Annotated in this window: 48 protein-coding genes, 2 rRNA genes, 1 pseudogene and 1 riboswitch (1 of these 52 only partly in view); of the genes and pseudogenes, 22 read left to right on the top strand and 29 right to left on the bottom strand. The window is 61.5% G+C overall.

Annotated elements, in window-relative coordinates; all coding sequences use genetic code 11:
• Window positions 1-72, bottom strand: the 5' portion of a protein-coding gene (locus AHA_RS04620; protein WP_011704859.1) for a bifunctional ADP-dependent NAD(P)H-hydrate dehydratase/NAD(P)H-hydrate epimerase. The gene continues 1,440 nt to the left of window position 1, outside the view; the window shows 72 of its 1,512 coding nt (coding positions 1-72); the start codon lies at window positions 70-72; the stop codon falls past the left edge of the window.
• A gap of 174 nt (window positions 73-246) precedes the next feature.
• Between AHA_RS04620 and queG the strand changes: the two genes are divergently transcribed.
• The gene (queG, locus tag AHA_RS04615; RefSeq protein WP_139348861.1) at window positions 247-1,374 is read left to right on the top strand and encodes a tRNA epoxyqueuosine(34) reductase QueG; all 1,128 of its coding nucleotides are present in this window, start codon (window positions 247-249) and stop codon (window positions 1,372-1,374) included.
• Between the two features lie 83 nt (window positions 1,375-1,457).
• Complete coding sequence (ppgK, locus tag AHA_RS04610) at window positions 1,458-2,216, top strand: polyphosphate--glucose phosphotransferase (protein ID WP_011704857.1); 759 nt, start codon at window positions 1,458-1,460, stop codon at window positions 2,214-2,216.
• A 108-nt stretch (window positions 2,217-2,324) separates the two neighbouring features.
• Here ppgK and AHA_RS04605 read toward each other — a convergent pair whose 3' ends face one another.
• Window positions 2,325-2,780, bottom strand: a complete 456-nt coding sequence (locus AHA_RS04605; protein WP_164927553.1) for a hypothetical protein — start codon at window positions 2,778-2,780, stop codon at window positions 2,325-2,327.
• A gap of 471 nt (window positions 2,781-3,251) precedes the next feature.
• Between AHA_RS04605 and metN the strand changes: the two genes are divergently transcribed.
• From metN to rfaH, 4 genes are all read left to right on the top strand, one after another.
• Complete coding sequence (gene metN / locus AHA_RS04600) at window positions 3,252-4,295, top strand: methionine ABC transporter ATP-binding protein MetN (protein ID WP_011704855.1); 1,044 nt, start codon at window positions 3,252-3,254, stop codon at window positions 4,293-4,295.
• Window positions 4,276-4,929, top strand: a complete 654-nt coding sequence (locus tag AHA_RS04595) for a methionine ABC transporter permease (protein WP_011704854.1) — start codon at window positions 4,276-4,278, stop codon at window positions 4,927-4,929. The genes metN and AHA_RS04595 overlap by 20 nt, the downstream gene beginning before the upstream one ends.
• Window positions 4,930-4,954: 25 nt before the next feature.
• Window positions 4,955-5,755 carry a methionine ABC transporter substrate-binding lipoprotein MetQ gene (gene metQ / locus AHA_RS04590; RefSeq protein ID WP_011704853.1) on the top strand — a complete coding sequence of 267 codons (801 nt, stop codon included), beginning with the start codon at window positions 4,955-4,957 and terminating at the stop codon, window positions 5,753-5,755.
• Between the two features lie 96 nt (window positions 5,756-5,851).
• Window positions 5,852-6,352, top strand: coding sequence for a transcription/translation regulatory transformer protein RfaH (gene rfaH, locus AHA_RS04585; protein ID WP_016349600.1), 501 nt, complete (start codon window positions 5,852-5,854; stop codon window positions 6,350-6,352).
• 225 nt (window positions 6,353-6,577) lie between these two features.
• Here the strand turns inward: rfaH and AHA_RS04580 are convergent, their stop codons facing one another.
• The 6 genes from AHA_RS04580 to arcB form a co-directional block, all read right to left on the bottom strand.
• Window positions 6,578-8,554 carry a HAMP domain-containing methyl-accepting chemotaxis protein gene (locus tag AHA_RS04580; RefSeq protein ID WP_011704850.1) on the bottom strand — a complete coding sequence of 659 codons (1,977 nt, stop codon included), beginning with the start codon at window positions 8,552-8,554 and terminating at the stop codon, window positions 6,578-6,580.
• A 38-nt stretch (window positions 8,555-8,592) separates the two neighbouring features.
• Window positions 8,593-9,804, bottom strand: coding sequence for an EAL domain-containing response regulator (locus AHA_RS04575; protein ID WP_024944322.1), 1,212 nt, complete (start codon window positions 9,802-9,804; stop codon window positions 8,593-8,595).
• Window positions 9,785-14,062, bottom strand: a complete 4,278-nt coding sequence (locus tag AHA_RS04570) for an ATP-binding protein (protein ID WP_011704848.1) — start codon at window positions 14,060-14,062, stop codon at window positions 9,785-9,787. The genes AHA_RS04575 and AHA_RS04570 overlap by 20 nt, the downstream gene beginning before the upstream one ends.
• Window positions 14,063-14,211: 149 nt before the next feature.
• A complete protein-coding gene (locus tag AHA_RS04565) occupies window positions 14,212-14,415 on the bottom strand; it encodes a hypothetical protein (protein ID WP_011704847.1) in 204 nt (67 codons plus the stop codon).
• Between the two features lie 322 nt (window positions 14,416-14,737).
• Window positions 14,738-16,093 (bottom strand): dGTPase, encoded by a 1,356-nt coding sequence (dgt, locus tag AHA_RS04560; RefSeq protein ID WP_011704846.1) that lies wholly within the window; start codon window positions 16,091-16,093, stop codon window positions 14,738-14,740.
• Window positions 16,094-16,121: 28 nt separating this feature from the next.
• A complete protein-coding gene (arcB, locus tag AHA_RS04555) occupies window positions 16,122-18,434 on the bottom strand; it encodes an aerobic respiration two-component sensor histidine kinase ArcB (RefSeq protein WP_011704845.1) in 2,313 nt (770 codons plus the stop codon).
• 207 nt (window positions 18,435-18,641) lie between these two features.
• Here arcB and AHA_RS04550 point away from each other — a divergent pair, with 207 nt between their 5' ends.
• The gene (locus tag AHA_RS04550) at window positions 18,642-19,640 is read left to right on the top strand and encodes a DUF2860 family protein (RefSeq protein WP_011704844.1); all 999 of its coding nucleotides are present in this window, start codon (window positions 18,642-18,644) and stop codon (window positions 19,638-19,640) included.
• A gap of 70 nt (window positions 19,641-19,710) precedes the next feature.
• On the opposite strand, the gene AHA_RS04545 is transcribed toward AHA_RS04550, so the two are convergent.
• The 4 genes from AHA_RS04545 to AHA_RS04530 form a co-directional block, all read right to left on the bottom strand.
• Window positions 19,711-20,409: a DUF3334 family protein gene (locus AHA_RS04545; protein WP_011704843.1), complete on the bottom strand. Its 699-nt coding sequence runs from the start codon at window positions 20,407-20,409 to the stop codon at window positions 19,711-19,713.
• 98 nt (window positions 20,410-20,507) lie between these two features.
• Entirely contained in the window at window positions 20,508-20,945 is a 438-nt protein-coding gene (locus AHA_RS04540) for an HIT domain-containing protein (protein WP_011704842.1), read from the bottom strand.
• Window positions 20,946-21,017: 72 nt separating this feature from the next.
• Entirely contained in the window at window positions 21,018-21,659 is a 642-nt protein-coding gene (locus AHA_RS04535) for a DUF2057 domain-containing protein (RefSeq protein WP_164927552.1), read from the bottom strand.
• 72 nt (window positions 21,660-21,731) lie between these two features.
• Window positions 21,732-22,631 (bottom strand): LysR family transcriptional regulator, encoded by a 900-nt coding sequence (locus AHA_RS04530; RefSeq protein WP_011704840.1) that lies wholly within the window; start codon window positions 22,629-22,631, stop codon window positions 21,732-21,734.
• 98 nt (window positions 22,632-22,729) lie between these two features.
• Here AHA_RS04530 and AHA_RS04525 point away from each other — a divergent pair, with 98 nt between their 5' ends.
• Complete coding sequence (locus AHA_RS04525; RefSeq protein WP_011704839.1) at window positions 22,730-23,332, top strand: short chain dehydrogenase; 603 nt, start codon at window positions 22,730-22,732, stop codon at window positions 23,330-23,332.
• A 131-nt stretch (window positions 23,333-23,463) separates the two neighbouring features.
• Here the strand turns inward: AHA_RS04525 and AHA_RS04520 are convergent, their stop codons facing one another.
• From AHA_RS04520 to dapA, 3 genes are all read right to left on the bottom strand, one after another.
• A complete protein-coding gene (locus AHA_RS04520) occupies window positions 23,464-24,567 on the bottom strand; it encodes a phosphoribosylaminoimidazolesuccinocarboxamide synthase (protein WP_164927551.1) in 1,104 nt (367 codons plus the stop codon).
• Between the two features lie 65 nt (window positions 24,568-24,632).
• Window positions 24,633-25,757: an outer membrane protein assembly factor BamC gene (gene bamC, locus AHA_RS04515; protein ID WP_011704837.1), complete on the bottom strand. Its 1,125-nt coding sequence runs from the start codon at window positions 25,755-25,757 to the stop codon at window positions 24,633-24,635.
• Complete coding sequence (gene dapA, locus AHA_RS04510) at window positions 25,750-26,637, bottom strand: 4-hydroxy-tetrahydrodipicolinate synthase (RefSeq protein ID WP_011704836.1); 888 nt, start codon at window positions 26,635-26,637, stop codon at window positions 25,750-25,752. The genes bamC and dapA overlap by 8 nt, the downstream gene beginning before the upstream one ends.
• A gap of 283 nt (window positions 26,638-26,920) precedes the next feature.
• Between dapA and AHA_RS04505 the strand changes: the two genes are divergently transcribed.
• From AHA_RS04505 to AHA_RS04495, 3 genes are all read left to right on the top strand, one after another.
• Window positions 26,921-27,454 carry a glycine cleavage system protein R gene (locus tag AHA_RS04505; RefSeq protein ID WP_016349586.1) on the top strand — a complete coding sequence of 178 codons (534 nt, stop codon included), beginning with the start codon at window positions 26,921-26,923 and terminating at the stop codon, window positions 27,452-27,454.
• A 21-nt stretch (window positions 27,455-27,475) separates the two neighbouring features.
• Window positions 27,476-27,940, top strand: coding sequence for a thioredoxin-dependent thiol peroxidase (gene bcp, locus AHA_RS04500; RefSeq protein WP_011704834.1), 465 nt, complete (start codon window positions 27,476-27,478; stop codon window positions 27,938-27,940).
• A gap of 414 nt (window positions 27,941-28,354) precedes the next feature.
• Window positions 28,355-28,855, top strand: a complete 501-nt coding sequence (locus AHA_RS04495; RefSeq protein ID WP_011704833.1) for a YfbU family protein — start codon at window positions 28,355-28,357, stop codon at window positions 28,853-28,855.
• Between the two features lie 55 nt (window positions 28,856-28,910).
• On the opposite strand, the gene yfbV is transcribed toward AHA_RS04495, so the two are convergent.
• Window positions 28,911-29,351 (bottom strand): terminus macrodomain insulation protein YfbV, encoded by a 441-nt coding sequence (gene yfbV, locus AHA_RS04490; RefSeq protein ID WP_011704832.1) that lies wholly within the window; start codon window positions 29,349-29,351, stop codon window positions 28,911-28,913.
• A gap of 302 nt (window positions 29,352-29,653) precedes the next feature.
• Between yfbV and AHA_RS04485 the strand changes: the two genes are divergently transcribed.
• The gene (locus AHA_RS04485) at window positions 29,654-30,856 is read left to right on the top strand and encodes an acetate kinase (RefSeq protein WP_011704831.1); all 1,203 of its coding nucleotides are present in this window, start codon (window positions 29,654-29,656) and stop codon (window positions 30,854-30,856) included.
• Window positions 30,857-30,907: 51 nt separating this feature from the next.
• Window positions 30,908-33,079 (top strand): phosphate acetyltransferase, encoded by a 2,172-nt coding sequence (gene pta, locus AHA_RS04480; protein WP_017410280.1) that lies wholly within the window; start codon window positions 30,908-30,910, stop codon window positions 33,077-33,079.
• A 393-nt stretch (window positions 33,080-33,472) separates the two neighbouring features.
• On the opposite strand, the gene ilvN is transcribed toward pta, so the two are convergent.
• The 6 genes from ilvN to AHA_RS04455 all read right to left on the bottom strand — a co-directional run bounded on the left by ilvN (window position 33,473) and on the right by AHA_RS04455 (window position 38,714).
• A complete protein-coding gene (gene ilvN, locus AHA_RS04475) occupies window positions 33,473-33,967 on the bottom strand; it encodes an acetolactate synthase small subunit (protein WP_011704829.1) in 495 nt (164 codons plus the stop codon).
• Window positions 33,968-34,058: 91 nt separating this feature from the next.
• On the bottom strand, window positions 34,059-35,777 hold the full coding sequence (locus tag AHA_RS04470; protein ID WP_011704827.1) for an acetolactate synthase 3 large subunit: 1,719 nt from the start codon (window positions 35,775-35,777) through the stop codon (window positions 34,059-34,061).
• Between the two features lie 389 nt (window positions 35,778-36,166).
• On the bottom strand, window positions 36,167-36,319 hold the full coding sequence (locus AHA_RS21680) for a hypothetical protein (protein ID WP_011704826.1): 153 nt from the start codon (window positions 36,317-36,319) through the stop codon (window positions 36,167-36,169).
• Window positions 36,320-36,355: 36 nt separating this feature from the next.
• Entirely contained in the window at window positions 36,356-37,465 is a 1,110-nt protein-coding gene (locus AHA_RS04465) for an MJ1255/VC2487 family glycosyltransferase (RefSeq protein ID WP_011704825.1), read from the bottom strand.
• The gene (locus AHA_RS04460) at window positions 37,465-37,965 is read right to left on the bottom strand and encodes a phosphatase PAP2 family protein (protein WP_011704824.1); all 501 of its coding nucleotides are present in this window, start codon (window positions 37,963-37,965) and stop codon (window positions 37,465-37,467) included. The genes AHA_RS04465 and AHA_RS04460 overlap by 1 nt, the downstream gene beginning before the upstream one ends.
• Before the next feature lie 125 nt (window positions 37,966-38,090).
• Window positions 38,091-38,714, bottom strand: a complete 624-nt coding sequence (locus tag AHA_RS04455; protein ID WP_011704823.1) for a TetR/AcrR family transcriptional regulator — start codon at window positions 38,712-38,714, stop codon at window positions 38,091-38,093.
• Between the two features lie 407 nt (window positions 38,715-39,121).
• Between AHA_RS04455 and leuA the strand changes: the two genes are divergently transcribed.
• From leuA to AHA_RS04430, 5 genes are all read left to right on the top strand, one after another.
• Window positions 39,122-40,696, top strand: coding sequence for a 2-isopropylmalate synthase (gene leuA, locus AHA_RS04450; RefSeq protein WP_011704822.1), 1,575 nt, complete (start codon window positions 39,122-39,124; stop codon window positions 40,694-40,696).
• 2 nt (window positions 40,697-40,698) lie between these two features.
• Window positions 40,699-41,784, top strand: a complete 1,086-nt coding sequence (gene leuB / locus AHA_RS04445; RefSeq protein ID WP_011704821.1) for a 3-isopropylmalate dehydrogenase — start codon at window positions 40,699-40,701, stop codon at window positions 41,782-41,784.
• A 32-nt stretch (window positions 41,785-41,816) separates the two neighbouring features.
• Window positions 41,817-43,214 carry a 3-isopropylmalate dehydratase large subunit gene (leuC, locus tag AHA_RS04440; RefSeq protein ID WP_011704820.1) on the top strand — a complete coding sequence of 466 codons (1,398 nt, stop codon included), beginning with the start codon at window positions 41,817-41,819 and terminating at the stop codon, window positions 43,212-43,214.
• A 12-nt stretch (window positions 43,215-43,226) separates the two neighbouring features.
• The gene (leuD, locus tag AHA_RS04435; RefSeq protein ID WP_011704819.1) at window positions 43,227-43,826 is read left to right on the top strand and encodes a 3-isopropylmalate dehydratase small subunit; all 600 of its coding nucleotides are present in this window, start codon (window positions 43,227-43,229) and stop codon (window positions 43,824-43,826) included.
• 116 nt (window positions 43,827-43,942) lie between these two features.
• Window positions 43,943-44,869 (top strand): hypothetical protein, encoded by a 927-nt coding sequence (locus AHA_RS04430; RefSeq protein ID WP_011704818.1) that lies wholly within the window; start codon window positions 43,943-43,945, stop codon window positions 44,867-44,869.
• A 102-nt stretch (window positions 44,870-44,971) separates the two neighbouring features.
• On the opposite strand, the gene AHA_RS04425 is transcribed toward AHA_RS04430, so the two are convergent.
• Window positions 44,972-45,262 (bottom strand): PilZ domain-containing protein, encoded by a 291-nt coding sequence (locus AHA_RS04425; RefSeq protein ID WP_017410271.1) that lies wholly within the window; start codon window positions 45,260-45,262, stop codon window positions 44,972-44,974.
• 91 nt (window positions 45,263-45,353) lie between these two features.
• Window positions 45,354-45,444, top strand: a riboswitch (TPP riboswitch).
• Between the two features lie 51 nt (window positions 45,445-45,495).
• On the opposite strand from AHA_RS04425, the gene thiB reads away from it, so the two are divergent.
• From thiB to AHA_RS21815, 4 genes and pseudogenes are all read left to right on the top strand, one after another.
• Window positions 45,496-46,476 (top strand): thiamine ABC transporter substrate binding subunit, encoded by a 981-nt coding sequence (gene thiB, locus AHA_RS04420; protein WP_011704816.1) that lies wholly within the window; start codon window positions 45,496-45,498, stop codon window positions 46,474-46,476.
• Window positions 46,473-48,095, top strand: coding sequence for a thiamine/thiamine pyrophosphate ABC transporter permease (thiP, locus tag AHA_RS04415; RefSeq protein WP_011704815.1), 1,623 nt, complete (start codon window positions 46,473-46,475; stop codon window positions 48,093-48,095). The genes thiB and thiP overlap by 4 nt, the downstream gene beginning before the upstream one ends.
• A gap of 65 nt (window positions 48,096-48,160) precedes the next feature.
• Entirely contained in the window at window positions 48,161-48,868 is a 708-nt protein-coding gene (gene thiQ / locus AHA_RS04410) for a thiamine ABC transporter ATP-binding protein (protein ID WP_011704814.1), read from the top strand.
• A 27-nt stretch (window positions 48,869-48,895) separates the two neighbouring features.
• Window positions 48,896-49,038, top strand: a pseudogene (locus AHA_RS21815) (thiamine ABC transporter ATP-binding protein); the annotation flags it as partial.
• Between the two features lie 67 nt (window positions 49,039-49,105).
• On the opposite strand, the gene AHA_RS04405 reads toward AHA_RS21815, so the two are convergent.
• From AHA_RS04405 to AHA_RS04380, 6 genes are all read right to left on the bottom strand, one after another.
• Window positions 49,106-50,476, bottom strand: a complete 1,371-nt coding sequence (locus AHA_RS04405) for a PhoH family protein (protein ID WP_011704812.1) — start codon at window positions 50,474-50,476, stop codon at window positions 49,106-49,108.
• A 208-nt stretch (window positions 50,477-50,684) separates the two neighbouring features.
• On the bottom strand, window positions 50,685-51,365 hold the full coding sequence (locus tag AHA_RS04400; protein WP_011704811.1) for a TSCPD domain-containing protein: 681 nt from the start codon (window positions 51,363-51,365) through the stop codon (window positions 50,685-50,687).
• 10 nt (window positions 51,366-51,375) lie between these two features.
• Window positions 51,376-53,523 (bottom strand): adenosylcobalamin-dependent ribonucleoside-diphosphate reductase, encoded by a 2,148-nt coding sequence (locus AHA_RS04395; RefSeq protein WP_011704810.1) that lies wholly within the window; start codon window positions 53,521-53,523, stop codon window positions 51,376-51,378.
• A gap of 207 nt (window positions 53,524-53,730) precedes the next feature.
• Entirely contained in the window at window positions 53,731-54,183 is a 453-nt protein-coding gene (locus AHA_RS04390; RefSeq protein WP_011704809.1) for a pullulanase, read from the bottom strand.
• 288 nt (window positions 54,184-54,471) lie between these two features.
• A 5S ribosomal RNA gene (rrf, locus tag AHA_RS04385) occupies window positions 54,472-54,586 on the bottom strand.
• 117 nt (window positions 54,587-54,703) lie between these two features.
• Window positions 54,704-57,592, bottom strand: a 23S ribosomal RNA gene (locus AHA_RS04380).
• Window positions 57,593-57,671: the final 79 nt, after the last annotated feature.

Raw genomic sequence — 57,671 nt, 5'->3', positions numbered from 1 at the left:
AGCCCGCCACAGTGATTGTGGTAAACTGCGCACCTCTTTCCCGCTGATAGCATCCCCGATGATCTGTACCATGACGGCTCCTGACTCTCATCCATTCATCCGGGCCAGCTGGCACCGGGCACATGATGCAGTATGACGGCAACCGCCATGCCCGTCGGTCAACCTTGGCAACAAGACCCCAGAGATGCGATACAGCATGACAGTACACCTCCATCCCGGTCAGCACCCGGGCAGGCAGACGGCCCCATGACCACCACCGAACTCCATCAACTGGCCCAAGATATCAAGCTCTGGGCGAGCGAGCTAGGATTCGACCAGGCCGGTATCACCGACACGGATCTCACCCTCGAGGAGCCCAGGCTGCAGGCCTGGCTCGATGCGGGCCATCACGGCAGCATGGACTACATGGCGCGTCACGGCATGATGCGGGCCCGCCCCCACGAGCTGCTGCCGGGCACCTTGCGGGTGCTGTCGGTGCGGATGAACTATCTGCCGTTCGAGGCGGGCTTTGCCGCTACCCTGCGCGACCCCACCCTCGGCTACATCAGCCGCTATGCCCTGGGTCGCGACTACCACAAGCTGCTGCGCAACCGGCTCAAGCAGCTGGGGGAGCGCATCGAGCAGCGCTGCGAGGCGCTGGGCTGGCGCCCCTTTGTCGACTCGGCCCCCATTCTGGAGCGGCCGCTGGCGGCCAAGGCGGGCCTCGGCTGGGTAGGCAAACACTCGCTGCTGCTCAACGAGTCGGCGGGCTCCTTCTTCTTTCTGGGGGAGCTGCTGCTCAGCCTGCCGCTGCCGCTGGATGCGCCGGTGGAGAAAGAGCAGTGCGGCAAGTGTGTGGCCTGCATCAACATCTGCCCCACCGGCGCCATCATCGCCCCCTACGTGGTGGACGGCCGTCGCTGCATCTCCTATCTCACCATCGAGAACGACGGCCCCATCCCCGAAGAGTTCAGGCCGCTGATGGGCAACCGCATCTATGGCTGTGACGACTGCCAGCTCATCTGCCCCTGGAACCGCTATGCCAACGCCAGCCCGGAGCCCGACTTCAGCCCGCGCCCCAATCTGCATCGCCCGCCGCTGTTGACCTTGTGGGGCTGGAGCGAGAGCGAGTTTCTCAAGCACACCGAAGGCAGCCCCATCCGCCGCATCGGCTATCAGCGCTGGCGCCGCAACCTGGCGGTGGCCCTTGGCAACGGCCCGGCCAGCCCGCAGATCATGACGGCCCTGCAGCAGGCGCTGGCAGCAGCCGAGCCCATGGTGGCCGAGCATATCGAATGGGCGCTGGCCACCCTGGCCAAACGCCAGCAGGATGACAACAAAAAGACGCGCTTGCTGATCCGCTGCATCGAAAAAGGTCTGCCGGATCACGCATAGACGATCTGCCCCTTGCCGGATCGAAGCCATTTTTTCATGCTCTGCCGACGGTCGATCGTCGGCACTATAAAAGGAACAAGCTGATGCAGATGTTGGGAGTGGATATCGGTGGCTCGGGGATCAAGGGATGCCTGGTCGACACCGCAACGGGCGAGCTGATTGGCGAACGTCACCGGCTGGTGACGCCGCAGCCGGCCACCCCGGCCGCCGTGGCTCATACCCTCAAGGCACTGGTGGAACACTTCGACTGGAAGGGCCCGGTGGGCTGCGGCTTTCCCGCCACCATCCACAACGGCATCGCCAAGAGCGCGGCCAACATCGACAAGAGCTGGATTGAGACCGACGTCGCCCACCTGTTCGCCGACGTGACCGGCCAACCCTGCCACGTGCTCAACGACGCCGATGCGGCCGGCCTGGCGGAGATGCGCTTCGGGACCGGCAAGGATCGCAGCAAGGGGGTCATCATCCTCGTCACGGTCGGCACTGGCATCGGCACCGCCGTGTTCGTCAACGGCCAGCTGCTGCCCAACACCGAGCTGGGTCATTTGATGCTGGAAGGGATGGTGGCAGAGCACTACTGCTCGGATGCGGTGCGCAAACGCGAGGATCTCTCCTGGGGTCGCTGGGGCAAGCGCTTCAACAAGTACCTGGCTCGCCTCGAGTTTCTGTTCTCCCCCGACCTCTTCATCCTGGGCGGCGGCAGTGCCGCCAAGCTCGACAAGTTCATCGACAAGATTGAGACCCGGGCCCCGCTGGTGGCGGCCGCCAACCTCAACCAGGCCGGCATCATAGGCGCCGCCCTGCACGCCGCCGAGCTCACCGCCGCCCGCCAGTCGGCATGATGCCGTCGTGAACACAAGAGGCCCGGCATTGCCGGGCCTCTTGTGTTTTCAGCGCCCATTTTTCACCCTACTTGTCGCCCGGGGACATGTCACCCGGCCAGCTGTTTCCTATAAGTCGTCGAGCCGATGGGCGCCGTGCACCAGCCGGGCCAGGCGGGTCTGCTCCTGCTCGGCCAGGCCGCCGAGCAGCCGCACCGTCTCTTCGGTCGGACACTCCCGGGCCAGGTGGCTGAGCTCACCGATGAGCTTCTCCTCCTGACGGCACACCAGCTGCACTATGTCCTGGGTCTGGGCCGTGGCGGGCAGGCTCTGGCGCCGGATCCCGGGCAGCAGATCCTCGCTGAATCCTCGCTCCAGCCAGGTCTCCTTCACCCCTTCGCCAAGTTCACTCAGGTAGTCATCCAGCTGGCTCTTTGCCGCCTCCTCGCGCTGCTGCAGATAGGCCAGCAGCAGCCGGCTGCGCTCGCCATCCACCTGTGCCATGAGGCGCCCGTAACCGAGTCCAAGCTGGTGATGCACCTGCTCCAGATAGAGCAGCAAGTCTTTGATTTGTTGAAATCGCATCAGGTTGCCCTCCTGTATATCGTGCCCTTTAAGTATAAAAAACAGACAATTGCAATCCAAGCCAAAGCGCGGCCCTTGTTGTGCTGCATCAAGCCAGTGGCCAAGAAAGCAGCGATCGATACAAAGTGGAATGATTTGTGCCAACCCGGAGGCAATAAAAGGATGAGCAGGTGAATCCGGTTGGCGGCTAATAAAGGAGGTTGTAAGTGGACATTTACCATCTGATATTCGGCAATCATGCCATAGCACCAAATACAATATTGATGTGAGCGAGATCACCGTCGGCGTTAGTCGGCAGGCGGGAATCCTTAGCACTTTTTTAGACGTCTAGATGTATAAACACGCGTTGACACGGCCATCCAGACATCTTAGCATCATCCTCCATGATGGCAGAGCAACCCAGTGAAACCTCTGCCCAATTCACCCGCCTGTAGCGCCCTGTGCTTTAAGGCTGTTAGCACGGAAGAATCCATGATTAAGTTGATCGGTCTCAACAAAGTCTACGGTAAAGGCAGTGATGCCGTGCACGCCCTGCGTGACGTGAGCCTGCATGTGCCGCAAGGCAAAATTTTCGGGGTGATCGGCGCCTCCGGTGCCGGCAAGAGCACCCTCATTCGCTGCGTCAACCTGCTGGAGCGCCCGACAGAGGGCCAGGTGATTGTCGACGGCCAGGATCTGGTCGCCCTGAGCGAACGGGATCTGACCCAGGCCCGCCGCCAGATCGGGATGATTTTCCAGCACTTCAACCTGCTCGCCTCCCGTACCGTGTCCGCCAACATCGCCTTTCCGCTGGAGCTGGCGGGCTGGAGCAAAGAGAGGATCCAGCAACGGGTCGAAGAGCTGCTGGCACTGGTCGGGCTGGAAGCCCGTGCCCACGCCTACCCATCCGAGCTCTCCGGTGGCCAGAAACAGCGGGTCGCCATCGCCCGGGCGCTGGCGCCGGCCCCCAAGGTACTGCTGTGCGACGAGGCCACCTCGGCCCTCGACCCGCAGACCACCCGCTCGATCCTGACCCTGCTCAAGGAGATCAACGTCAAGCTGGGGCTCACCATCCTGCTCATCACCCACGAGATGGACGTGGTGAAGGGGATCTGTGACGAAGTGGCCATCATCAGCGACGGCCGGCTGATCGAACAGGGCGAAGTGGCCTGGTTCTTCAGCAATGCCAAGACCCAGCTGGCGCGGGATTTCATCCACTCCACCATCCACCTGGAAGTGCCCCAGGAGTATCAGGATCGGATGAGCGCGGAGCGGGTCCCCGGCAGCTATCCGCTGGTGAAGCTCGGCTTTACCGGCAGCACGGTCGACACGCCCCTCATCTCCGAGGCGAGCCGCCGTTTCAACATCGACATCAGCATCCTGAGTGCCGACATCGAATACGCCGGGGGCGTCAAGTTCGGCTTCCTGCTGGCAGAGCTGTTCGGGGATGAAGCCCAGTGCGAGGCGACCCAGCAGTTCCTCATCGACAACCATATTCAGCTGGAGGTAATGGGTTATGTCCGAAGCCATGATTAATCTGCTGTTCACGGCCCTGGGCGACACCCTCATCATGGTGTTTGCCTCCGCCCTGTTCGGCTGCCTGCTCGGTCTGCCGCTCGGTGTGGCGCTGCACGTGACCAAGGCTGGCCAGATCCTGGCCAACCCGCTGCTCAACCGTACCCTGGGCATGGTGGTCAACGTGGGTCGCTCGGTGCCCTTCATCATCCTGCTGGTCGCCATCATCCCGCTGACCCGGCTGATCGTCGGCACCAGCATCGGCACCATCGCCGCCATCGTGCCGCTGACCGTCGGTTGCATTCCCTTCATCGCCCGTCTGGTGGAAGGAGCCCTGATGGAGGTACCGGACGGCTTGCTGGAAGCGGCCAAGGCCATGGGCGCCAAGCCCCTGCAAATCATCACCAAGGTGCTGCTGCCCGAGGCCCTGCCCGGCATCCTCAACAGCGTCACCATCACCCTCGTCACGCTGGTGAACTACTCCGCCATGGCCGGTGCCATAGGGGGCGGTGGTCTGGGCGATGTGGGTATTCGTTACGGCTATCAGCGCTTCGACCCGACCGTCATGCTGGTGACCGTGGTTATTCTGGTCGTACTGGTTCAACTCATCCAGAGCGCGGGTGAGCGCCTGGTCAACAAATGTGATCATCGTTAATCGTCGATTTCTGACAGGAGGTTTTATGAAATTTGGCATCAAATCCGTTGCGGCAGCCCTGCTGGCCACTCTGGTACTGGCCGGTTGCGGTCAAAAAGAAGAGAACAAGACCCTGAAAGTAGGCGCCATCGCCGGCCCCGAAACCGAACTGGTTGAAGTGGCCGCCAAAGTGGCCAAGGAGAAATACGGTCTGACCGTCGAGGTGGTCAACTTCTCCGACTACGTCACCCCGAACGTGGCGCTGAACGATGGCAGCATCGACGTCAACGCCTTCCAGCACAAGCCCTATCTGGATGCCCAGATCCGTGATCGCGGCTTCAAGCTGGTGCCGGTCGGCAACACCTTCGTCTACCCGATCGCCGGTTACTCCAAGAAGATCAAGGCGCTGAGCGAGCTGAAAGATGGCGCCCAGATCGCGGTGCCGAACGATCCGACCAACCTGGGCCGTTCCCTGATCCTGCTGGAGAAACAAGGTCTGCTGAAGCTCAAAGAGGGTGCCGGTCTGGAAGCGACCGTGCTGGACATCGCCAGCAACCCGCGCAACTTCAAGATCGTCGAGCTGGAAGCTGCCCAGCTGCCGCGCTCGCTGGAAGACGTGGACTTGGCCATCATCAACAACACCTTCGCCGGTCAGATCGGGCTGACCCCGACCGAGAACGGTCTGTTTGTTGAGGATAAAGAATCCCCCTACGTCAACCTGATCGTCGCCCGCGACAACAACAAGGACGACGAGAAGGTCAAACAGTTCGTACAGGCTTTCCAGACCGACGACGTCTACAAGAAAGGGCTGGAACTGTTCAAGGGCGGCCTGGTGAAAGGTTGGTAATCACTCACTCGGCAAAAAAGGCCACGCAATGCGTGGCCTTTTTTTTTGCTGCCGTTATCATATCGGCGAGCACGGCAACACGAACATATTCAGCACATGAAAAAATGGTATCTGGCCTACTGCAAGCCAAAAGAAGAGGCCCGCGCCCGCGCCCATCTCGAAGCCCAGGGGATCGAGTCCTATTACCCCATGGTGGAAATTGAAAAACTGCGGCGGGGCAAGCGTGTCCCGGTGCGGGAGCCCATGTTCCCCAACTACCTGTTCATCTATGTGGATTTGGAAGAGGTCACCCCGGTCACCCTGAAGTCGACCCGCGGCATCAGCCGCATCATCCACTTCGGTCGAGAGTGGACCTCCATCAGCAGCCAGCTGGTCTATCAGCTGATGAGTCGGGACGACAGCGACGAGGCCCGCGCCAGCTACGCCAGCCTGCCGACTCAGGGCGACAAGGTGCTGATAGAATCCGGTCCGCTGGCCGGCTTCGAGGCCATCTATCTGGAGCCGGACGGCGACAAGCGGGCGATCCTGCTGGTGAGCCTGCTCAACCAGGAGACCAGCAGCAGCTTCGACAACCAGTCCTTCCGCCGGCTGGACTGACGTGCAGACTACCATGGCGAGAAGCACCTTATTCCTGCTGGTGAGCCTACTCAACCAGGAGACCGGTAGCAGCTTCGACCACCAGTCCTTCCACCGGCTGGACTGACCCGGCAATCGACGTCGAACTCCCGCTGGCTGGCCCGAGCAATCCTCTCTTGCACCAGCGAGGCTAAAAAAACGGGGCAGGCCCAGCGGCCTGCCCCGTTTTTATGGCCCTTGTCAGCCTCAGGCATCCAGTTCGAAGCGGCTGATCACCGCCGTCAAGCGGCCGGTATCCTGCGCCAGCCTGGCCACTATCTCCTCCCCCTGCTGGCTGCGCTGGCTCGACTGCCGGCTCAGGCCAGCGATCTCCTCCACCGTTCCCGCCACCTCCTGAGCCACCCGTGACTGCTGCTCGGTCGCGGTGGCGATGGCCCCCAGCTGGCCCGACAGATCCTGCACCAGCTGCAACATGGCATTCAGGGTACCGGTCACCGAGTCGACGGCGCCGCGCCCCTCCTCCACCAAGCGGGTGCCGCTGCCGACCGTGTTGACGGTCTGGCGAGTCTGCTGCTGGATGCTGGCGATGGTCTGGCTGATCTCCTCGGTGGACTGGCTGGTCCGGCTCGCCAGCAGCCGCACCTCGTCGGCCACCACGGCAAACCCGCGCCCCTGCTCGCCGGCCCGCGCCGCCTCAATGGCGGCATTGAGCGCCAGCAGATTGGTCTGCTCGGCGATGGTGGCGATCACCTCGGTGACGCGTCCCACCTGCTCGCTCTGGCTGCTGAGCTGGCCCATAGCCTCGTTCGCCTCGGCAATCATGGCGGCGATCTGCTGCATGGTGGCAGTCATGCGGGCCAGCTCGTGGCCGCCCTGGCGAGTCTGCTGCTCCGCCTGCTGAGCGGCCCGCGCCGCTTCGGCGATATTGCCCGCCACATCCCGGGTACTGACCGACATCTGCTCGATGGCCGCCGCCACCGTATCGACCCGCTGATTCTGGCTCGCCAGATCGGTGACGATGGCGCGGGTGGTGCTGCCCACCTCGCCGCAGGCCCCGTCCACCTGCCCCACCGCCCCCTGGATCTCCCCCACCAGCTGGCGCAGTTGGCCGGACATCTGGTTGATGGAGCCCGTCAGCCCACCCAGCTCATCCTGACTATGTACCGGCAGAGGGCGGGCCGGCAGCCGGCCGTTGGCCACCAGATCGGCCCGCAGCACCAGGCTGGCGATGTCCCGGGTCAGGCGGCGGCTGAACAGCAGCGCCACCAGGGTGCCCAGCACGATCACGGTCAGGGTGGCCAGCAGCAGGGTGCGATTGATGGCCTGACCGGCGCTGGTCATCTTCTGGCCCATGCTTTCCACCTCGGCGCGGGTCTGGGTCACCTGGCCGGCCAGCTGAGTCGCCAGCTGACCGAGAGCCGGTTCGATCTCGGTCGCCATCAGATGGTTGGCCTGATCCCAGTCGGGTGCCTGTCGCTTGCTGATCACCTGCCCCACCAGCTCGGCGAAGGGGGCCGACATCTCCTCGAACAGCGACCAGATCCCCTTCTGCGCCTCGGTAAAGTTGGCCTCCTGCTGCTTCAGCTCGGCCACCCGCTGCTGGTGGAACTGGTAATAATCCTGGTATTTGGTGCGATAGTCCGGATCGCCGGAGATGAGGAAGTCGCGCAGGGCGGAGAGCGCATTGGAGAGGCCGTTGTAGGCATCCCCCACCTGCTTGAGCAGCAGGCGGCGATCGCCGGGCAGCTGATCCTGCGGGGTGGCCACCTCTTCGTTGGCAAAGGACTGCAGCTGATCGAGGGCCGACTCCGCCAGCGGCCCGGCCTCCTGCAGCATCAGAGTATGGGCGGGCAGGTTCTCGTCGGTATGGGCGATGTCCCACACCTTCTGCTGGCTAGTCTTGAAGTCCTTGAGCGAGCGGGTCAGCTCGGCGGTGAACTGCTGATGCTCGATCACCTGCCAGGCCCCCTCCCACTCCTGTTTGAGGCGGGCGGCCTGCGCCGGATCCTTGCCCAGGATGAGATAGGCCCGCAGAGAGGAGATGGTCGCCACCAGCGCCTTCTGGCTGGCCTCATCCCGTTGCAGGGCGGGCAGAGCCTGCTCCAGCAGGGCGCTGCCCGCCTGTCCGATGCGGCCGAGCTGATGGTAGACGAGGCTGGAAGAGAGGATCACCAGCAGATTGATAAAACAGAAGCTGAGCAGCAACTTGCTTGAAATTTTCATGAACATCCTTGTTTCATTGCGGGCATCCTGCCCGACATTCACTCCCCGAGCAGCGCCGGTAGCCGTTCACGCCAGGAGTCATGCCATCCCAGCAACTCCTCGCGCGGCATGGGCCGGGCAGAGAAGAAGCCCTGGCACACATCGCACCCCAGCCGCGCCAGCAGCCGCCAGGTGAGCTCATCCTCCACCCCTTCAGCGACAGACTTGAGCCCCAGTTTGCGGGCCAGCTCGATGCTTGACTCTATTATGGCCAAGCGGGAGGGGTCCTCAAAGCAGCGATCGACGAAAGAGCGATCCAGCTTGAGCTCGGTGAAGGGCAGCAGGGCCAACTGCTGCATGGAGGAGTAGCCGGTACCAAAGTCGTCGATGGAGAGGCCGAAGCCGTGCATGCGCAGGCGGGTCAGCACCTCCAGCGACTTGCCCAGATCCTTCACGAACGAGCTCTCGGTCACCTCCAGGGTGATGAGCTCGGGGTTGATGCTCCAGCGCTGGCACTGGTTGATCAGGGTATTGCACAGATCCCCCTCGATGAGGGAGGTGGTGGAGAGGTTCATCGACAGGTTGAGGGAGAGCCCGGTCTGCTCCCACAGATGGCCATCGCGCAGTGACTTGCTGATGATCACCTCGGTCAGCTGATCGATGAGGCCGTTGTGTTCCGCCAGCGGAATGAAGCGGGCCGGCGAGATGAGGCCGTACTCCGGGTGCTGCCAGCGCGCCAGCGCCTCCATGCCGACCCACTGGCCGGAGCCGAAGCTCACCTTGGGCTGATACCAGGGCAGCAGCTGATCCTGCTCCAGCGCCAGGCTCAGCTCGTCCAGGGTCAGGCGGTGGCCGTCCTCCTCCTGGGCGCGCTCCTGCTGCGGGCGCCAGGCGCCGATGAGCTGGCTGATCTGCTGCTGGCTGGAAGGCTTCTCGATACGCCCCAGCACCTGCAGACCATAGGCGGCACTCATGCGCAGCACGGCCTCGACCACGTCATCCTCCAGCGCGCTGGAGAGGATGATGCCGCCGCGAAAACCGCCCAGCGAGAGGCGACGCAGCAGCGCCATGCCATCCATGCCCGGCATGCGCAGATCGCAAAACAGGATGTCGACCTGATGACGCTGACACATGGCCAGCGCCTCCACCCCGTCCTGCGCCTCCAGCAGGGAGCCGTAACCGAGCCCGCGGATCTGGTGCATCAACGCCTTGCGCTGGAACGCGTGGTCTTCCACCACCATGATCACCAACTCATGCTGTGTCTTGTTCATCGAGCCATAATCCAATTTCGCATGTAATAGAGTTCATCAGCGCCAGTACCGTCTGACTCAATTCGGTAAGTTCGTCCAGCTGCTTGAGGCGGGCCGCCGCTTCGAGCCGGGCCGCCTCCTCCGCCAGAGCCTGCTGCCCCACCATGCGGGCAGCCCCCTTGATGCGATGCGCCGTCTCCACCAGGGCATAGGTGTCCTGCCTGGCCAGTGCCTGCATCATGTCATCGCCGTCCTGGCGATTGGAATCCAGATACTCCCGCGCCATGCTGCGCGCCACCGCTTCATCGCCAAACAGCGAGATCCAGCACTCCCCCTGCTCGCTGGCCGACGGAACGGGCTGGTCCGGCTCCTGGGTCTGAGGGCTCATCGGCAACCAGCGCACCAGCATCTGATGCAGCGTCTCCAGGGTATAGGGTTTGAACAGCATGTCGTTCATGCCGGCTTCCTGCATCTGCAGGCTGGCCTCTTCGGATGTATCGGCGGTCACCCCGATGACGGGAGCCGACTCCCCCTGTGCCCGCAGGGCCCTGGTCAGACTGTAGCCATCCATCACCGGCATGTGACAGTCGGTCAGCAGCAGGGCGAATGCCTGCCCCTGCCAGGTGCGCAAGGCCTTGTCACCGTCGTCCACCACCTCGGCATCCACCCCGAGGATCGCCAGCTGGCGAGCCAGCAGCGCACGGTTGATAGGGTGATCGTCGGCCACCAGCACCCGTCCCTGCAATTTGGGAGCATTGGCTTCGACCGGGCTGATCGCCGCCTCTCCCAGCAGTTGGTGACAAGTCTCCAGCAGCAGATCGGGATAGAGCGGAGACTGCCCCAGCCGCCACCAGGCCCCCGACCCCATGCGGCCGCGCAGGGCCTCCTGCGGGGAGAGCACTATGCCCTTGAGGGCCGAGCGCTGCAAATGTGTCAGCCACTCGCTGCCCAGTGCCTGCTCGAGCCAGCTCTCTTCTGCTAATAACAAACCACTCACCGGCTGCTGCCACTGCTGCGGATCCAGACGATGCAGCCTGGCCCCCAGCCGCTGCATCGCGCTCTGCAGGGCCACATCCTCACCAAACAGCCACCAATCGTGGCCTGCCAGCGGCGGGGCATCCCACTGACACTCCGCCAGCGGGAAGTCGAAGGTGAGCCGGGTACCGTGCCCTGGCTTGCTCTCGAGCACCAGCGTGCCCCCCATTTTCTGGGCCAGCTGGTGGCAGATGGCAAGGCCAAGCCCGGTACCACCGAAGCGTCGGGTTATGTCGGACTCCACCTGCTCGAACGGGGTGAACAGGCGATCCTGCTTGTCTTCGGCAATGCCGATGCCGGTGTCGCTGACCGCGATGGCGAGCCGCTCCTTCTCAAAGCTGACCTGAATACGGATCTCGCCCCGCTCGGTAAACTTGACCGCATTGTTGAGCAGATTGGAGAGCACCTGCCCCACCCGCACCGCATCGATGCGGGCCTGATCCGGCACCTCCGGCGCCCACTCCAGCGTCACCTTGAGCCCCTTGCCATGGGCCAGAGTGGCGTGACCGCGGATCACGTCGCAGATGACGGAGGCAAGGCGGCAATCCTGATAGTGCAATTGCAGCTGACCCGCCTCTATCTTGGAGAAATCGAGCACGTCGTTGACCAGATAGAGCAGGTTGTTGGTGGAGGTCACCACGTTGCGCAGCAGGTAGCGCTGGTCGTCGTTCAGCTCGCTCATCTGCAGCAGCTCCAGCATGCCGTGCATGCCGGAGATGGGGGTCCTCAGCTCGTGGCTCATGGTGGCCAGGAAACGGCTGCGCACCTGCATCGCCTGCTCGGCATAGGCGCGCGCCTCCCTCAGGTCGTGCTCCTGGTGCTTGAGGGCCGTGATGTCCTGGATCACCCCGTTGAGGATCAGGTGCCCCTCCTCCTGCGGCACGAAACTGCCGCGCACCTGCAGATAGCGGGCCCCCTCCGGCCGCTCCACTCGCACTTCCAGATCGAGCGGGGCCAGGGTCTCGGCATGATTGGCCACCTTGCTGACGAAATCCTGCAGTGCCTCCTCGGTAAAGCCGAACACCTCGCCGCCCGACTCGGCCGACAATATCTCCTGCCGGCTGGCGCCCAGGATCTCGCTCGCCCCCTGCGAGGCATAGAGGAAGCGCCCCTTGCCGGGGCCGAGCCAGAGGTACTGATAGACGATGCCCGGCATGCTGTCGGTGATCTGGGTGAGCCGGGTCTCCGCCTTGCGGGCACGCGCCTCGGCCTCCTTGATGCGGGTCACGTCAGTCAGCACTGTCAGCACCCCCAGCATGTCGCCCTTTGGCGAGCGATAGGGACGCTTGGTGTAAATGACGTGGAACATGGCGCCATCCTGACGGCGGCTGTTGCCCGCCCCTTCCAGCTGTTCGCCGCTCTGCCATACCCCCGACTCTTCGCGCAGCACCCGCTCCCGCTCTCTGGCCGGCATGCGGTCCAGATCGTCGCCATCATCCTGGGTCAGCTCACCGATAAAGGCATCCCGATAGGCCTGGTTGCAGAGGGTGATGCGCTGCTCGCGATCCCGCAGCACCACCATGTTGGGCAGCGAGTTGAGCAGGGTCTGCACGAAGGTCAGCTGCTCGTTCAATTTGTGTTCGGCCAGCTTGCGCTGCACTATCTGGCGGCGCAGGGTCCGGTTCCAGCCCATGAACAACAGCACGCAGAGCAGGAAAGCGCCCACACCGACCGCGGACCAGAGCGCCACAGTGGCAGGGTTGATGCCGGTCTGGATGGTCAGCGCCAGCCACTTGTGCTCCAGCTTGGTCATCTCTTCCGGGCGGATGGAGAGCAGCACCTTGGTGAGGATCTGCTGCAGCATGGGGTCCTGCTGGTGCACCGCCATGGCGACCGGCACCCGCAGCTCGTTGCCGGAGAACACCACCTGATAGCGGTTGTTGAACCCCTTTTGCAGCGCCTGTTCAAGGGTGGTCATGCTCATCAGCACGTAGTCGACCTGATGCCCGTCCAGCAGCGGCAGCAGCTTGGTATCGCTGCTCACCGTCAGCGGATGGGCCCCCACCTCGTTGAGTACCAGCTCCTCCACCGAGCCGCCGACGATCCCCACCCGTCGCCCCTTGAGCTCGTTGAGGTTGTCCAGCTCCTCGCTCCCCTGTCTGGCGGCGATCACCCGGTGGATGAAGGCGTAGTCGGGAGTAAACAGGGAGTATTGACGCCGCTCCGCGGTCGGGGTGATGGCCGGGATGAAGTCCAGCTTGCGCGCCTGGAACAGCGCCTGGGTCTCGGCCCAGCTGCTGGTGGGCACCAGGGTAAACTGCAGGCCGGAGCGCAGGCTCACCAGCTTGAGCATGTCGGCGATGAAACCCTTGAGCTGGCCATTGCCGTCGATCTCGCTCACCGCCGGCCAGTCCGGTGCCACCCCGAAACGCAGGGTCGGATGGCGGGCCAGCCAGTCGAGCTCGCTCTGGTTGAACACGATCTGGCGGGGACCGTTGGCCAGCTCGTAGTCAACTATTCCGCCGGTCTCCAGAATGCGGCGCCGCTCATCCAGCGGAATGTCGTTGAGGGCCAGCTCCAGCAAACCGAGCAGCCCCTGATTGTCGGGCCCCACCGCCATGGCCAGCGAGGTGTCCGTCACCCACTCCGGGGTAATTACCTTGAGCCCGGCCTGCTGCTGCAGGCGCTGCAGGCGAACCAGAGAGGGCAGATCGGAGAGATAGGCATCCGCCAGCCCCTTCTTCACCATGAAAACCGCTTCGTCACTGCTGTCCGCCTCGGTGAGCTGGGTCATGCCGAGCTCCGCCAGCTCTTCACAGGAGCTGAAGCCATGTTCGCACACCCAGCGCAGCTGGCGCGCCGTCGCCAGAGTCGGCTCCCCTTCCTCTCGCGCCAGCAGCACGCCGCGCGGCAGGGTCATCAGATCCGAGGTAAAGCGCATCTTCTGCTGACGCGACTGGCTCGGTGTCACCCCGATCAGCATGTCCACCTCGCCATCGAGCAAAGCCTGCTGGGCGCCGGCATAGTAGGGGTAAGTCTTGTAGCGCACGGTCAGCCCCAACCGGCCGGCAATCAGGGTGGCAAAATCGTCGAGCGGGCCGCTGAAGCCACCCCGGCTATTGGCATAGATGTAGGGCGGCCAGGCCACCGACGGCATGCCGACCACCAGGTCGCTGCGCGAGGCGAGCCAGAGCCGCTCCGCCAGCCCCAGCTGATCCTTGTCCAGGGAGGTTTCTGCCGCAGCCACATGGCTCCAGCAGGTAAACCAGCACAACAAAATGGCGCGATAGCAGAGGCGCAGCATGGGTAACTCCTGAACGGCTTGGAGAGCGATCATAGGGATTTTGGCAAAATGTGCGAATAGAAATTCGTAACAGAACTCGTCCGGATACGAAAAACGGCAGGCTCACGCCTGCCGTTTTCAAGCAAGAAGGGGGCCAAGACCCCCTCTTGTCAGGTTATTCGGTTCCCGAGTCGGAAGCCGGTTTGATATTCCCGCTCACGGATGTGGGCGATCTGCACATTTTGCCCTTCCAGACCGATGTCCTTGAGCAGAGCAGGCGACAGATGCAGGTAGCTGACACGACGCTCCAGCCGGGTAATCCGTTTCTGGACCAGGGTTTCGACGGTGCGCAGCAGGGTCAGTTCGATAGACATAATATTCTCCAGTTGAACGTGCGGTTCCCCCGGAGAGAAGAGATCACCCTGCGGGACAACCGCGGGTGATAAAAAAGCAGGTGTTACCTGTTTCCTCCACGCGGCAGAAAAAGAGCACGAGTCTTCGCGCTGCTGATGCAGCGGTCGAACGCAACGTTTAGCATTGAATGTTGCATATCCGTCTCCTTACCGAGTGAAAGTTGAACAAGTTGCCACAGTCTAAAAAAAGACCGAATTTTATACAAGAACCTCACCCCCCATATGGGGAGGTGAGTCATCTATCAATACTCATCCGGCACAGGCAGGCCCGTGCCGCTCCGGCTCAGATCCCGGACAACAGCCGGAACTCCTCCAGCGCATAGGTATCCGTCATGCCGCTCACGTAGTCGAGCAGCAGTCGCACCCGGAAGTACCACTCCTGCTCCGCCCCGTCGCTGAAGCGCGGATCCCGGCTGGCCACCGCCAGCCGGTATGCCTTGAGATGACGGGCCGACAGCCGATGAAACAGCCGGCGGGCGAAGAACAGCTCGCTGCCCCCCTGCCCGGCCAACAGCCGCTCGAACTGCGCGGCCGGCAGCGCCAGCAGGCAGGCATAGGTGGAGAGCACCCCGCGCAGGGCGGCATAACCCTCCAGCTCCAGCGCCTCTACCTCGGGGCGCATGAACACCAGCTCGCGAGCCACCTGTTTGAGGGTATCGAGCACCCGCGCCGCCGGTGCCTGACCGTGCAGCAGGGCCTGGGGATAGGCGCCGCTCAGGATATGCGGGTGCTCGCTCACATAGGTGTGAGCGGCCAGTTCCACCAGATCCCGGGTCAGCTGCTGGCGAAAATGGGGGAAGAAGCCCCTGTCCGAAGCCGTCGCCGCCGCCAGCAAGCCGGCCATGTAGGCGCCGTCATCGGCCAGTCGCAGCGCCTGTTGCAGCTCGCTCAGGCTGAGGATGCGCCGGTCCACCGCATCCTCGAGATCGGCGATGCAGTAGGAGATATCGTCGGCTGCCTCCATGATGTAGACCAGCGGGTGACGGCAGCCGGGTGCCAACCCCAGGCTCTGGCCGAGGGCGCGGTAGAGGGGTTGTTCACTGAAGAAGATGCCACGCTTGCTAGCCCAGCCGTGATGTTGACCGCCGTGCAGGGGTTGCTGCGGGTACTTGCACAGCGCCGCCAGCTGTCCCAGGGTCAGGTTCAGCTCGTGCAGGCTGTGCACCAGCCGCAGACTCTGGGCATTGCCGTCAAACACCAGCAGATCCTGGCGAAGCGTTGCCCACTGCGAGCTGGGTGCGCTGCCAAGGGCCTCGGCAAACAACCCATCCAGCGCCTGCGCCAGCCACTGGCTCATCACTTGCTCGCCAAAGTGACCAAACGGCGGGTTGCCGACGTCGTGCAACAGGCAGGACATCTCCACCAGATTGATGAAGGCACCCTCGCACACCGACCCTGCCGGCAGGGCTGCCAGAATGCGGCGGCTGATCTGGCGGCCGGTCTCCTGCACCTCCAGCGAATGGGTGAGACGGCTGCGTACCGAGGCCTTCACGTCAAGCGGAAAGACCTGGGTCTTCTGCTGCAGCCGACGCACCGGCGCCGCCTGCACGATGCGGGCGCGGTCCTGTTCGGTCGCCTCCAGCAGATCTTCGTCACCCCAGCGATGGATGCGCTCGGGAGTAATCAAACGGCTATACATGTTGCGGCTCCTTGCCTGCGGCTCGCATCTACGAGAGCAGCCAGCGCTTCAAGCGGGCGATGTCACCCGGACATTCACGGCGCAGCGACTCGATCCAGTCTTCCACGTTCTCCCACCAGGCGGGATGATCCGGGCTCTGGATCAGCTGAGCCAGCTGCTGCAGCCGGCGCAGACCGATGGAGCCGGCCGCCCCTTTTATCTTGTGCGCCTCCTCCACCACGCCGGCCTGATCCCGGGCAATCATGTTGGAGTCGAGCACCGCCATGTAGTCGGGCATCATCTTCTCGAACAGCTCGACGCTGGAGATCAGCACCTGCTTGCCCACGGTATCGGCATAATCGGTGAGGAAGGGCAAGTCCAGCAGCGCATCCTGACTGTCCGCATCCGCCTGTGCGTCCGCCTCATCCTCGGCCAGATCGGCAAACAGGTGGCCAATCACCTCCCGCACCGCCTTCGAACCGAGCGGCTTGTTGATCACATCCTGCATGCCGTGATCCCGGTAGTACTGGCGATCGCCGGTGGCGTTGGCGGTGAGTGCCACCATGGGCGGCAGGCTGTCGCCGTAGCGGGCGAGCAGTTGCTCCGCCACATCGAAGCCGGTCATGTCCGGCAGCTGGATATCGAGCAGGATCAGATCAAAATCGTCGGGATTGGCCATGGCCAGCGCCTGGGCGCCGTCCCGCGCCACCTTGACCTCATGGCCCAGCTTGTTGAGCAGGGCGCAGGCCACAGTCACGTTGAGCTCGACGTCCTCCACCAGCAGGATATCGAGGCAGGGCATCTCGGGTTCGGCCACGGGCGTCTGGGCGGCGACGCAGTCTACCTCCAGCTCGGCGGTGAAGCAGGCGCCCTCGCCCGGATCGCTGTCCACGTAGAGCTGGCCACCCATCGCCTGCACCAGCTGGCGGGAGACCGCCAGCCCGATGCCGGTGCCGGTGGCGTGCTTCTTACCCTGCACCTGATAGTACATGGCAAAGATCTTCTCCTGCTGGGCGCGGGGAATGCCGACCCCGGTGTCTTCCACCTCGAAGTGCAGCGCCAGCTTGCCCGGTGTGTCGGCCGGGTGGGTGAGGCAGCGCACCGTCACCCCCCCCTCGTCGGTGAACTTGACCGCATTGCCCACCAGATTCCACAACACCTGGCGCAACCGGGTCCCGTCCGCCATCACGAACTGCGGCACGTCGCCATCCCGGTCGAAATGCAGATAGAGCCCCTTCTGCTCCGCCTGGATGCGCGACAGCGTCTCCAGCTCGTCGAGGAAGGCAGGCAGGTCGATGGGGGTCGGGGCGATTTCCAGCCGGCGCCGGTCCAGCTTGTCGAGATCGATGATGTCATTGAAGATGTTGCCGAGCGTCACCGCGCTCAGGTGAATGGTCTTGAGCTGCTGGTGCTGCTTGGGATCGAGCGGCGTATCCATCAGCATCCGGCTCAAGCCGACGATGCCGTTGAGCGGGGTGCGCAGTTCGTGGCTGATGGTGGAGATGAAGGTGGTCTTGTCGCGGCTCGCCTTCTCCAGTTTGTCCTGATACTGCTTGCGCTCGGTGATGTCGCGACCAAAACCGAGCAGGCCGAGCCGCTTGCCGAAGCGATCGAAGAAGGGCACCTTGCGCAGCTCGAAGTAGGCCTTGCGACCGTCTGGGTACTCCAGCCACTGCTCATAGGTGAGCGGCTCATTCTGGGCGAAGACCTGCTTGTCGGTCTCCACCACCTTGCTGGCGATGTCGTGCTTGTAGACATCGAACGGGGTCAAGCCGATGAGCTCCGCCTCCACCTTGCCGGTCAGCTCCTCCATGGCGCGATTGCAGCCGGAGAACTGCTCGTCTTCGTTGCGGTAGTAGACCAGATCGGGGGAGCAGTCGATGAAGGAGCGCAAGAGAGCGGTGCGCTCCCCCAGATGTAGCTGGGCTTTCTCGCGCTGGAACACCTCGTTCTCCAGATCCTCGATGGCCTGCTGGCGCAGGGTCTCGGCCCGGTTGGTCTCGGCGATCTGGGCGTTGAGGCGACTGATGTTCTCCTGCAGCTGGCTGTTGAGCTCGAGATCCCGCTCGCGCATGTCCTGCAGCTTGCGCACCATGCGGGTCAGCCGCTGGCGGGAATCCTCCAGCTGATCCACCACGATGGAGAGAAAATAGACGGCCCAGGGGGTGACCAGCAGGCCGAAGAAGACCGAGCGCACCAGGTCGACGATGTCCACGGTGCCGCGCAGGAACAGGGTGACCCCCATCTGGATCGAAACGGCCAGCACTATGATGCCGGTGGCCAGGAACATGCTGAAGCGCACCAGTCCCAGCTTGGTCATCAGGTCGACGTAATATTGCGCCCAGGATTTGATTTGTTTCATCTTATTGTTTTCTCCCCGATATTCGCCGAACAGAATACCAGCACGGCGCGCCGAACTCTTGTGCCGTCGCACGATAAATTATCGGTTAACCTCCTCCGCCCGCTGGGGTAGCATGCCGGAGTCAATTCGGTCAGCCCGGGTTAAGCCTGGCTGGCTATAATGTTCGGCCGTTCAATTCAACCAACTGATATTTCAGGAGTCTCATCGATGCGTAATCTCACCCTGCTGAGTCTTGGCCTGCTGGCAGCCAATGCCGCCCACGCCGATCTGGGCGAGATCCCCAAGCAGTCCGGCTGGTCCGGCTTCCTGCTGGGCGGGGTCAACGCCGTCAGCTACAAGTCCAACTTCTATGCCGGCGATGACAACCACAGTCGCATCAATGACCTCGGTTCGCCCGACAGCGAGAGCGGCCTGACGCCGCTGCTCAACGCCGATATCCGCTACACCTTTGCCGATACCCGTACCCAGATCTTCCTCGGCAACCTGATCCAGGACGCGGTACGCTTCGACTTCACCCAGCAGCTCGGCCTGCGTCAGGAGATGGGTGACAAGGGCATAGTCGCCACCTCGCTGGTGTTCAACGTCATGCCGGTCGAGCTGTGGAGCGATCCCTTCGCCACCGGGGTGGATCGCAGCTCCACCGATGTGAAATCGAAAGGGGCGCGTTTTGCCTGGGACAAGATCTGGGGCAGCAACTTCTACGGCAACCTGACCACCCGGGAGGTGGACATGGATGAGGAGCGCAGCGGCCAGCAGTATGACCAGAGCCACGGCACCCACTACGCCGACATGCTGGATCGCAACGGCAAGATGCACGACATGGAGCTCTCCTACCAGTGGCACTTTGGCGGCAACCAGCTGCTGGAACCGGCCATCGTCTACAAGCAGGCTCGCCTTGACGGCAGCGCCGAGAGTTTCAAGAACACTGGCCTGAAGCTGACCTATGCCAAGCGCGGCCCCCAGTGGTCCTTCGTCAGCAACCTCTATACCGGCAAGCGCAAGTATGACGAGGCGAACCCCATCTTCGGCCAGCGCGCCGATGCCGATGAATTCGCCATCAACGGCACCTTCTTCTGGCACAACCTGTTTGGCGTCAACGCCCTCGCCGCCACCTTCACCGCCGCCTATGCCAACGCCGACTCGGACATCAACTTCTACGACAGCCAGTCCACCCGTTTCAGCACGGGTCTGCTCTACAACTTCTAAACCCGACCCGCACCAACAAACGAGGCCACCCCATGGGTGGCCTCGTCATTTGCAACGGCCAATGCGGCCATCAGATCCCGAGCGAATCGAGCAGATCGTCGTGATCGTTGGCCACCGGGGTGGCGGCCGGCGCCGGCTGGGCAGCCTCGCGCTTGGTCTGGGCGATCAGGGCATCCGGATCCAGCTCCTCCTGATCCATGCCGTCGTTGTGGATGCGGATGAACTCGGTCTTGTCCATCGCCAGCTCCAGATAGAAGATGTTGTTGCGGGCAGTGAAGAAGGTGACCCGGCGCGACTCCGGGCTGTCGAGATTGGTATCGACGCTCAGCATCACCTGCTTGTTGAGGGCCAGCATCTTCGGCTGGTTCTGGGTGATGTGGGTCTGCAGATCGCGGCCGACCTTGACGGTGAAGCTGCCGACGATCTGGTTCATCAGCTCGCCCATCACGTTGCTCACCTCGTCCGAGGTATGGGAGATGGCGAGATCTTCCTTGGAGAGCCCCATGCTCAGCATGTAGCTCTCGTACAGCTCCATGGCGGCGGAGGCGGAGAAGTTGATCACCACCAGGCCGGAGAAGCCGCCGTCAAACAGTACGAAGCAGCCGATATCCGGCTTGAGGCAGGTCTTGCTGATCCGCTGCACCATGCCGGAGAAACGCACCTGACTCTGGGTTGCCGCACTCAATACATCCGTGACCGAATGGCACAGGCTCAGCAGCACGTCCTCTGTGGTCAATACGGTATCGTTGTCGGCTCTTGTCACTATCATGGGACCTTCCTGAACATCGAAAATGGGCTTATCTATACCATAACTCTAACAGATAGCGCGGCTTGGGCTTCGAAATAGCGAGCCGCCTCTCAGTTGATTCAATTGTCAGTGCCAAGCGGACTGAATCCGGCCAGATTGGCCAGCTTGAGACGCCAGCTGGCCGCCTCTGCCAGCAATGCGGCTTCCTCATAGGGCACGGAGGGATGAGCCCCCCAGATGGGACCGGGCCAGGCCTTGTCGGTACTGAAACGGGCGACATGATGCAGATGCAGCTGGGGCACCAGATTGCCGAGCGCCGCCACGTTGATCTTGTCCGGCCGCAGCGCCTGCTCCATCAGGGTGGCGACCGCACAGGACTCCTCCATCAGCTGCTGTTGCTGCGCCGGTGCCAGGTGGTGAATTTCCCGTAGATTGGCCACTCTCGGCACCAGGATCAGCCAGGGATACTGGCTGTCCTTGGCCAGCAGGACGCGGCAAAGGGGCAGATCGCCGAGCAGGCGGGTATCTGCCTGCAGGCGGCTGTGCAGTTCAAACATGAAGACCTCGTTGACGTAAGGTGGGCGCGATGCACGATGAGAGCACCCACGTTACTGCAACGGGCCGCAAACTTAAAGTTGCGGTACGGCCCAGCTGACAAAGCGCTTGCGAAGCGCAGGGTCGGCCTTGAGGAAGAGTTGCTGCAACTGGCCCTCCAGCGTGCTGGCCGCCACCGGTTCAACCACAGCGGCGGTTGCGGTCACGGGCACGACCGTGCTCAATGCCACCTTGCCGCCGCTCTGGTTGTATTCGACCAGCTTGGCCCGCCAGTCCATGCCAATCAGCATGCCGCTGGTGATCAGCGCATCCTGCTGGCTGGCAATGCGCTGGCCACCGGCCTGCAGACCCATGACCGGAGACTCGGCATACTGCGCCATGCCCCGCTCATCGCTCGGCAAGTTGGCGACCAGCCGCACCTGCTGCTGACTGGCTTGATAACGCAGCACCTGCGGCGCGGAGCGCAGCTGGCGGTCATTCTCGCTGCTGCTGCGACTCGGGATCACCCCTTCATAACGCACCAGCAACTGCTGCTCCCCATCCGGCAGGGTGGCATGCTGCTCGTCGTGCAGTGTGCCCGCACTCACCGCCAGGATCTGGAAATCCGCTGGCACCATCACCTCGACGGCCGCCCACGCCGCACTGCCCAGCACCATCTTCATGCCCAGCGCTGCCCACAGCAGCGATACCCCACGCCCGTACCGATAACCCTTCATGTTTGCTCATCTTCCTGTTCGCGTTGATGGGCGCAGGCTAGCAGCCGAAGATGACAGAAAAATAACGAGGGCTCAGAGCAGGTAGTGGGGGCGCTCGGCAAACCACTGGGCCAACACCTGCTTGAACAGCCGGATCTTGCGCGGCACCCGCCGCTGCTGGGCGTGCAGCACGTGCAGCGGGTGCAACCCGGTCTGCCACTCCGCCAGCACGGTGACCAGCTCCCCCTGCGCCAGCCAGGGCTCCACCAGCATCAACGGACACTTGGCGTACCCCATGCCGGCCCGAGCCAGCTGCAGCACGGTACTGTAGTGGTTGGCCCGCACCTTGCCCTGCACCAGGATGTGCGCCTCCTCCTCTCCCTTGCGAAAGTGCCACTGCTCCCAGGCCGGGTTATGGCCCTGCAGCAGACAGGACCGCCCACCCAGCTCATAAGGGGTGACGGGGATCCCCTCCCGCGCCAGCAGGGCCGGGCTGGCCACCACCACGTCCTTGAGCCTGCCGAGCGGCAGGGCCACCAGGTTGTCGGGAATGCTGCTCATGGCGCGCAGGGCGATGTCGTGCTCCCCCTGGCTCATGTCGATCATGGCGTTGGTGAAGTTCAATTCGACCTGGACGCCGGGACAGAGCTCGGCAAAGCGGGCCAGCAGATCGTTCACCATGCGATCACCGGTACTGACCGGGCAGGTGAAGCGCAGCCGGCCGCCATCCTCCTCGGTCAGCGCCTGGATATCCTGCTCCGCCTGGCGCGCCAGCGCGAAGATCTCGCCGGCCTGCTGATAGAGGGTCCGCCCCGCCTCGGTGAGGCTGAGTCGGCGGGTGGTACGCTGCAGCAGCTGGGCATTGAGGGTCGATTCCAGCGCGCTGACGTGACGGCTCAGCATCCCCTTGCTCACCCCCAGACTGTCGGCCGCGGCTGAGAAACTGCCCTTTTGCACCACCTCGTAAAAACTGGCCAGGTGGGAGATGTCCATTCATTAGCTCCAATATGGAAACAATGCGTTTATTTTACGCGCTTTTTCTCCCTTTTCATCGCGCTAGAATCAACACATCCCAACCAGGAGTGAAACAGATGAAGATTGTGATTGTGGGTGCCTCCGGCACCGTCGGCTCCGCCGTCAGCGAGTTGCTTGCCAAAGACCACCAGGTGATCCGGGTCGGTCACAGCCAGGGGGACGCCACGGTCGACATGCGCGATCCCGCCTCCATCAAGGCGCTGTTCGCCAAGCTGGGCCAGTTCGATGCGCTGGTGGTGGCCAGTGGCAGCGTGGCCTTCAACGCCCTCACCGAGATGACCGACGAGCAGTGGCAGGTGGGACTGGAGAGCAAGCTGATGGGCCAGATCAACCTGACCCGGGCCGCCATCCCCCACCTGAACGACAAGGGCTCCATCACCCTGATCAGCGGCATCCTGAGCGAGGAGCCCATCAACTGGGGGGCGAGCGCGACCACCATCAACGGCGCCATCGATCACTTCGTCAAGGCGGCGGCCTGCGAGCTGCCGCGGGGTCTGCGCATCAACGCGGTGAGTCCGACCGTGCTGACGGAGTCGATGGATAAATACGCCAGCTTCTTCCCGGGCTTCGTCCCCGTGCCCGCCGCCAGGGTGGCGCAGGCCTACCAGAAGTCGGTACTGGGGGTGCAGACCGGCCAGGTGTTCAGGGTCAACGGCTGATCGCCGCCCAGCCGGCACGGCAACAAAAATGGGCCCCGTGATGGGGCCCGTTCCATTGCAGCCAGCATGCCGACTTACAGCCGGCCGGTGGCAAACGTTTGTTTTTACGACAACAAAAAAGGCGATGTGCCTCAGTCGATCAGCCCGTACTGCGCGCGCAGCACTTCGATGATCTCCTGCTTCGGATTGGCGCTGCGTACCAGCGGCTGGCCGATGATCTTCTCGGCAATCCCCACATAGGTGTTGGAGATGTCCATCATCACCTCGGTCGGCAACTTGTTGTCGCGGGCCAGGGCGAAGCGCTCGGGCATGCGGTGCTTGTTGAGCAGGATGTCCGGATCCGGGAAGTGGTTGAGCAGCCACTGGCGGAAACCCTCTTTCGACTTCTCGACGATCTGGCCGTCGCGCAGGGCGGCGCCATCCCAGATGCGGGAGCTGTCGGGGGTGCCCACTTCATCCATGTAGATCAGCTTCTCGTTGCCGGCGGCGTCATTGACGTAGCCAAACTCGAACTTGGTGTCGACGAAGATCTGATCCAGCTCGGCCAGCGCGTCACTGATGACGCTGAAACCTTCCTTGAGCAGCACTTCGTAGCGGTCGATGTCGGCCGGCTTGCTGAAGTTGAAGCCCTGGTAGTGGCGTTCGATGTCGGCACGAGAGACGTTGACGTCGTCGGCTTCCGGCACGCCGTCCAGCCCGGTCAGCACACCCTTGGTGGAGGGGGTGATGAGGATCTCGGGCAGCTTCTGATCCTTCTTCAGCCCTTCCGGCAGGGTGATGCCGCAGAACTCACGCTCGCCATCCTTGTAGGCACGCCACATGGAGCCGGTGATGTACTGGCGGGCAATCGCCTCGATCATCACGGGGCGGGCTTTTTGCACGATCCAGACGAAGGGATGGGGGATGTCCAGGATGTGGCTGTCGGCCAGCCCCTTCTCCTTGAACAGCTTGAACCAGTGGCTGGAGATGGCGTTGAGCGCAGCCCCTTTGCCCGGCACGCCGTTGAGCCCGTCCACGCCCTGCCAGATGCAGTCGAAGGCCGAGATCCGGTCACTGATCACCATGATGGCGAGCGGCGCATCTGCCGGCACGTCGTAACCCTTCTCGCGGATGAGGCGGGCACTGTCTGCGGCGGTCAGCCAGTAGACGCTGCGCACCTTGCCGGAATGGACGGGTTTATCGGTACGGATCGGCAAATCGTCGTTCACCGCCAATACTTGATCTGCAAGACTCATGGTAAGTAACACTTCCTGTTTGTGGGGGGTTTACATAACAAAACAGGGGCACAAGGCCCCTGTTTCTATTCTGTTTTTGCAGCTTGGTCAGCCAGACCCTTGGCGAATGCCTCGGACAGACTGATGTACATCTGGGAGATGACACCGGACGACACGGGCTTCTTGTCCTTGTCGAATAGGGTGATGGAGGTCTTGCCCCCCGCCATCTCGCCAAGCTGGAAGCGATACTTGTCTTCGTCCAGCTTGAACGGCTCGCTGCCCTTGGCCTTCCAGAATTCGCTGCCCGGCTCGTCGTACTCCACGTCGATCCAGCCCAGCGACTGCTGGGTATCCTTGATGGTGAAACCGTAGGCCGGCAGCACCTGATTGAGACGGCGCCACACCTGATCAAACGAACCATCGACGATCCAGGCGCTCAGCTCGTTGTTGTCCAGACCCAGTTCCAGCCCCATGCCGTCGTTGGCCTTGTGCTGTTCGCGGGACTTGAGCTGCTTGTCGTAGTAGAGCGAGAACTGGTTGAGGGCCCGGGTCGCGTAGCGCTGGGCATCCGCCGGGGTCAGCTCCTTGCTGGTCTCGCCATCGACGGTCTCTTCATGATCCAGCACCCGTACCGACATGTTGACGGCGTGGCGCTGGGGATCGTTGCGCAGGGTGAACTGGTAGCGCTGGCGAATGACGAAGTCATCGTCCTCTTCACTCCAGCCGTCGAGCGCCTTGGTGTTGTCAAACCAGCCGGTCTGCAGCACGCCGGCCTGCTGGTCCAGCTTCTCGGTGGTGACCTTGTACTGGGCGAGGAAGTTCATCAGGAAGGCCCAAGTATCGCGCTCCACGCTCTGGGAGGTGCTGAGCGCATAGAAAGCCATGGTCGGTTCGCCAGCATTGGCCACCACCTGGCTGCCCGGTACCACGGTCAGCAGCTGGGCGGGTGGACGTACATCAACCTTGGCACCCAGCGCACCGTCACGGCTGCTCTCGGGCAGGGCCGGAATGTCGAAACTGCTGTTAAAGGCGGGGGTATTCAACCCGGCCGGCACCAGAAACGCACGGCCTTCAAGGCGGGCATCCTCGTACTCGAAACCACGGTTGGCCATCTTGCGTTCCTGGGGTGAGCTACAGGCTGCCAGCACGGCAACGGTCGCCACACTCAGCACCAGGCGCACTGCATTTCCCTTTCCATTTGCTTTAAACACTCGCCATCAACTCCGCAGTCGTCAGTGCTCGCGCCATCGCCTGTTCGCCCTCGGGGGTGAGGTCGGTGAGCGGCAGACGCAAGGTGGCCGTCGCAATCAATCCCAGCTGGGCACAGGCCCATTTCACCGGGATAGGACTCGGTTCGCAGAACAGAGTCTGATGCAACGGCATCAATCGATTGTTGATGTCGTGCGCTCGTCCGGCATCACCGGCCAGCGCTGCACGACACATGTCGGCCATCTGGGCCGCTGCAATATTGGTGGTGACCGAAATGACTCCGTCCCCGCCTTGCAGCATGAAATCACATCCACTGGCATCATCGCCACTATAAAGCGCGAATTGTGCGCCGCACAGCTCGCGCAGCAGCGGCGTACGGCTCAGATCCCCGGTCGCCTCTTTCAGGCCTATGATACCGGGCACCTTGGCCAGTCGGGCTACCGTCTCCGGTTTGAGATCGCAACCGGTACGACCGGGCACATTATAAAGAATTTGGGGCAGACCACTAGCCTCGGCGATCGCACAATAGTGACGATAGAGGCCTTCCTGGGTGGGTTTGTTGTAATAGGGGGTGACCGAGAGACCCGCCACCACGCCGGTTTCGGCGAAGCGCTTGGCCAGGTCGATGGCATGGGCGGTATTGTTGGAGCCGCAGCCGGCAATGACCGGAATGCGTCCGGCGGCCAGCGCCACGGTTTTCTCCACGACGGCGATGTGCTCCTGCTCGCTCAGGGTCACCGACTCCCCCGTGGTCCCGACCGCCACGATGGCGCTGGTCCCGGCGCTGACATGATAGTCGACCAGAGTGGCCAGACTGGCCCAATCGACTTCGCCTGAAGCCAGCATGGGGGTAACGAGGGCAACAATACTACCGCGCAACATGGATATTTCTCCCGATTTTCAGGGGCGTTATGGTAAAGCTGCCCCCTTGGAAAAACAAGGGAGGCCAGGGGCAAGCCGTGTTACCATCCGGCAAAAACCGCACTGCGCGAGCCGTGGTGGAACACGCCGGACTTTGGTCGTGACACCCCAATACCGTGCTCGTTGCAACGAGATTCTCAACAAGGTTGCCATGCAGGATCGCTGGCAGTGGCCCATGGCCAGCCCGTTCGGGCTATGCCACTGCATCCACATTCGCAACCCGCTAATGGACGAGAGAAGATTTATGACTCATTACCTGGTCGTAACGGCCATCGGCACGGACAGGCCTGGCATCGTCAATGAGGTCACCCGCCACGTCAGTGGGTGTGGCTGCAACATTGTCGACAGCCGTCTTGGCATCTTCGGCAATGAATTCACCTTCATCATGCTGCTGTCCGGTGACTGGAACAGCCTGATGCAACTCGAGATAAGCCTGCCCCTGCGCAGCCAGGAGTGGGACCTCATCACCATGATGAAGCGCACCGAACGCCACCAGTCGCTGCAATACGACATCAGCGCCAACGCCGAGATCCTGATCCGGGACCAGCCGGGCATCGTAAGCCAGTGCACCCAGTTCTTCAGCGATCACGGCTGGGACATCCAGGCCATGCAGACCATCACCCTGGAACAGCAGCCGTTCAACCTGCTCAAGGCCAGCTTTCAGCTCAATCTGGCCAAGCAAGGTGAGGCGGCCGGCTCGCAGACGGCCTTCGCCGGATTCTGTCGTGAACTGGGCGCAGAATCATTCGAATTCATCGTCAATCACAAACACGCCTGACGGCTCACCCAAGGAGATCCCATGCAACCTTTATCCGCTGGCAGCCTGGCCCCCGATTTTTCCCTGTCCGATCAGGACGGCAACCAGGTACGCCTTGCCGACCTGCGCGGCAAGAAAGTGCTCGTCTACTTCTATCCCAAGGCGATGACCCCGGGCTGCACCACCCAGGCTTGCGGCCTGCGCGACGTCAACGCCGAGCTGGCCGCCCTCAATGTGGTGGTGCTCGGCATCAGCCCGGATCCGGCCAAGCGGCTGAAAAAATTCGAGGAGCGCGACAACCTGAACTTCCGCCTGCTGGCCGATGAAGATCATGCGGTGGCCGATGCGTTTGGCGTCTGGGGCCCGAAGAAGTTCATGGGCAAGGAGTATGACGGTATCCACCGGCTGAGCTTCCTCATCGACGAAGAGGGCAAGATTAACCATCGCTTCGACAAGTTCAAGACCAGCGATCACCATCAGGTGGTGCTCGACCTGCTCAAGGGCTGAACCCCAGATACCGGTACTACCCATATGGAAAGGGCCTGCAAGTGCAGGCCCTTTTTTTATTCGCATGTCGTTGCCTGCCTCGCGTTGCGGGCAGGAGGCTCGATGCCCGGTCCTTCGGCTCGCCTGCCAGGCAAGTGACTGGCGGCGACGTTCTCGTTTGTCATGAAGGGCGCCGGCTTGCATCCACGATGGGATGCCTTGGTGACGGGTCTTTCGGCACAGGCCAAATGACGCCCTTATTGTTGCGCCAGCGAGCCAGAAAGCAAGCCGCCGGCCGTTACATTTAATTAACCAGCCGGGGCCGACGTTGATTTCCCGCCCCGCTATCTCGCCAACCTCCCCTGCCAGATCAAAAAATTCATCTTATATATGGGTTAACGTGGCCCCAGTTTCATTTTCCAGTGAGAAAAGCCCATGAACATGAGCCACACCGAACGTCTGATCCTGAGCAACCAGTACGAGATCCTGGCCAAACTCAATCCGGAGAAGGCGGCGTTTTACCAACGGGCCAGCACCATCATCGAGCGCGGCTACTGCCTGCAGATCCTCGAACTGGAGAAGAGCTTCGGCCATCTGGATCTGGCCACCTGCCAGGAGGTGATCGACACCCTGGAACTGCACCACGCGCTGGCCATCTCCTGGGGCAACCTGGAAGCGGCCGATCAGGGCGAAATCAATGCCAGCCGGCTGGAGTTCAACGGCTACAGCCGCAGCCAGGAGCGGGAACTGGCCGACTACGTCTGCTTCCTGCTGGAAGTGGACAAGCGATTCCCCGAGCTCAAGTGCCCGTGCGACGAGCTCTCCAGCGACATCGCCATGCGCGACAAGTACCAGCGCATGCTGACGGTCTGGCGCCAGTGCCCGCGTCAGTACAAGCTCTCCATTCAGGAGATCCGCAAGGTTCTGGCGGCCTGATAGATATGAAAAAGGCGCCGCGAGGCGCCTTGGTCCGAGTCATGGGCCACAGGCCTCACTCGTAGAGGAAGGATTTGTCCAGCTGCTTGAAGGCGGCGTTGAGGGTATCGGCCAGCTCTTCGTATCTGGGCTGGGCCACCAGTTGGCGACGACCGCCCTGCTCGTTCATCTTGCCGTTGATCTCGCGATACCAGCTGGCAAGGGAGGGCGGCAGCCGGGTATCGGCGCGCTGACCGAGCCAGTAGTAGCCCTGCAGCGGCAGGCTGAGCAGAAACAGCACCGAGGTCATGACCGAAGGCCAGTAGTGCAGCTCGCCGAACTGGAACTGCAGCATGACGCTGAGCACCGCCAGCGCCGGGATGACCTTGAGGGCGAACTCGGTGGCCTTGATCACCCGATTCTCCGGGAACATGGAATTAAGCTCGGGACGGCGGGGCCAAAGGGTCATATAATGACGGCCTTGCTGTAACTTAGTTCCAAAAATGTTCATGCTCATACTACCTCCGAGCTCTTTTTGAACGTATTAACGGCAAAACCACGACAATATTTGATGCGCAATAACAAAGGTTGAGGATGACTTTGTTATTTTTCAACAATCGGGTTATCCTTTGTACGCCCAATTTTTGCGCCAACGGCCTGCCGTTGCGCTGTCAGGGACGTCTGGATTTCGGGTCTTGTATCACTATACAAGGGGCAAGCAACAGATTGCCAACCCTCATAAGGATAAGTTGAAAGTTTTTGGACACGGCTCGTCCAACGCATCCTCCTACACAACCCAATCTGCGATAGGATTTATTCATGAGTAAGCTGGTTCTTGTTCTTAACTGTGGCAGCTCGTCCCTGAAGTTTGCTGTCATTGACGCAACCACCGGTGATGACCTGCTGTCCGGCCTGGCCGAGTGCTTCAACCTCGACGACGCCCGCATCAAGTGGAAACTGAACGGTGAGAAAGGCAGTGCCGATCTGGGCGCCGGTGCCGCTCACCAGGAAGCGCTGGACTACATCGTCAACAAGATCCTGCCGCTCAACCCGGAGCTGTCCAAGAACCTGATCGCCATCGGCCACCGTGTGGTACACGGCGGTGAGCGCTTCACCTCTTCCGTGCGCATCTGCGACGACGTCATCGCCGGCATCGAAGCCGCCGTACCATACGCGCCGCTGCACAACCCGGCTCACCTGATCGGTATCCGTGAAGCCCGTCGCGTGTTCCCGGCGCTGGCCGAGAAGAACGTTGCCGTGTTCGACACCGCGTTCCACCAGAGCATGCCGGAAGAAGCCTTCCTGTACGCCCTGCCGTACAAGCTCTACAAAGAGAACGGCATCCGTCGCTACGGCGCCCACGGCACCAGCCACTACTACATCAGCCTGGAAGCCGCCAAGCAGCTGAACAAGCCGGTGGAAGAGCTGAACATCATCAACTGCCACCTGGGCAACGGCGGTTCCGTCTGCGCCATCAAGAACGGCAAATCCGTCGACACCTCCATGGGCCTGACCCCGCTGGAAGGCCTGGTGATGGGTACCCGTTCCGGTGACATCGATCCGGCCATCATCTTCTTCCTGCACGACAAACTGGGCATGAGCGTGGCCGACATCAACACCATGCTGACCAAAGAGTCCGGCCTGCAGGGTCTGACCGAAGTAACTTCCGACTGCCGTTTCGTTGAAGACAACTACGACAGCAAAGAAGAAGCCAAGCGTGCCATGGACGTTTACTGCTATCGCCTGGCCAAGTACATCGGCGCCTACGCCGCCGCCATGGACGGTCGTCTGGACGCCGTGGTCTTCACCGGTGGTATCGGTGAAAACTCCGCCCCGATCCGTGAAATCACCCTGAACAAGCTGGGTCTGCTGGGCTTCGACGTCGATCACGACGCCAACCTGAAGGCTCGTTTCGGCAAGGGTGGCGAGATCACCAAGGCTGGTTCCACCAAAGCCCTGGTTATCCCGACCAACGAAGAGTGGGTCATTGCCCACGACGCGCTGGAACTGGTTGGCGCATAATTTCGCTGTAGAGCAAGGCCGCCCAAGGGCGGCCTTTTCCTGATCCCAAAAATGAACAAGGGGTATAAAGTGGCACGCACTATTATGCTTATCCCGGTCGGCACTGGTGTCGGCGTAACTTCCGTGAGCCTTGGCGTTGTTCGCGCCATGGAGCGTCACGGTGTCAATGTCAGCTTCTTCAAACCGGTCGCTCAGCCGCGTCCGGGTGAAACCGGTACCGAGCGCTCCACCGCCGTGATCCGCGCCGCTGCCAACATCAACCCGCCCGAGCCGTTCGCCCTCTCCTACGCCGAGAACATGATCACCTCCAGCAACACCGACATCCTGCTGGAAGAGATCGTGGCCCGTTTCGAAGAGCACGTGAAGGCCAGCGGTGCCGAAGTGCTGGTCATCGAAGGCATGGTGCCGACCGACAAGCAGCCGTTTGCCAACAAGCTGAACTACGACGTCGCCAAGGCGCTGGATGCAGACATGGTGTTCGTGACCCATCCGGGCAACGACTCCAGCCAGAAGCTGAAAGAGCGCATCGAGCTGGCCTGCTCCAACTTCGGTGGCGTCAACAACCCCCGTATCGTTGGCTGCGTCATCAACAAGGTGGGTGCACCGGTTGACGAGCATGGCGTGACCCGCCCCGACCTGACCGAGATGTTCGAGGCCCACCACCACACTTCCGACGCCGCCCATAACCTGGAAGTGCTGCAGGTATTCGGCAAGAGCCCGCTGCGCATCCTCGGCTGCATCCCCTGGAATACCCAGCTGATCGCCCCGCGCGCCAAGGATCTCGCCAAGCATCTGGCCGCCAAGATCCTGCACAAGGGTGAGCTGGACAGCCGTCGCCTGCAGACCGTGACCTTCTGCGCCCGCTCCATCCACAACATGATCGAGCACTTCCGTCCGGGCAGCCTGCTGGTCACTTCCGGCGACCGCTCCGACGTCATCGTCTCCGCCTGCCTGTCCGCCATGAACGGCGTCAAGCTGGGTGCCCTGCTGCTGACCGGCAACTACCACCCGGAACCGCAGGTGATGGCGCTGTGCCAACAGGCCATGGCCACCGGCCTGCCGATCATGATCACCGGCACCAACACCTGGCAGACTGCGGTCAGCCTGCAGAACTTCAACGTCGACATTCCGGAAGACGACCGCGAGCGGATCGAGCTGGTGCAGGACTATGTAGCCGGCCACATCGACAAGCACTGGATCGAGTCTCTCTCCGCCAAGTCCACCCGCTCCCGTCGCCTGAGCCCGCCGGCTTTCCGCTACCAGCTGACCGAACTGGCCCGTCAGGCCAACAAGCGTGTCGTGCTGCCGGAAGGGGAAGAGCCGCGGACCATCAAGGCCGCCGCCATCTGTGCCGAGCGCGGCATCGCCCGTCCGGTCCTGCTGGGCAACCCGGAAGAGATCCGTCGCGTTGCCGAACAGCAGGGCGTGGTCCTGACCGACCGCGTCGAGATCATCGATCCGGTTGCCGTGCGCGAGCGCTATGTGGCCCGTCTGGTCGAGCTGCGCAAGAACAAGGGCATGACCGAAGTGGTTGCCCGCGAACAGCTGGAAGACAACGTGGTACTGGGTACCATGATGCTGGAGCGCAATGAAGTTGACGGCCTGGTATCCGGCGCGGTGCACACCACTGCCAACACCATCCGTCCGCCGATGCAGATCATCAAGACCGCTCCGGGCTCTTCCCTGATCTCCTCCATCTTCTTCATGCTGCTGCCGGACCAGGTACTGGTCTACGGTGACTGCGCGATCAACCCGGATCCCACTGCCGAGCAGCTGGCCGAGATCGCCATCCAGTCCGCCGACTCCGCTGCCGCCTTCGGCATCGAGCCACGCGTCGCCATGATCTCCTACTCCACCGGCACCTCCGGCGCCGGCGCCGATGTAGAGAAAGTGCGTGAAGCCACCGAGCTGGCCAAGGCCAAGCGCCCCGACCTCATCATCGATGGCCCGCTGCAGTACGATGCGGCCATCATGGAGAACGTGGCCAAGTCCAAGGCACCGAACTCTCCGGTTGCAGGTAAAGCCACCGTGTTCGTGTTCCCGGACCTGAACACCGGCAACACCACCTACAAGGCGGTACAGCGCTCCGCTGATCTGGTTTCCATCGGCCCGATGCTGCAAGGCATGCGCAAGCCGGTCAACGACCTGTCCCGTGGCGCCCTGGTGGACGACATCGTCTACACCATCGCCCTGACCGGTATCCAGGCAGCCCAGGCCGAGTAATCGACCTCAGCCATGAGACCTCAAAAACCCGCCAATTGGCGGGTTTTTTTTATGGCTGACAGGCAGATGTTGATCCGCGAGATCAAATCAGGATCCAGTTCGGATCCCGCATTCTCGTTCAGAGGCCAGCCCGGCAAGGGCGGCGGGATAAGCAAACGCTCACACCCGCCAGAGTCGATTGCACAATTGCGCCCCAGCCGAGATCAGATCCAAATACTTCTTTAAGATCAGCACACTAACGTCAGACCCACCGCTAATCTACAGACTTTTCCACAGCTTTTGTGGATAGTTTACCGATCATTTGAAAGAAAATGACAGACTCGGCCACGCCTTGCGCCCATGAAAAAGGGCTCCGAAGAGCCCCTTTGGACAACAAACCCGCCAGCAACCTACTCAGGGGCGCAGCGCCTTGTCGGCACGGGAGATACCGCAGACACCGGAGCGCACCACTTCGATGATCTCGTTGGTCTGGGCGGCCGTCTTGATGAAGGCGTCCAGCTTGTCGCTGGTACCCACCAGCTGCACCGTGTAGAGCTCGGGGGTGACGTCGACGATCTGGCCGCGGAAGATATCCGCCAGCCGTTTCAGCTCGTCACGACCACCACCGGCGGCGCGCGCCTTGACCAGCGCGATCTCCCGCTCGATGTGCTCACCCTCACTCAAGTCGCACACCTTGAGCACGTCCACCAGCTTGTGCAACTGCTTCTGGATCTGCTCCAGCACCCGCTCGTCACCCATGGTGACGATGGTCATGCGCGACAGGGTGGGATCCTCGGTGGGGGCCACCGTCAGGGTCTCGATGTTGTAGCCGCGCTGGGAGAAGAGGCCCACCACCCGGCTCAGGGCGCCGGATTCGTTCTCCAGCAGAACGGAAATTATATGTCTCATGATGTTTCCCCCGCCTTGCTCAGCCACATCTCGTCCTTGATGGAACCAAACTTGAGTTCCTTGAGCACGACCGAAATAATATGTTCCATCGTCAGGTTCTCTCCGTCTTGCTCAGCCACATCTCATCCATGGCGCCGAACTTTATCTGCATCGGATAAACGTGCTCATCCGGGTCGACCGAAATGTCCATGAACACCAGTCGATCCTTCATGGCGAAGGCCTTCTCCATGGCGCTCTCCAGCTCGGCCGGATCGCTCACCGCGATGCCGACGTGGCCGTAGGCTTCCGCCAGTTTGACGAAGTCCGGCAGCGACTCCATGTAGGAGTGACTGTGACGACCGCCGTAGAACATCTTCTGCCACTGCTTGACCATGCCCAGCGCCCGGTTGTTGATGGAGATGATCTTGATGGGCACCCCGTACTGCATGCAGGTAGAGAGCTCCTGAATGTTCATCTGCACCGAACCGTCGCCGGTGACGCAGCAGACCACCGCATCCGGGTTGGCAAACTGGGCGCCCATGGCGGCCGGAATGCCGAACCCCATGGTGCCGAGGCCGCCGGAGTTGATCCACTGGCGCGGCTTGGCAAACGGGTAGTAGAGGGCGGCAAACATCTGGTGCTGGCCCACGTCGGAGGCCACGAACGCCTCCCCCTTGGTCACCTTGTAGAGGGTCTCGATCACCTGCTGCGGCTTGATCAGTGTGGGATGGGTCTCGTAGGCCAGGCAGTTGCGCGAGCGCCACTGGCCGATCTGGCTCCACCAGTCCGCCAGTACCTGCTTGTCGTTGTCGAAACCACACTCGCGGATCACTTCCAGCATCTGCTCCAGCACGGTTTCCACCGAGCCGACGATGGGCACGTGGGCCTGCACCGTCTTGGAGATGGAGGTGGGATCGATGTCGATGTGAACTATGGTGGCGTTGGGACAGAACTTGGCCACGTTGTTGGTGACGCGGTCATCGAAGCGGGCACCCACGGCGAAGATCAGATCCGCGTTGTGCATGGTCTTGTTTGCTTCGAAGGTGCCGTGCATGCCCAGCATGCCGATGAATTGCGGATGGGTGCCGGAGAAGGCCCCCAACCCCATCAGGGTGGTGGTCACCGGCAGGTTCAACAGCTCCGCCAGCTTGGTCACCAGGTGATCCGCATTGGCATTGATGGCGCCGCCGCCGACGTACATCACCGGGCGCTCGGCCTCCACCAGCAGCTTGGCGGCCCGCTTGATCTGCCCCTTGTGGCCCGACTTGGTCGGATTGTAGGAGCGCAGGGACACCGTCTCGGGATACTGATAGGGAAACTTCTCTTTCGGGTTCTGCACGTCTTTGGGCAGATCCACCACCACCGGCCCCGGGCGGCCGCTGGCAGCAATGTAATAGGCCTTCTTGATGGCGTCGGGAATGTCGCTGGCCTTCTTGCACAGGAAGCTGTGCTTCACCACCGGGCGGGAGATGCCGATCATGTCGGTCTCCTGGAATGCATCCTCCCCGATCATGCTGGTCGGCACCTGGCCGGACAGGATCACCAGGGGGATGGAGTCCATGTAGGCGGTCGCGATCCCCGTAATGCAGTTGGTGGCGCCGGGACCCGAGGTCACCAGCACAGTGCCCACCTTGCCGGTGGAGCGGGCGTAACCGTCCGCCATGTGCACCGCGGCCTGCTCGTGCCGCACCAGGACATGCTCCATCTTGCCGTTTTCAAAGAGAGCGTCATAGATGTCGAGCACTGAGCCACCAGGGTAGCCGAAAACGTGCTCAACTCCCTGATCTTCCAGCGCTCTAACCACCATCTGGGCGCCTGATAACATCTCCATGATAAAGCCCTCCAGGCTTTGCTCCATTAAGCGAAAGCTATCGGCAGTCCGCTGCTTCCCGGCACCGCCAGTCCGTGCATTGTTGTTGTCTGAATACGGACCCGGCGAGTTCGGCGCTGTCGATAGTAGAAAAATAGGTTTTTTCCATCATTCACCCGAAAAGCGGGTGAAAAACCAACTTAACCCGCTTGTGAACGCTTGTCCACGGCTTTGTCTGACCAGAACAGTCATAAATTTCAAACAGCTATTAACATTCAGTGACTTGAGAAAAAGGGCGGGGACAATGCGGGGAAGTTGGGGGAATGACCAGCGGATCATGCTGCCACGGCCGCCCTGAATGGAAAAAAATAAGCCCACCGCCAGGGTGGGCCCGCAAGCCTGGCAGGGGATCAGTGATCCTCTTCCGGCTCCGCCAGCCAGATCTGCTGATCCGGATCCGTCTCCTCGCAGACCGAGATACTGACCCCCATGTCCAGCAGCTCGTGCAGGGTGAGATTGTCCGCCAGATTCATGGTATCGCCGTTTTCATTGGTAAAGCGCATGGTGTCCGTCCTCTCCTTGGTGGGATCCCTCTCAGTCTAGTCAAAGGCGCTCACTTGCGATAACCAACTGCTGTTTAGCGGGCTGCCCCCCGCCAGTTCGCTCAGCCGATCGCACACCTCTTCCGGGAACAAGGTACGAGCCCACAGCCGGCGGGAGAGCGCCGGCACGCTCTCCTGCGCTCCGTCCGCCAGCCAGCCCGCCAGCTCGCTGGCCACATCGGGGTAGATAATCTGGCCAGGGGCGGCGGCATCCAGCCAGGCCCGCACCGCGTTGGCATCGAGCGCATCCATCAGCCGAGCCAGCCCCATCAGCTCCAGGGTCTTGCTGTTGGTCAGCTGCTCGAACTGGCCCCCCAGCGGCTTGACCAGCAGCTTCTTGCCAAGGGAGAGCGCCTCCGAGGCGAGCTCGAAGCCACCGTTGGTGATGACCCCGCGACAGCCGGCCAACATCTGCTTGAACCCCTCCCTCGCCTGCGGTTCGAACGCTATGTTGCGCCACTGGCTGGCGTTGCGAATGGCCGGATGAAAGCAGACGAAGCGCTGCTGGTTGAAGCGCGACAGCAGCGCAGCGATCGCCTCGGTCTGCTCAAACGGCAGGTAGACCAGAATCTGCTGATTGTCGGGCGCAGGCGGGATGGCGTCTATGATGGGTGGCAGCAAGGGCTGGCCGAAGTGAAACCAGTGCAACCCGAGCGCCTGGCGCACCGGTGCGAAGTGGTGCATCAGCTGACGATTGAAACCGCTCTCCCCCCAGCGTGGAATGGGCCAGTCGAAGCTCGCCTGGTGGCTGATGGTAAGACTCGGCTTGCCCCAGCGACGGGCGGCGTGGGCGCTGATCGGCTCGAAATCACTGATGACGAGATCGTAATCGCGGCAGTCGAGTGCCCGCATGTCGCGCCAGAAGCGCAGCGGCGAGAGCCCCTTGAGGGTTCGCCAGCCCGAGATGGCTCCCTCGTGGCTGACGAAGGTGATGCCGGGAAAGGCACGATAATCGCCGAATTCGGCCATCTCGAAGTAGCCGTCCGCGGGGCGGCCGCTGAACAGATAGTCCACCTCCAGACCACGGGCTCGCAGCGCCCGCGCCAGGGTACGACTGCGGCTGATATGACCGTTGCCGGTGCCCTGTACCCCGAACAGGATCCTCATCATTGGCCCCAGCCGAGCGCCAGCAGGGCGCAGCCGCCGCCGAGCAGGGCGCCGGCCACCAGATCGCTCAGATAGTGCACCCCGAGTAGCAGACGGGACGCCCCCACCAGCGCGGCCCAGACAAACAGCAAGGGGGCCCAGAGCGGGAAGCTGGCGGCCAGCACGGTTGCCATCAGGAAGGCGGCGGCGGTGTGACCGGAGGGCAGGCTGTAGCGATCGGAAGGGGTGATGAAGACCGGCAGCCCCACCGGGCGCTGGCGCTTGAGCAGATTTTTCAGCAGCAGGTAGAGCGGCAGCTCAAAGGCGAAGGCAAGCAGCGCCAGCTTCACCAGCTCGCGCTCGGCCTCCCCCTGCCACCAGAGCAGGGCCGCCAGCACGGCGTAGAGCGGGCCATCACCGGTACGGGAGATGAGCCGGCTGATCCTGGCCTGTGGCCGGTTGTAGGCGTGCAGCAGGCAGACACGGCACACCTGCAGGTCCCATTGCTGGATCTTGTTCATAACCCCTCCTTCCCTGAAGTCTTGGAGCAGACTAGGGCGGCGGGGTGACACTTGGTTGAACGTGGGATAACAGATTTATGAAAAAAGGGCCGAATGGCCCTTTTTGCTGTCTAGGTGGCAAATGATCAGTTCAGGGTGCCGCGCAGACCGTTTTCCATCAGACGGCAGTTGTGATCCGCCAAGCGGGCCATGAAGTGTTCATCCACGGTCAGGCCGAACACCTGCTCGTAGAGATCCTTCATCACGAACGGCTGCCACATCATGCTGAGGAAGGAGATCTTCAGCATCTCGGGATCCAGGTTGTCACCCAGTTCGCCGTTGTTCTTCATGGACTCCAACAAGGCATCGAACTGGGGCAGCTGGCGTTCCAGCAGGCGGTTCAGCACAAAATCCCGACCTGGGCTCTTCTCGGTCGATAATGCGCTGGAGATGGCGGAGGTCAGCTCGCTGTTGGGCGCCATCACCTGATAGTAGGTGTTGAGCAGGTCGTTGAGGCTGCGGTTGCCGGCCTCATCGTGCCAGGCCTGGTCCAGCGGCTCGGCCACATCGCCCAGCACCGCCTTGTAGAGACCCTCTTTGCTGCCGAAGTAGTAGTGGATCATCGCCAGATTGGAGCCAGCCAGCTCGGCGATCTCACGAGTCGTCACCTTGCTGTAGGGGGTGTTGAGAAAACGCTCACGGGCGGCAGAGAGCAACTTGTCACGAATGTCAGAACGTCCGACCGGACGACCAGGTCTACGTTTTTCCATTTAATACCTCGGATAATTCAGCAAAAACTGACAAGTCGATCTGATTGCACAGATGATCGAGTACAGCAGGAATGACCAGATAATCGTGCAAGGGCCGAATATGGGACAAGTAAATTTGCACTCCTTTACAATCCGATTAAATAAACCAGCGAAATGAACCGGGTCTGCGCGGTTGACACAGCATAAAAATCTCGATATTGGTAAAAGCGTTATCGACTGGAAGGATTGATTCATCATGCGTATTGCCGCTCCGCTACTACTAATCTCCCTAATCGCGACCAGTCGCGCGGGATCCTTGTAGCCGGGCTCAGGCATAGCCGGAATTTACAAAAACCCGTGCACCCTGCACGGGTTTTTTTATGCCAACGCAGGATGCACGTCACCGAACTTAGGAAGAGGGAAGTCACATGTCAGATCGGGTCATCATATTCGACACCACCCTGCGCGATGGTGAGCAGGCTCTGGCGGCCAGCTTGACGGTCAAGGAGAAGCTGCAGATCGCCCAGGCACTGGAGCGGCTCGGTGTCGACGTCATGGAGGTAGGGTTCCCGGTCTCCTCCCCCGGCGACTTTCAATCGGTGCAGACCATCGCCCGCCACATCAAGCAGAGCCGGGTCTGTGCCCTCGCCCGCGCCCTGCCCAAAGACATTGACGCCGCCGGCGAAGCCCTGCGGGTCGCCGAAGCCTTTCGCATCCACACCTTCATCTCCACCTCCTCCATTCACGTCGAGAGCAAGCTGAAGAAGAGCTTCGAAGACGTGCTGGAGATGGGGGTCAGCGCCATCAAGCATGCCCGCCGCTACACCGACGACGTGGAGTTCTCCTGCGAGGATGCGGGCCGCACCCCGATAGACAACCTGTGCCGCATGGTGGAGGCCGCCATCAAGGCCGGCGCCCGCACCATCAATATTCCGGATACCGTCGGCTACACGGTACCGACCGAGTTTTCCGGCATCATCCAGACCCTGTTCAACCGGGTACCCAACATCGATCAGGCCATCATCTCGGTGCACTGCCACGACGATCTGGGCCTCTCGGTGGCCAACTCCATCGGCGCCGTGCAGATGGGGGCCCGCCAGATCGAGTGCACCATCAACGGCATCGGCGAGCGGGCCGGCAACTGCTCGCTGGAAGAGGTGGCGATGATCCTGAAAACCCGCGCCGACCTGCTCGGGGTGCACACCAACATCCGCCACAGCGAAATTCATCGCACCAGCGCCCTGGTCAGCCAGCTCTGCAACATGCCGGTGCAGCCCAACAAGGCCATCGTCGGGGCCAACGCCTTCTCCCACAGCTCCGGCATCCATCAGGACGGCGTGCTCAAGGCGAAAAACACCTACGAAATCATCACCCCGGAGAGCATCGGCCTCACTCAGAACAACCTCAACATGACCTCCCGCTCCGGCCGCCACGTCATCAAGCACCGGATGGAGTCCATGGGCTACGCCGAGAGCAGCTACGACCTCGACGATCTCTACGGCAAGTTCCTCACCCTGGCCGACAAGAAGGGGCAAGTGTTCGATTACGATCTGGAGGCACTCGCCTTCTTCAGCCAGATCCACGAAGAGCCGGAGCACTTCAAGCTGGAGTACCTCGGCGTGCAGAGCGGCAGCTCGGTGATGGCCACCGCCTCGGTGAAATTGAAGGTGGGCCAGGAGATCGTCAGCGAAGCCGCCACCGGCAACGGCCCGGTGGATGCGGTCTACCAGTGCATCAACCGCATCACCGGCTACGAAATCAGCATCGACAAGTACGAACTCAAGGGCAAGGGGGAAGGCAAGAACGCCCTCGGCCAGGTCGACATAGTCGCACAGTACAAGGGCCGCAAATTCCATGGCATGGGCCTGGCCACCGATATCATAGAGTCTTCCGCCCAGGCGTTGATCCACGTGATCAACAGCATCTGGCGCGCCGATCAGGTGGCCGAACAGATGGAACGCAACGTTGCAAAAACAGACAAGATCAATACGGAGAGCGTGTGAGTATGAGCAGTTATCGGATCGCAGTATTGCCGGGTGACGGCATTGGCCCGGAAGTGATGGCCGAGGCCGTCAAGGTGCTGGAAAAGGTGCAGGCCAAATTCGGCTTCACCCTCGACTACGAGCGCCATGACGTGGGCGGTATCGCCATCGACAACCACGGCACCCCGCTGCCCCAGAGCACCATTGCAGGCTGCGAGGCGGCCGATGCCGTGCTGTTTGGCTCTGTGGGTGGCCCCAAGTGGGAGCACCTGCCCCCCAACGATCAGCCGGAACGCGGCGCCCTGCTGCCTCTGCGCGCCCACTTCAAGCTGTTCTGCAACCTGCGTCCGGCCCGCATCTACACCGGCCTGGAGCAGTTCTCGCCGCTGCGGGCCGACATCTCGGATCGCGGCTTCGACATCGCCTGCGTGCGGGAGCTGACCGGCGGCATCTACTTCGGCCAGCCCAAGGGGCGTGAAGGAGAAGGCCCCACCGAGAAGGCATTCGACACCGAGGTGTACCATCGCTTCGAGATCGAGCGCATCGCCAAGATAGCGTTCGAGTCGGCTCGTGTTCGCCGTGGCAAAGTCACCTCCATCGACAAGGCCAACGTGCTCGCCTCCTCCATTCTGTGGCGCGAGGTGGTGACGCAAGTCGCCAAGTCCTATCCGGACGTCGCGCTGAATCACATGTACATCGACAACGCCACCATGCAGCTCATCAAGGATCCGTCCCAGTTCGACGTGCTGCTCTGCTCCAATTTGTTCGGTGACATCCTCTCTGACGAGTGCGCCATGATCACCGGCTCCATGGGGCTGCTCCCCTCCGCCAGCCTCAACGAATCGGGCTTCGGTCTGTTCGAGCCGGCCGGTGGCTCGGCGCCGGATATCGCCGGCAAGGGTATTGCGAACCCCATCGCCCAGATCCTCTCCGCCGCCCTGATGCTGCGCTACAGCCTGGGCCAGGAAGCCGCCGCCCAGGCCATCGAGCAGGCCGTGGCCCAGACCCTGGCCGAGGGTTACTTCACCGCCGACCTGCATCAGGCCAGCGCCCGTCACCCGGTGCAGAGCACGGCCGAGATGGGCAGCCAGATCGCCGCGCGCATCTGACCCCACGGCATCGATAACAAGGAAACCGAGCAATGGCCAAGACCCTCTATCAGAAAGTATTCGACGCCCACGTGGTCCGGGAAGTAGAAGGGGAAACGCCCCTCATCTACATCGACCGCCATCTGGTGCATGAAGTAACCAGCCCGCAGGCATTCGACGGCCTGCGCGCCATGAACCGCCAGCTGCGCCGCCCGGATCTGACCTGGGCCACCATGGATCACAACGTCTCCACCACCACCAAGGACATCGCCGCCTCCGGCGAGATGGCCCGCATCCAGATGGAGACGCTGGCAGCCAACTGCAAGGAGTTCGGGGTTCGCCTCTACGATCTCAACCACAAATATCAGGGGATCGTCCATGTGATGGGCCCAGAGCTTGGCATCACATTGCCCGGCACCACCATCGTCTGCGGCGATTCCCACACCGCCACCCACGGCGCCTTCGGGTCGCTGGCGTTTGGCATCGGCACCTCCGAAGTGGAACACGTGATGGCAACCCAGACCCTGAAACAGGGCCGCGCCAAGACCATGCGCATTTCGGTCAACGGCAAACTGGCCGCAGGCATCAGCGCCAAAGACGTGGTGCTGGCCATCATAGGCCGGGTCGGCCATGCCGGCGGTACCGGCTATGTGGTGGAGTTCGCTGGCGAAGCCATCGAAGGGCTCACCATGGAAGGACGCATGACGGTGTGCAACATGGCCATCGAGCTCGGCGCCAAGGCTGGCATGATCGCCCCCGACCAGACCACCATCGACTACATCCGTGGCAAGGAGTTCGCTCCCAAGGGCGAGACGTTGGAACAGGCCATCGCCTACTGGCAGAGCCTCAAGAGCGACGAAGGTGCCCGTTTCGATGCCGAGGTAGTGTTGGACGCCGCCGACATCGCGCCGCAGGTCACCTGGGGCACCAACCCGGGTCAGGTGATCGCCGTCAATGAACCCATTCCGGCGCCGGAATCCTTCAGCGACCTGATGGAGCAGCAGTCCGCCCGCAAGGCGCTCGCCTACATGGACCTGCAGCCGGGCCAGAAGCTCTCCGACGTCGCCATCGACAAGGTGTTCATCGGTTCGTGCACCAACAGCCGCATCGAGGATCTGCGCGCCGCCGCCGCCATCGCCCGCGGTCGCAAGGTGGCCGCAGGCGTGCAGGCCCTGGTGGTGCCGGGCTCCGAGCAGGTGAAGGCGCAGGCCGAAGCCGAGGGTCTGGACAAGATCTTCATCGAGGCTGGCTTTGAGTGGCGCCTGCCCGGCTGCTCCATGTGTCTCGCCATGAACAACGACCGGCTGCAACCGGGGGAGCGCTGCGCCTCCACCAGCAACCGCAACTTCGAAGGGCGTCAGGGCCGCGCCGGCCGCACCCATCTGGTGAGCCCGGCCATGGCTGCCGCCGCCGCCGTCACCGGCCGCTTCGCCGACATTCGCGCACTGTAAGAGGAAACAGCGATGACAGGATTCAAACAGCATAAAGGGATCGTCGTCCCCCTCGACAGCGCCAACGTCGACACCGACGCCATCATTCCCAAGCAGTTTCTGCAGAAGGTCAACCGCATCGGTTTTGGCAAGCACCTGTTCCACGACTGGCGCTTCCTGGACGATGCAGGTCAACAGCCCAACCCCGAGTTCGTGCTCAACCAGCCGCAGTTCGCCGGTGCCAGCATCCTGCTGGCCCGCGAGAACTTCGGTTGTGGCTCGAGCCGCGAGCACGCCCCCTGGGCGCTGGCGGACTACGGCTTCAAGACCATCATTGCCCCGAGCTTCGCCGACATCTTCTATGGCAACGCCATCAACAACGGCATGGTGCCGGTGCGGCTGAAGGAGGAGGAGGTCGACGCCCTGTTCCAGCTGGTTGCCGCCCAGCCGGGCATCGAGATCGAAGTGGATCTGGAGGCCAATCAGGTGCGCGCAGATAGCCTGTGCTTCGGCTTCGAGATCGACGAGTTCCGCCGCTACTGCCTGCTCAACGGGCTGGATGCCATCGGCCTGACCCTGCAACACGAGGCCGCCATCAGCGCCTTCGAGGCGAAGCAGCCGAGCTGGATTTGACCCATCAGGTGCCATAAAACGAGTAGAATCAACAGGGAGCCGCGGCTCCCTGTTTTGTTGTCAGGCCAGGCTACACGCATGGCTGGCCACTTCTGCATGCCCGACGGGACACTCGAATGAAGATGACGATCGCCCTCCCCCTGCTCTGCGGCCTCTGGCTGGCGCTGCCGGTCTGCGCTGGGCAGACCTATTTCAACAGCAGCGGCGGGCAGCTCAACGTCGGCTGGCAGGACAAGGACGGCAAGGCGCAGCAGCTCACCTATCGGCTGGAGGCGGGCAAGTTGCCGCCACTCATCGCCTATCGGCCGGCCCGCATGCAGGAGGACGTGCTGCAGAGCCTGCTGCAACAGGGGATGACCGAGTTCCCCACCGTGCAGTTCTCCCTCTCTCGCCCCCAGATGGAGCTCAAGATCAAGGGACGCCAGCCCGAGCAGGTCAACAAGGCCATGGGCTGGCTCACCCAGCAACGGGACAAGCTGGAAGCCGAGTGGCTCAAGCAGCACTATTTCCAGCCCTTCACCGCCCCCGACGGCGCCGCCGCCATCAAGCAGGACCATGTGCGCATCGCGCTGGAGAGCCGCAGCGAGCTGGCGCCACTGGCCGAGCAGCTCAAACAGCAGGGCAGCACCGAGACCGAAGCCCGCCAGAAGACGGTGGCCCATATGCTCGACTTCGTGCAGGCCATCCCCTATCAGCTGCTCGACAGCCAGTCGGGACGCCAGGGGAAGGGCTTTTTAAGCCCGCGCCAGGTGCTGGAGCAGAACCAGGGTGACTGCGACAGCAAGGTGACCCTGATGGCCGCCATGCTGGCCCAGCTCTTCCCCGAATTGAAACAGGCCATGGTGTTCGTGCCCGGTCATGCCCTGTTGGGAGTGGCGCTGCCAGCCAAGCCGGGTGAGGCCACCCTGAACCGGGAAGGGGAAACCTATCTGCTGATGGAGCCCACCGGCCCGGCCCAGTTGGCAATGGGCCAGCTGGCACCGACCAGCAAGACCCTCATCGACAGCAAGCAGCTAAGCGTGCAGCCGGTTCGCGCGGATTAATAACGCCGCGTCGGGGCCGTCGTGAAAACAAGGGGAAATACGCCAGAAGGAAATCGACCAGCGCGGGGCTGGTCGATGCATGACGAAGGGTGTGACGGTCGGTCAGGCGAGGGCCTGGAACTCGATGGCCAGCAACAGTCCATCCTCTTCTTCCAGCACCCGGATGATGCGGGCCTGCGCCTCGAAGGGGGGCAGCAGGTTGTTGTTGGTGGCCAGGCTAACCCGGATGGGTTGGCTCACATCGAGCTGATGCTCGGCGACGGCGATCCCCATGCCGTTGGCGCTGAGATCCCGGCAGACCCCTTCCAGTACCTGCTGTTGCTGAAAGATGGTGACGGGGGCATTGATTATCATGCGCTGGAAGGCGCGTCTTTCCTTGGTGCTGGTGATCACGCGAACATCCTCTGTTGTCTGACGCCGTCTCGCTGGCCCGCAGGAACAATTGTGCTGGCCTCCCCCCAAGAACGTTAATACAATGCGGTTCGTTTCTCAAACGGGGTGCGGTTTACCGCTGAGATTATACCCGTGAACCTGATCCAGATAATGCTGGCGGAGGAATTTGAGGCATGGCGCTCATTTTTTGCGCCCTCATCCGCTGGCACCTCATTGCTAAGGGAGTGCCGCTCATGAAAACCCTGCTGCTGGTCGCCACCAGCCTGCTCAGTGCCCAGGCCTTCGCGGCCGACACCCTCACCGTCTACACCTACAACTCCTTCACCGCCGAGTGGGGACCCGGTCCCAAGATCAAGCAGGCCTTCGAGAAAGAGTGCGGCTGCACCCTCAAACTGGTGCCGCTTGAAGATGGCGTGGCCATCCTCAACCGGCTGCGGCTGGAAGGCAAACACAGCAAGGCCGATCTGGTGCTGGGGCTGGACGATGCGCTCGTCAGCGAAGCCAAACAGAGCGGCCTGTTTGCCCCCCACGGCAGCAAGCTGGACGGGGTCAAGGTACCGGGTGGCTGGCAGGACGATACTTTCGTCCCCTACGACTACGGCTACTTCGCCTTCGTCTACGACCAGAGCAAGCTGAAGAACCCGCCCAAGAGCCTGAAAGAGCTGGTAGAGCGCCCCGATCTCAAGGTGATCTATCAGGATCCGCGCACCTCCACCCCGGGTCAGGGGCTGATGCTGTGGATGAAGTCGGTCTACGGGGGTGAAGCGCCCGCCGCCTGGGCGCAACTGGCCAAGAAGACGGTCACCGTCACCAAGGGCTGGTCCGAGGCCTACGGCATGTTCCTCGACGGCGAGGCGGACATGGTGCTCTCCTACACCAGCTCCCCCGCTTACCACCTGATTGCCGAGAACAAACCGCAGTATCAGGCCGCGGCGTTTGAGGAGGGCCACTACCGCCAGGTGGAAGTGGCCGCCAAGCTCAACAGCGCCACCCAGGGCAAGCTGGCGGATAAGTTCCTGCAGTTCATGACAAGCCCCGCATTCCAGAACGAGATGGCCACCGGCAACTGGATGTATCCGGTGATCGACACGCCGCTGCCCAAGGGCTTCGAGCAGATGATCACCGTAGCTAAGCCGCTCGCCTTCAGCAGCGATGAGGTGGCCGCCAACCGCAAGAACTGGATCCGCGAGTGGCTGCAAGCCGTCACCCAGTGAGCCGTATCTTCGCCAGAGCGCAGGCTCGTCCCCTCTGGTGGCTGCCGGGCAGTGCCGCCACCCTGATCATCCTGCTGCTCTCCCTGGGGCCGCTGGCGGCCCTGTTGTGGCAGGCCGGGTCGCTGGCGCCACGTACCCTGCTGGCCGATCCCTACCTGCGCCACGTGCTGGGCTTCAGCCTCTGGCAGGCACTGCTCTCCACCCTGCTGAGCCTGGGGCTGGCCATTCCGGTGGCCCGCGCCCTGGCGCGGCGCCGTTTCATCGGCCGCCGTCTGCTGCTCAAACTGTTCGGCCTCTCGCTGGTATTGCCGGTCATCATCGCCATCTTCGGCATCGTCGCGGTACACGGCAAGCAGGGCTGGTTGCCACAGCTGCTGCACGGGCTGGGGCTCGCCCCCGGCAATTACCTTTATGGCCTGCTCGGCATCTTGCTGGCCCACGTCTTCTTCAACATGCCGCTGGCGGCGCGCCTGTTGCTGCAGAGCATAGAGAGCATTCCCGAGTCCTCCTGGCGCCTCGCCAGCCAGCTCGGCATGCGCTCTTCCCATATTTTCCGGCTGCTGGAGTGGCCGCTGATCCGGGCCCAGCTGCCAGGCCTGGCCAGCCTCATCTTCATGCTCTGCTTCACCAGCTTCACCACTGTGCTGGCGCTCGGGGGCGGCCCCAAATCCACCACCCTGGAGGTGGCCGTCTATCAGGCGCTGCGCTTTGACTTCGATCTCGCCACCGCCGGCGGGCTGGCGCTGGTGCAGTTGATCCTGACCGCGGGTCTGCTGATGCTGCAACACAAGCTGCAGAGCAGCCCGGCCAGCCGGATCAGCGCTCGCCGTCCCTGTCTGCGCCCAGACCGTCATCAGCCGGGAACCGGTCTGGTGGACACCCTCGCCCTCGGGATCGGGCTGGCCGTGTTCCTGCCCCCCTTGCTGGCCATCGTGGTAGCAGGCCTTAACCCCGGCCTGCTGGGTGCGCTGACCTCAAGCAAGTTGTGGCTGGCCAGCGGCCAGTCGCTGCTGATCGCGCTGGCGGCAGGCACCCTGGCCACCCTGCTCGGCAGTGCGCTGCTGCTCACCAGCCGTCACCTGCGCGTGCGGGATCGCAAGCGGCGGGCCGCCGCCCTGTGGGAGGCCAGCGGCTCGGTGATCCTGATGATCCCGGCGGTAGTGCTCTCCACCGGCCTGTTCATCCTGTTCATGCCGTTCGCTGACGTGTTCGCCCTCGGTCCCTGGCTGGTGGTGCTGGTCAATGCCCTGATGGCGCTGCCCTATGTGCTGCGTACCCTCTCCGCCCCCATGCAGCTGGTGGTGCGCCAGTACGACCGGCTGGCCGACAGCCTGGGGGTGCGCGGACTGCATCGCCTGCGGCTGGTAGAGTGGCCCCTGCTGCGCCGCCCACTGGCCCAGGCGGCTGCACTCTCGATGATCCTGTCGCTGGGGGATCTCGGCGCCATCGCCATGTTCGGCAGTCAGGAGCTCACCACTCTGCCCTGGCTGCTCTATCAGCAACTCGGCAGCTACCGATTGACCGAGGCGGCCGCCACCGCCCTGCTGTTGCTGATCCTCTGTTTCTCCCTGTTCTGGCTGATTGAACGTGGCCTGGGAGGCAAGCATGCCGATCACTGAAGCGCACGCCCCAACCGTTTATTCGGCCGCTCCGGCCGGTCGAGCAGCCCCTTGGAGAAGAGAACATGCTGAATATTGATCAACTGGTCACCAGCTACCCGGACTGGCGCGTCAGCTTCAGCGCCACCCTGCCCAAGGGGGAGATCACCGCGCTGATTGGCCCGAGCGGTGCTGGCAAGTCGACCCTGCTCGGCATGATTGCCGGTTTCGTACCGGTAGAGTCCGGCACCCTCGACTTCGATGGCGAGGATCTGTTGCCGCTGGGCCCGGCCGCGCGACCGGTCACCACCCTGTTTCAGGATCACAATCTGTTCCTGCATCTGTCGGTGTTCGACAACATCGCCATCGGCCTGCACCCCGGTCTGCGCCTGAACGCAGCCCAGCGGGCCCAAGTGAAGAATGCCGCGAGCCGGGTTGGCCTCGGCGAGATGCTCACCCGACTCCCGGAACAGCTCTCCGGCGGCCAGCAACAGCGGGTCGGGCTGGCCCGTGCCCTGGTGCGGGGCAAGCCGCTGCTGCTGCTGGATGAACCCTTCTCGGCGCTCGATCCGGCCCTGCGCCGGGAGATGCTGGCGGAGGTGGCGAGGCTCGCCTGCGAGCAGGGCATTACCGTCCTGATGGTCTCTCACAACCCGGAAGATGCCCAGCTCATCGCTGATCAAGTGTTGTTCGTGGACGAGGGGCGCATCGCCCTGCAGGGCACGCCGGATATCCTGCACAACAGCGTTCACCCCGGACTGCTGCGCTATCTTGGCCGCGCGCTAGCACCATAGTGAATGGGATGGTATCCCCCTAACATGCCGGAGGATGCCCAGCTGATTGCGCCGATCAAGTGCTGCTCGTGGATGAGGGGCGCATCGCCCTGCAGGGTACGCCGGATATCCTGCACAACAGCGACCACCCCGGTCTGCTGTGCTACCTTGGCCGCACGCAGGAGCAATAACCGATGACGGGATCAAAAAAGGGAAGCCGCTTGGCTTCCCTTTTTCATACGAAGATAGTCAGTCAAATCAGAGATTTTCCTCGGCGAAGGAGGCGAGCTTGCTGCGCACCACCCCGTTCAGGAAAATGTTGGCACTGCCGTCGAAGTCTTTGAAACGCTCGACGATGTAGGTCAGACCCGAGGTCACCGGGCTCAGGTAGTTGGAGTCGATCTGGGCCAAGTTGCCGGAGCAGACGATCTTGGTGCCCTCGCCGCAGCGGGTGATGATGGTCTTGATCTGGGACGCGGTCAGGTTCTGGCACTCGTCCAGCAACACAAAGGTGTTCTGGATGCTGCGCCCACGCATGAAGTTGACCGATTTGAACTGGATGTTGGCCTTCTCCATGATGTAGCTGAGGGACCCGCTCATGTTCTCGTCCTGCTTGTGCAGCACCTCCAGGGTGTCGGTCACCGCCGCCAGCCAGGGCATCATTTTCTCTTCTTCGGTACCAGGCAGGAAGCCGATGCTCTCGGCGATTTCCGGGGTATTTCGGGTGACGATCACCTTTTCGTAGATCCCCTTCTCGATCACCAGCTCCAGCGCGGCGGCCATGGCCAGCAGGGTCTTGCCGCAGCCCGCCGGGCCGGTCAGGATCACCAGATCGATGTGCGGATCGAGCAGCGCATCGAGCGCCATCCCCTGATAGACGTTCTTGGGATGTACCCCCCACGCCTTGCGGGACATCAGCCGTTCGCGGCCCAGATCCTTGATGCGGATCTTCTGGCTGTCGTGGCTGAGCACCCGGGCGGCGAAGAAGTTCTCTTCATCGATCAGGTACTGGTTGACGTGAATGCCCTCCAGCAGGTTGGCATCGATGACGTGAACGGTATCGCGGCCATGGGTCTCACTATCGCACTCGCCGACCCGCTCCCAGAAGCTGCCGGGCACCACCTGGAAGCCCTTGGCCAGCAGGCGGATGTCGTCGATCAGCTGGTCGCTGCGGTAATCCTCGACGTGGGCAAGCCCGGCGCCCTTGGCCTTGAGCCGCATGTTGATGTCTTTGGTGACCAGCACCACCTGACGTTTCAACTCATGCTTTTGCAGGTAGAGGGCCGCGTTGATGATGCGGTTGTCTGCCTCCTTGTCGGTGAACACCTCAGCATCCTGCGGCAGATGGTGGTCACTGAAGATGGAGATGTGACCGCTCGCCTCGCCGGCCAGCGCTACCCCTTGCGCAATCTGTTCCGGCGTTGCATCGCGAAATACATCCTCCAGCGCCCGGATGGCCACCCGCGCATCACGGCTGACGTCCTTGTGGCGATCCTTGATGTTGTCGAGCTCTTCCAGCACCGTCATGGGGATGAGCACGTCGTGCTCTTTGAAGGAGTAGATGGCGAGGGGTTCGTGAAGCAGAACGTTGGTATCCAGGATAAACAGCTTTCGGTCCGTGTTGTCCATAAGCATCCTCCTTGGCACTGAAGGTGCCACGTGTGTGAATCTCAGATGTCATTGAAACCACACGGCCGTGACAGTTTTATTACCCCCAACGCTACGCCCGATTTTACTATCGCGCAACAAATCGCGTGTGCCGCCGGTGCGTTCGAACAGAAAAGCAGCAATGCAAAAGGCCGGCACCAAGGCCGGCCTTTTGCCTGCGCTCAATCACTCAACCGCACTTGGAATCGCCGCAGTTGAGGCAGGTCATGCAGCCATCCTTCTGCACCAGTGCCTTGCTGTGGCACTTGTAGCAAAGCGCCGCACCGGGCGGGAAACCGCTCCCGGCCTGCTGCTCGTCGGCATGTTGCCGGGCTTGCAGCTCGGCCTGCTTGTCGGCCAGGAACGCCTGCTGGTGTTCATCCAGCCCGGCCACCTTGAGCATGCCGATCTCGGTGAGATGGGTTTCGATCACGTTGCCAATTTCGGCGATAAGCGAGGGTACGTACTTGCCCTTGTTCCAGTAGCCCCCCTTGGGATCGAACACCGAGCGCAGCTCCTCCACCAGGAAGGTGACATCCCCCCCCTTGCGAAATACCGCCGAGATGATGCGGGTCAGCGCCACGATCCACTGGTAGTGTTCCAGGCTCTTGGAGTTGATGAAGATCTCGAACGGACGGCGCGTCTCGTGCACCGTGCCCTCGTTGAGAATGATGTCATTGATGGTGATGAACAGCGAGTGCTCGGAGACATGCTCCGGCGTCTTCAGCTTGTAGGTAGTGCCCATCAACCGCTCCGGCCGCAACACCGTCTCGTGCATGTGAACCACGTCATCTTGCACAGGGGGTTGCTGCGGTTCATCCCGGGTTTTCACCTGGTAGGCGACGATTTTTCTGTCGATTTTCTTGACCATGCGCGCGTCCTCAGAATTTACCGTAATAGCCTTCTTTCAAGGCATCGTAGAGGTTGGCAGCGGTATGCAGCTCGCCATCGTATTCGATCTCTTCGTTCCCTTTCGCCGTGACGACCGAGCCATCCTCCAGGGTGAACTCGTACAGGGTGTTCTCCAGATCCTGCTCCTTCACCAGCACCCCCTGGAAGGCTGCCGGGTTGAACCGGAAGGTAGTGCAACCCTTGAGCCCCGAATCCGACGCATAGAGGTAGATGTCCTTGAACTGCTCGAACGGAAAATCGGTCGGCACGTTGGCCGTCTTGGAGATGGAGGAGTCGATCCAGCGCTGGGCCGCCGCCTGAATGTCTACGTGCTGGGCCGGGCTGATGTCGTCGGCGGTGATGAAGTAATCCGGCAACCGGGTCGCCTCATCCTCGGCATAAGGCATGGCAGCCGGATTGACCAACTCGCGGTAGGCCAGCAGCTCATAGGAGTAGACGTCCACACTCTCCTTGCTCTTCTTGCCCGGCTTGATGACGTTGCGGCTGTAGTGATGGGCAAAGCTCGGCTCGATGCCGTTGCTGGCGTTGTTGGCCAACGACAGCGAAATGGTGCCGGTCGGCGCAATACTGCTGTGATGAGTGAAACGCCCCCCCACCTCGGCCAGCTCGGCAACCAGGGCGGGATCCACCTCGGCCACCTGCTGCATGTAGCGGCTGTAACGGGCGTGCAGCACCTTGCCCTTCACCTTGTCACCGAGCTTGATGCCGTCTGCCGCCATCTCGGGGCGCAGCCGCAGCAGCTTGCCAGTCACCTCGAACTCCTGCTCCATGATGGGGGCCGGGCCCTTCTCCTTCGCCAAGGCCAGGGACTCGCGCCAGCCGGTCATGGCCAGCTCCTGAGATACCTGCTCGGTAAAGGCGACGGCGGCGGCAGAGCCGTATTTTATCCGCAACATGGTGAGGGCCGAGCCGAGGCCGAGGAAGCCCATGCCATGACGGCGTTTGCTGATGATCTCCTCACGCTGCCTGGCAAGCGGTAGCTGGTTGATCTCCACCACGTTGTCCAGCATGCGGGTGAAGATGGCCACCACCTTGCGAAACGCGGACCAGTCGAAGGCGGCCTGTTCGGCGAAAGGGTCGCGCACGAACCGGGTCAGGTTGACGGACCCCAGCAGGCAGGCGCCATAGGGGGGCAGAGGCTGCTCACCGCAGGGGTTGGTGGCGCGGATCTCCTCGCAGAACCAGTTGTTGTTCATCTGGTTGACCTTGTCGATCAGGATGAAACCGGGCTCCGCGTAGTCATAGGTCGAAGTCATGATGACGTTCCACAGCTTGCGGGCAGGCAGGGTCTTGTAGACCTTGCAGGCAACTTGCCCCAGCTCGTTGAACACCACCCCTTCCCTGTTCGGCCAATCGGCCCAAAACACCTGAGTCGGATCGTCCAGCGTTATGCCGTCCTGCTCCACCTCCCTGGCGGTGTAGGGGAAGATAAGCTGCCAGGGGGCATCCTCTTTCACCGCCTTGACGAACTCTTCGGTGATGAGCAGGGAGAGGTTGAACTGACGCAGACGGCCATCCTCCCGCTTGGCCTGGATAAACTCGACAACATCGGGGTGACGGATATCCATGGTGCCCATCTGGGCGCCGCGACGACCACCGGCTGACGAGACGGTGAAACACATCTTGTCGTAGATATCCATGAAGGAGAGCGGGCCCGAGGTATAGGCCCCGGCACCGGAGACAAAAGCCCCGCGCGGGCGCAGGGTTGAAAAATCATAGCCGATGCCACAACCGGCTTTCAGGGTCAGTCCCGCTTCGTGCACCTTGCCGAGGATATCGTCCATCGAATCCTCGATGGTACCGGAGACGGTGCAGTTGATGGTCGAGGTCGCCGGCTTGTGCTCGAAGGCTCCCGCATTGGACGTGATGCGCCCCGCCGGGATGGCGCCGTTGCGCAGCGCCCACAGGAAGGGCTCATACCAGACGTCTGGCTGCGACTCCTGGCCAGCCAGGGCAAGGGCGACCCGCTGGCAGGTTTCATCGATCGTGCCATCAATGGGGACGCCATCCTTGCTCTTGAGACGATACTTGCTGTCCCAGATCTCGAAGGAAGTGTCCTGCAGCGGGATCAGGCGAGAGGCGCTCTCACTCTTCTGCACCGGGTTGGATTTAGCCATATTCAATCAACCTCATGTGAATGGAACAACGTCACGACAGTAGCAACAAACACAACCAATAGCGAACAAACAAAATAAAAACACTATATGTAGTATTTTTAATAACAAGAGAGCCTGCCTCATCCTAAAAAAACGCCCCGGCCAGCAGTGTGCTGAGCCGGGGCATTGACCGATTCATCGCCCGGGAAACGTGCTTCCCGGTCCAGATCAGGGTTTCTTGACGTACACGGTAGGGGTATCGCCCGCCATGTTCAGATAGAACTCATAGACGCCATCCGCATCCGGAGAGAACTTCATGTCTTCATACTTGGAGCAGGGGTTGACCGGCACGGCTTCACCACCCAGCACGGCAACACCGTCACTCGGGCTCTTGTAGCCGAAGTTGGTGCCACAGCTCCAGCCAGAATCGGCGAACTTGAACTTGTAGGGCGCCCACTCTTTCTTGAGCGTTCCCTTGGCCATGTAGAGCTTGTCGGCCACCTTGACCACCTTGCTCGCGTCGGTTGCCATCCAGTCGTTCATCTCCCCACGCAGGTAGATGGACTTGCCACCGAAATCGCTGTTGTCCGCAGCCGCTTGCTCAGCGCCACCGTGAGATGCGCAACCGCCTAATACCAGGGTTCCCGCCGCCAGCATCATCGTTACTGTTCTTTTGAACATGTGTCCATTCCTCAAATTATTGTGATTCCTTGGCCCATCAAACGTGGGCAGACGAATTAAAGCAGAGCGGGCATCACAAGAAAGGTAGAGACATCACATTCTGTGCTTTTTCTGTTCAGCAATTGAATTGATGGACAAATATCAGCCAGACAAAAGGTGGACCATATAAGGAGCGAGGTCAGGGAAGATGATCTTGGGCTATCAAATAAACGGGGTTCAGAGAGGAAAAGACTGAATTTCAGGCAATAAAAAACCCCGCTCATCTGAGCGGGGTTTCTTGTATTGGGTGCCTGGCAGTGTCCTACTCTCGCATGGCGAATGCCACACTACCATCGGCGCTACCGCGTTTCACTTCTGAGTTCGGCAAGGGATCAGGTGGTTCCACGGCGCTATGGCCGCCAGGCAAATTCTTCAATCTTAGAAAGCTGACGTGAATAACGAACTGCCTGTTGGCGTCGCTATCACTGAATTAGTAGTTCGTTCATTCGCTACAAGGCCCAGAACACTTCTTGGGTGTTGTATGGTTAAGCCTCACGGGTAATTAGTATGGGTTAGCTCAACACGTCGCCGCGCTTACACACCCCACCTATCAACGTTGTGGTCTCCAACGGCCCTTTAGGACCCTCAAGGGGTCAGGGATGACTCATCTCAGGGCTCGCTTCCCGCTTAGATGCTTTCAGCGGTTATCGATTCCGAACTTAGCTACCGGGCAGTGCCACTGGCGTGACAACCCGAACACCAGAGGTTCGTTCACTCCGGTCCTCTCGTACTAGGAGCAACTCCCTTCAATCATCCAACGCCCACGGCAGATAGGGACCGAACTGTCTCACGACGTTCTGAACCCAGCTCGCGTACCACTTTAAATGGCGAACAGCCATACCCTTGGGACCGACTTCAGCCCCAGGATGTGATGAGCCGACATCGAGGTGCCAAACACCGCCGTCGATATGAACTCTTGGGCGGTATCAGCCTGTTATCCCCGGAGTACCTTTTATCCGTTGAGCGATGGCCCTTCCATTCAGAACCACCGGATCACTATGACCTACTTTCGTACCTGCTCGACCTGTCCGTCTCGCAGTTAAGCTGGCTTATGCCATTGCACTAACCTCCTGATGTCCGACCAGGATTAGCCAACCTTCGTGCTCCTCCGTTACTCTTTGGGAGGAGACCGCCCCAGTCAAACTACCCACCAGGCACTGTCCGCGACCCCGATTCAGGGGCCTGCGTTAGAACATCAAACATACAAGGGTGGTATTTCAAGGACGGCTCCAGCGCAACTGGCGTCACGCCTTCAAAGCCTCCCACCTATCCTACACATGTAGGTTCAATGTTCAGTGCCAAGCTGTAGTAAAGGTTCACGGGGTCTTTCCGTCTAGCCGCGGGTACACCGCATCTTCACGGCGAATTCGATTTCACTGAGTCTCGGGTGGAGACAGCATGGCCATGGTTACACCATTCGTGCAGGTCGGAACTTACCCGACAAGGAATTTCGCTACCTTAGGACCGTTATAGTTACGGCCGCCGTTTACCGGGGCTTCGATCAAGAGCTTCGCTTGCGCTAACCCCATCAATTAACCTTCCGGCACCGGGCAGGTGTCACACCCTATACGTCCACTTTCGTGTTTGCAGAGTGCTGTGTTTTTGATAAACAGTCCCAGCCATCTGGTCACTGCGACTCCCAACTGCTCCATCCGCAAGGGACTTCACTGTCAAGAGCGAACCTTCTCCCGAAGTTACGGTTCTATTTTGCCTAGTTCCTTCACCCGAGTTCTCTCAAGCGCCTTGGTATTCTCTACCCGACCACCTGTGTCGGTTTGGGGTACGATGACTTGTAATCTGAAGCTTAGAGGCTTTTCCTGGAAGCAGGGCATCAATGGCTTCCGCACCGTAGTGCGTTCGTCTCGTGTCTCAGTGTTGTGTCTCCGGATTTGCCTAGAAACACCACCTACGCACTTTCACCAGGACAACCGTCGCCTGGCCCACCTAGCCTTCTCCGTCCCCCCATCGCAATTACAAGTCGTGCAGGAATATTAACCTGCTTCCCATCGACTACGCCTTTCGGCCTCGCCTTAGGGGTCGACTCACCCTGCCCCGATTAACGTTGGACAGGAACCCTTGGTCTTCCGGCGAGGAGGCTTTTCACCCCCTTTATCGTTACTTACGTCAGCATTCGCACTTCTGATATCTCCAGCATACCTCTCGATACACCTTCGCAGACTTACAGAACGCTCCCCTACCACTCACACTTAGTGTGAATCCGCGGCTTCGGTGCCTGGTTTGAGCCCCGTTACATCTTCCGCGCAGGCCGACTCGACTAGTGAGCTATTACGCTTTCTTTAAATGATGGCTGCTTCTAAGCCAACATCCTAGCTGTCTGAGCCTTCCCACATCGTTTCCCACTTAACCAGAACTTTGGGACCTTAGCCGGCGGTCTGGGTTGTTTCCCTCTTCACGACGGACGTTAGCACCCGCCGTGTGTCTCCCGGATATTACTTACTGGTATTCGGAGTTTGCATGGGGTTGGTAAGTCGGGATGACCCCCTAGCCCAAACAGTGCTCTACCCCCAGTAGTATTCGTCCGAGGCGCTACCTAAATAGCTTTCGGGGAGAACCAGCTATCTCCGAGTTTGATTGGCCTTTCACCCCCAGCCACAGGTCATCCCCTAACTTTGCAACGTTAGTGGGTTCGGTCCTCCAGTTGATGTTACTCAACCTTCAACCTGCCCATGGCTAGATCACCCGGTTTCGGGTCTACACCTTGCAACTAGACGCCCAGTTAAGACTCGGTTTCCCTACGGCTCCCCTATACGGTTAACCTCGCTACAAAATGTAAGTCGCTGACCCATTATACAAAAGGTACGCAGTCACCCCGAAGGGCTCCCACTGCTTGTACGTACACGGTTTCAGGTTCTATTTCACTCCCCTCACAGGGGTTCTTTTCGCCTTTCCCTCACGGTACTGGTTCACTATCGGTCAGTCAGGAGTATTTAGCCTTGGAGGATGGTCCCCCCATATTCAGACAGGATGTCACGTGTCCCGCCCTACTCGATTTCACATCAAGGTTGTTTTCGTGTACGGGGCTATCACCCTGTATCGCCGGCCTTTCCAGGACCGTTCCACTAACTTCCAAGATGCTTAAGGGCTAATCCCCGTTCGCTCGCCGCTACTGAGGGAATCTCGGTTGATTTCTTTTCCTCGGGGTACTTAGATGTTTCAGTTCTCCCGGTTCGCCTCGCTACGCTATGTATTCACGTAGCGATACCTAGCTTATGCTAAGTGGGTTTCCCCATTCGGAAATCCGTGAGTCGTAATGTCTCTTACCGACTGCTCACGGCTTATCGCAGGTTAGTACGTCCTTCATCGCCTCTGACTGCCAAGGCATCCACCATGTACGCTTAGTCACTTAACCATACAACCCCAAGAAGTGTCGGTGAAACCGACGCAGCTTGTTGTCGTACAACAAGGACCAAATAAAATTTGGTTTTCGC

Source organism: Aeromonas hydrophila subsp. hydrophila ATCC 7966, assembly GCF_000014805.1.
GTDB lineage: Bacteria > Pseudomonadota > Gammaproteobacteria > Enterobacterales > Aeromonadaceae > Aeromonas > Aeromonas hydrophila.
This window is presented reverse-complemented; position numbering and strand designations above follow the sequence as displayed.

Excerpts from the sequence above, each read along its gene's own strand:
- queG (WP_139348861.1), top strand. The coding sequence starts at position 247 with ATGACCACCACCGAACTCCATCAACTGGCCCAAGATATCAAGCTCTGG.
- ppgK (WP_011704857.1), top strand. The coding sequence starts at position 1,458 with ATGCAGATGTTGGGAGTGGATATCGGTGGCTCGGGGATCAAGGGATGC.
- AHA_RS04605 (WP_164927553.1), bottom strand. The coding sequence starts at position 2,780 with ATGCGATTTCAACAAATCAAAGACTTGCTGCTCTATCTGGAGCAGGTG.
- metN (WP_011704855.1), top strand. The coding sequence starts at position 3,252 with ATGATTAAGTTGATCGGTCTCAACAAAGTCTACGGTAAAGGCAGTGAT.
- AHA_RS04595 (WP_011704854.1), top strand. The coding sequence starts at position 4,276 with ATGTCCGAAGCCATGATTAATCTGCTGTTCACGGCCCTGGGCGACACC.
- metQ (WP_011704853.1), top strand. The coding sequence starts at position 4,955 with ATGAAATTTGGCATCAAATCCGTTGCGGCAGCCCTGCTGGCCACTCTG.
- rfaH (WP_016349600.1), top strand. The coding sequence starts at position 5,852 with ATGAAAAAATGGTATCTGGCCTACTGCAAGCCAAAAGAAGAGGCCCGC.
- AHA_RS04580 (WP_011704850.1), bottom strand. The coding sequence starts at position 8,554 with ATGAAAATTTCAAGCAAGTTGCTGCTCAGCTTCTGTTTTATCAATCTG.
- AHA_RS04575 (WP_024944322.1), bottom strand. The coding sequence starts at position 9,804 with ATGAACAAGACACAGCATGAGTTGGTGATCATGGTGGTGGAAGACCAC.
- AHA_RS04570 (WP_011704848.1), bottom strand. The coding sequence starts at position 14,062 with ATGCTGCGCCTCTGCTATCGCGCCATTTTGTTGTGCTGGTTTACCTGC.
- AHA_RS04565 (WP_011704847.1), bottom strand. The coding sequence starts at position 14,415 with ATGTCTATCGAACTGACCCTGCTGCGCACCGTCGAAACCCTGGTCCAG.
- dgt (WP_011704846.1), bottom strand. The coding sequence starts at position 16,093 with ATGTATAGCCGTTTGATTACTCCCGAGCGCATCCATCGCTGGGGTGAC.
- arcB (WP_011704845.1), bottom strand. The coding sequence starts at position 18,434 with ATGAAACAAATCAAATCCTGGGCGCAATATTACGTCGACCTGATGACC.
- AHA_RS04550 (WP_011704844.1), top strand. The coding sequence starts at position 18,642 with ATGCGTAATCTCACCCTGCTGAGTCTTGGCCTGCTGGCAGCCAATGCC.
- AHA_RS04545 (WP_011704843.1), bottom strand. The coding sequence starts at position 20,409 with ATGATAGTGACAAGAGCCGACAACGATACCGTATTGACCACAGAGGAC.
- AHA_RS04540 (WP_011704842.1), bottom strand. The coding sequence starts at position 20,945 with ATGTTTGAACTGCACAGCCGCCTGCAGGCAGATACCCGCCTGCTCGGC.
- AHA_RS04535 (WP_164927552.1), bottom strand. The coding sequence starts at position 21,659 with ATGAAGGGTTATCGGTACGGGCGTGGGGTATCGCTGCTGTGGGCAGCG.
- AHA_RS04530 (WP_011704840.1), bottom strand. The coding sequence starts at position 22,631 with ATGGACATCTCCCACCTGGCCAGTTTTTACGAGGTGGTGCAAAAGGGC.
- AHA_RS04525 (WP_011704839.1), top strand. The coding sequence starts at position 22,730 with ATGAAGATTGTGATTGTGGGTGCCTCCGGCACCGTCGGCTCCGCCGTC.
- AHA_RS04520 (WP_164927551.1), bottom strand. The coding sequence starts at position 24,567 with ATGAGTCTTGCAGATCAAGTATTGGCGGTGAACGACGATTTGCCGATC.
- dapA (WP_011704836.1), bottom strand. The coding sequence starts at position 26,637 with ATGTTGCGCGGTAGTATTGTTGCCCTCGTTACCCCCATGCTGGCTTCA.
- AHA_RS04505 (WP_016349586.1), top strand. The coding sequence starts at position 26,921 with ATGACTCATTACCTGGTCGTAACGGCCATCGGCACGGACAGGCCTGGC.
- bcp (WP_011704834.1), top strand. The coding sequence starts at position 27,476 with ATGCAACCTTTATCCGCTGGCAGCCTGGCCCCCGATTTTTCCCTGTCC.
- AHA_RS04495 (WP_011704833.1), top strand. The coding sequence starts at position 28,355 with ATGAACATGAGCCACACCGAACGTCTGATCCTGAGCAACCAGTACGAG.
- yfbV (WP_011704832.1), bottom strand. The coding sequence starts at position 29,351 with ATGAGCATGAACATTTTTGGAACTAAGTTACAGCAAGGCCGTCATTAT.
- AHA_RS04485 (WP_011704831.1), top strand. The coding sequence starts at position 29,654 with ATGAGTAAGCTGGTTCTTGTTCTTAACTGTGGCAGCTCGTCCCTGAAG.
- pta (WP_017410280.1), top strand. The coding sequence starts at position 30,908 with ATGAACAAGGGGTATAAAGTGGCACGCACTATTATGCTTATCCCGGTC.
- ilvN (WP_011704829.1), bottom strand. The coding sequence starts at position 33,967 with ATGAGACATATAATTTCCGTTCTGCTGGAGAACGAATCCGGCGCCCTG.
- AHA_RS04470 (WP_011704827.1), bottom strand. The coding sequence starts at position 35,777 with ATGGAGATGTTATCAGGCGCCCAGATGGTGGTTAGAGCGCTGGAAGAT.
- AHA_RS21680 (WP_011704826.1), bottom strand. The coding sequence starts at position 36,319 with ATGCGCTTTACCAATGAAAACGGCGATACCATGAATCTGGCGGACAAT.
- AHA_RS04465 (WP_011704825.1), bottom strand. The coding sequence starts at position 37,465 with ATGAGGATCCTGTTCGGGGTACAGGGCACCGGCAACGGTCATATCAGC.
- AHA_RS04460 (WP_011704824.1), bottom strand. The coding sequence starts at position 37,965 with ATGAACAAGATCCAGCAATGGGACCTGCAGGTGTGCCGTGTCTGCCTG.
- AHA_RS04455 (WP_011704823.1), bottom strand. The coding sequence starts at position 38,714 with ATGGAAAAACGTAGACCTGGTCGTCCGGTCGGACGTTCTGACATTCGT.
- leuA (WP_011704822.1), top strand. The coding sequence starts at position 39,122 with ATGTCAGATCGGGTCATCATATTCGACACCACCCTGCGCGATGGTGAG.
- leuB (WP_011704821.1), top strand. The coding sequence starts at position 40,699 with ATGAGCAGTTATCGGATCGCAGTATTGCCGGGTGACGGCATTGGCCCG.
- leuC (WP_011704820.1), top strand. The coding sequence starts at position 41,817 with ATGGCCAAGACCCTCTATCAGAAAGTATTCGACGCCCACGTGGTCCGG.
- leuD (WP_011704819.1), top strand. The coding sequence starts at position 43,227 with ATGACAGGATTCAAACAGCATAAAGGGATCGTCGTCCCCCTCGACAGC.
- AHA_RS04430 (WP_011704818.1), top strand. The coding sequence starts at position 43,943 with ATGAAGATGACGATCGCCCTCCCCCTGCTCTGCGGCCTCTGGCTGGCG.
- thiB (WP_011704816.1), top strand. The coding sequence starts at position 45,496 with ATGAAAACCCTGCTGCTGGTCGCCACCAGCCTGCTCAGTGCCCAGGCC.
- thiQ (WP_011704814.1), top strand. The coding sequence starts at position 48,161 with ATGCTGAATATTGATCAACTGGTCACCAGCTACCCGGACTGGCGCGTC.
- AHA_RS04405 (WP_011704812.1), bottom strand. The coding sequence starts at position 50,476 with ATGGACAACACGGACCGAAAGCTGTTTATCCTGGATACCAACGTTCTG.
- AHA_RS04400 (WP_011704811.1), bottom strand. The coding sequence starts at position 51,365 with ATGGTCAAGAAAATCGACAGAAAAATCGTCGCCTACCAGGTGAAAACC.
- AHA_RS04395 (WP_011704810.1), bottom strand. The coding sequence starts at position 53,523 with ATGGCTAAATCCAACCCGGTGCAGAAGAGTGAGAGCGCCTCTCGCCTG.
- AHA_RS04390 (WP_011704809.1), bottom strand. The coding sequence starts at position 54,183 with ATGTTCAAAAGAACAGTAACGATGATGCTGGCGGCGGGAACCCTGGTA.